General features: G+C 67.3%; 45 protein-coding genes and 1 tRNA gene. 12 read left to right on the top strand and 34 right to left on the bottom strand.

Going from position 1 to position 57,671, the window contains the following annotated elements; all coding sequences use genetic code 11:
* Positions 1–38 precede the first annotated feature (38 nt).
* Both WAS25_RS07495 and WAS25_RS07490 read right to left on the bottom strand, forming a co-directional pair.
* Complete coding sequence (locus tag WAS25_RS07495; RefSeq protein ID WP_422310897.1) at positions 39–689, bottom strand: riboflavin synthase; 651 nt, start codon at positions 687–689, stop codon at positions 39–41.
* A 19-nt stretch (positions 690–708) separates the two neighbouring features.
* Positions 709–2,310, bottom strand: coding sequence for an amino acid permease (locus tag WAS25_RS07490; RefSeq protein WP_422310896.1), 1,602 nt, complete (start codon positions 2,308–2,310; stop codon positions 709–711).
* Positions 2,311–2,369: 59 nt separating this feature from the next.
* On the opposite strand from WAS25_RS07490, the gene WAS25_RS07485 reads away from it, so the two are divergent.
* From WAS25_RS07485 to WAS25_RS07475, 3 genes are all read left to right on the top strand, one after another.
* The gene (locus WAS25_RS07485; protein WP_422310895.1) at positions 2,370–3,311 is read left to right on the top strand and encodes a DUF58 domain-containing protein; all 942 of its coding nucleotides are present in this window, start codon (positions 2,370–2,372) and stop codon (positions 3,309–3,311) included.
* Between the two features lie 19 nt (positions 3,312–3,330).
* Entirely contained in the window at positions 3,331–3,747 is a 417-nt protein-coding gene (locus WAS25_RS07480; RefSeq protein WP_422310894.1) for a cytidine deaminase, read from the top strand.
* A gap of 63 nt (positions 3,748–3,810) precedes the next feature.
* Positions 3,811–6,615 (top strand): tetratricopeptide repeat protein, encoded by a 2,805-nt coding sequence (locus WAS25_RS07475; protein WP_422310893.1) that lies wholly within the window; start codon positions 3,811–3,813, stop codon positions 6,613–6,615.
* Between the two features lie 3 nt (positions 6,616–6,618).
* Here WAS25_RS07475 and WAS25_RS07470 read toward each other — a convergent pair whose 3' ends face one another.
* From WAS25_RS07470 to def, 3 genes are all read right to left on the bottom strand, one after another.
* Positions 6,619–9,450 (bottom strand): PAS domain S-box protein, encoded by a 2,832-nt coding sequence (locus tag WAS25_RS07470; RefSeq protein WP_422310892.1) that lies wholly within the window; start codon positions 9,448–9,450, stop codon positions 6,619–6,621.
* A 119-nt stretch (positions 9,451–9,569) separates the two neighbouring features.
* Complete coding sequence (fmt, locus tag WAS25_RS07465) at positions 9,570–10,502, bottom strand: methionyl-tRNA formyltransferase (protein ID WP_422310891.1); 933 nt, start codon at positions 10,500–10,502, stop codon at positions 9,570–9,572.
* Positions 10,499–11,002, bottom strand: coding sequence for a peptide deformylase (def, locus tag WAS25_RS07460; protein ID WP_422310890.1), 504 nt, complete (start codon positions 11,000–11,002; stop codon positions 10,499–10,501). Before def ends, fmt begins: the two co-directional genes overlap by 4 nt.
* A gap of 74 nt (positions 11,003–11,076) precedes the next feature.
* On the opposite strand from def, the gene WAS25_RS07455 reads away from it, so the two are divergent.
* Positions 11,077–12,981 (top strand): peptidylprolyl isomerase, encoded by a 1,905-nt coding sequence (locus WAS25_RS07455; RefSeq protein WP_422310889.1) that lies wholly within the window; start codon positions 11,077–11,079, stop codon positions 12,979–12,981.
* Here the strand turns inward: WAS25_RS07455 and WAS25_RS07450 are convergent.
* The 3 genes from WAS25_RS07450 to WAS25_RS07440 form a co-directional block, all read right to left on the bottom strand.
* Positions 12,967–13,212: an ATP-binding cassette domain-containing protein gene (locus WAS25_RS07450; RefSeq protein ID WP_422310888.1), complete on the bottom strand. Its 246-nt coding sequence runs from the start codon at positions 13,210–13,212 to the stop codon at positions 12,967–12,969. The two genes, WAS25_RS07455 and WAS25_RS07450, sit on opposite strands and share 15 nt — an antisense overlap.
* Positions 13,213–13,280: 68 nt before the next feature.
* A complete protein-coding gene (serS, locus tag WAS25_RS07445) occupies positions 13,281–14,546 on the bottom strand; it encodes a serine--tRNA ligase (protein WP_422310887.1) in 1,266 nt (421 codons plus the stop codon).
* Between the two features lie 80 nt (positions 14,547–14,626).
* Positions 14,627–15,682 (bottom strand): asparaginase, encoded by a 1,056-nt coding sequence (locus WAS25_RS07440; RefSeq protein WP_422310886.1) that lies wholly within the window; start codon positions 15,680–15,682, stop codon positions 14,627–14,629.
* A gap of 27 nt (positions 15,683–15,709) precedes the next feature.
* Between WAS25_RS07440 and WAS25_RS07435 the strand changes: the two genes are divergently transcribed.
* Positions 15,710–16,627 (top strand): YoaK family protein, encoded by a 918-nt coding sequence (locus WAS25_RS07435; RefSeq protein ID WP_422310885.1) that lies wholly within the window; start codon positions 15,710–15,712, stop codon positions 16,625–16,627.
* Between the two features lie 6 nt (positions 16,628–16,633).
* Here the strand turns inward: WAS25_RS07435 and WAS25_RS07430 are convergent, their stop codons facing one another.
* The 4 genes from WAS25_RS07430 to WAS25_RS07415 all read right to left on the bottom strand — a co-directional run bounded on the left by WAS25_RS07430 (position 16,634) and on the right by WAS25_RS07415 (position 20,881).
* On the bottom strand, positions 16,634–17,482 hold the full coding sequence (locus WAS25_RS07430) for a MerR family transcriptional regulator (protein ID WP_422310884.1): 849 nt from the start codon (positions 17,480–17,482) through the stop codon (positions 16,634–16,636).
* A gap of 68 nt (positions 17,483–17,550) precedes the next feature.
* Positions 17,551–18,195 carry a hypothetical protein gene (locus WAS25_RS07425; RefSeq protein WP_422310883.1) on the bottom strand — a complete coding sequence of 215 codons (645 nt, stop codon included), beginning with the start codon at positions 18,193–18,195 and terminating at the stop codon, positions 17,551–17,553.
* A 54-nt stretch (positions 18,196–18,249) separates the two neighbouring features.
* The gene (locus tag WAS25_RS07420) at positions 18,250–19,503 is read right to left on the bottom strand and encodes a response regulator (protein WP_422310882.1); all 1,254 of its coding nucleotides are present in this window, start codon (positions 19,501–19,503) and stop codon (positions 18,250–18,252) included.
* Positions 19,504–19,588: 85 nt separating this feature from the next.
* Positions 19,589–20,881, bottom strand: coding sequence for a hypothetical protein (locus WAS25_RS07415; protein ID WP_422310881.1), 1,293 nt, complete (start codon positions 20,879–20,881; stop codon positions 19,589–19,591).
* A 56-nt stretch (positions 20,882–20,937) separates the two neighbouring features.
* On the opposite strand from WAS25_RS07415, the gene WAS25_RS07410 reads away from it, so the two are divergent.
* Entirely contained in the window at positions 20,938–21,462 is a 525-nt protein-coding gene (locus tag WAS25_RS07410) for a class IV adenylate cyclase (RefSeq protein WP_422310880.1), read from the top strand.
* Here WAS25_RS07410 and WAS25_RS07405 read toward each other — a convergent pair.
* Positions 21,459–22,613, bottom strand: coding sequence for a trans-sulfuration enzyme family protein (locus tag WAS25_RS07405; RefSeq protein ID WP_422310879.1), 1,155 nt, complete (start codon positions 22,611–22,613; stop codon positions 21,459–21,461). The genes WAS25_RS07410 and WAS25_RS07405 overlap by 4 nt on opposite strands.
* An 85-nt stretch (positions 22,614–22,698) precedes the next feature.
* On the opposite strand from WAS25_RS07405, the gene WAS25_RS07400 reads away from it, so the two are divergent.
* Complete coding sequence (locus tag WAS25_RS07400; protein ID WP_422310878.1) at positions 22,699–23,070, top strand: hypothetical protein; 372 nt, start codon at positions 22,699–22,701, stop codon at positions 23,068–23,070.
* On the opposite strand, the gene WAS25_RS07395 is transcribed toward WAS25_RS07400, so the two are convergent.
* The 9 genes from WAS25_RS07395 to WAS25_RS07355 form a co-directional block, all read right to left on the bottom strand.
* Positions 23,058–24,608 (bottom strand): protein kinase domain-containing protein, encoded by a 1,551-nt coding sequence (locus WAS25_RS07395; protein WP_422310877.1) that lies wholly within the window; start codon positions 24,606–24,608, stop codon positions 23,058–23,060. The genes WAS25_RS07400 and WAS25_RS07395 overlap by 13 nt on opposite strands.
* A 57-nt stretch (positions 24,609–24,665) precedes the next feature.
* The gene (locus WAS25_RS07390; protein ID WP_422310876.1) at positions 24,666–26,012 is read right to left on the bottom strand and encodes a serine/threonine protein kinase; all 1,347 of its coding nucleotides are present in this window, start codon (positions 26,010–26,012) and stop codon (positions 24,666–24,668) included.
* Positions 26,013–26,100: 88 nt separating this feature from the next.
* Positions 26,101–28,104 carry an NAD-dependent DNA ligase LigA gene (gene ligA, locus WAS25_RS07385; protein ID WP_422310875.1) on the bottom strand — a complete coding sequence of 668 codons (2,004 nt, stop codon included), beginning with the start codon at positions 28,102–28,104 and terminating at the stop codon, positions 26,101–26,103.
* A gap of 13 nt (positions 28,105–28,117) precedes the next feature.
* Positions 28,118–29,203 (bottom strand): rod shape-determining protein RodA, encoded by a 1,086-nt coding sequence (gene rodA / locus WAS25_RS07380; protein ID WP_422310874.1) that lies wholly within the window; start codon positions 29,201–29,203, stop codon positions 28,118–28,120.
* On the bottom strand, positions 29,200–31,092 hold the full coding sequence (gene mrdA / locus WAS25_RS07375; protein WP_422310873.1) for a penicillin-binding protein 2: 1,893 nt from the start codon (positions 31,090–31,092) through the stop codon (positions 29,200–29,202). Before mrdA ends, rodA begins: the two co-directional genes overlap by 4 nt.
* Positions 31,093–31,095: 3 nt before the next feature.
* Complete coding sequence (locus tag WAS25_RS07370; protein ID WP_422310872.1) at positions 31,096–31,584, bottom strand: hypothetical protein; 489 nt, start codon at positions 31,582–31,584, stop codon at positions 31,096–31,098.
* Positions 31,581–32,471: a rod shape-determining protein MreC gene (mreC, locus tag WAS25_RS07365; protein ID WP_422310871.1), complete on the bottom strand. Its 891-nt coding sequence runs from the start codon at positions 32,469–32,471 to the stop codon at positions 31,581–31,583. The genes WAS25_RS07370 and mreC overlap by 4 nt, the downstream gene beginning before the upstream one ends.
* 12 nt (positions 32,472–32,483) lie before the next feature.
* Complete coding sequence (locus WAS25_RS07360; RefSeq protein WP_422310870.1) at positions 32,484–33,527, bottom strand: rod shape-determining protein; 1,044 nt, start codon at positions 33,525–33,527, stop codon at positions 32,484–32,486.
* 243 nt (positions 33,528–33,770) lie between these two features.
* Complete coding sequence (locus WAS25_RS07355; RefSeq protein WP_422310869.1) at positions 33,771–34,064, bottom strand: glutaredoxin family protein; 294 nt, start codon at positions 34,062–34,064, stop codon at positions 33,771–33,773.
* 55 nt (positions 34,065–34,119) lie between these two features.
* Here WAS25_RS07355 and WAS25_RS07350 point away from each other — a divergent pair, with 55 nt between their 5' ends.
* On the top strand, positions 34,120–34,719 hold the full coding sequence (locus tag WAS25_RS07350; RefSeq protein ID WP_422310868.1) for a hypothetical protein: 600 nt from the start codon (positions 34,120–34,122) through the stop codon (positions 34,717–34,719).
* A 60-nt stretch (positions 34,720–34,779) separates the two neighbouring features.
* Here the strand turns inward: WAS25_RS07350 and WAS25_RS07345 are convergent, their stop codons facing one another.
* Both WAS25_RS07345 and WAS25_RS07340 read right to left on the bottom strand, forming a co-directional pair.
* Complete coding sequence (locus tag WAS25_RS07345; RefSeq protein ID WP_422310867.1) at positions 34,780–35,370, bottom strand: hypothetical protein; 591 nt, start codon at positions 35,368–35,370, stop codon at positions 34,780–34,782.
* 182 nt (positions 35,371–35,552) lie between these two features.
* Positions 35,553–35,628: transfer RNA gene (locus WAS25_RS07340), tRNA-Phe, on the bottom strand.
* A gap of 105 nt (positions 35,629–35,733) precedes the next feature.
* On the opposite strand from WAS25_RS07340, the gene WAS25_RS07335 reads away from it, so the two are divergent.
* From WAS25_RS07335 to WAS25_RS07320, 4 genes are all read left to right on the top strand, one after another.
* Complete coding sequence (locus WAS25_RS07335; RefSeq protein WP_422310866.1) at positions 35,734–36,414, top strand: hypothetical protein; 681 nt, start codon at positions 35,734–35,736, stop codon at positions 36,412–36,414.
* Positions 36,415–36,431: 17 nt separating this feature from the next.
* Complete coding sequence (locus tag WAS25_RS07330) at positions 36,432–37,736, top strand: thymidine phosphorylase (protein ID WP_422310865.1); 1,305 nt, start codon at positions 36,432–36,434, stop codon at positions 37,734–37,736.
* Positions 37,737–37,990: 254 nt separating this feature from the next.
* Positions 37,991–40,882: a TonB-dependent receptor gene (locus WAS25_RS07325; protein WP_422310864.1), complete on the top strand. Its 2,892-nt coding sequence runs from the start codon at positions 37,991–37,993 to the stop codon at positions 40,880–40,882.
* Positions 40,883–41,197: 315 nt separating this feature from the next.
* Positions 41,198–44,368 carry a TonB-dependent receptor gene (locus WAS25_RS07320; protein ID WP_422310863.1) on the top strand — a complete coding sequence of 1,057 codons (3,171 nt, stop codon included), beginning with the start codon at positions 41,198–41,200 and terminating at the stop codon, positions 44,366–44,368.
* A 63-nt stretch (positions 44,369–44,431) separates the two neighbouring features.
* Here WAS25_RS07320 and WAS25_RS07315 read toward each other — a convergent pair whose 3' ends face one another.
* From WAS25_RS07315 to WAS25_RS07270, 10 genes are all read right to left on the bottom strand, one after another.
* On the bottom strand, positions 44,432–44,989 hold the full coding sequence (locus tag WAS25_RS07315) for a cob(I)yrinic acid a,c-diamide adenosyltransferase (protein ID WP_422310862.1): 558 nt from the start codon (positions 44,987–44,989) through the stop codon (positions 44,432–44,434).
* A 25-nt stretch (positions 44,990–45,014) separates the two neighbouring features.
* Positions 45,015–45,656 (bottom strand): orotate phosphoribosyltransferase, encoded by a 642-nt coding sequence (gene pyrE / locus WAS25_RS07310; RefSeq protein ID WP_422310861.1) that lies wholly within the window; start codon positions 45,654–45,656, stop codon positions 45,015–45,017.
* Positions 45,656–46,603 carry a PLP-dependent cysteine synthase family protein gene (locus tag WAS25_RS07305; RefSeq protein ID WP_422310860.1) on the bottom strand — a complete coding sequence of 316 codons (948 nt, stop codon included), beginning with the start codon at positions 46,601–46,603 and terminating at the stop codon, positions 45,656–45,658. The genes pyrE and WAS25_RS07305 overlap by 1 nt, the downstream gene beginning before the upstream one ends.
* A 91-nt stretch (positions 46,604–46,694) precedes the next feature.
* On the bottom strand, positions 46,695–48,671 hold the full coding sequence (locus WAS25_RS07300) for a hypothetical protein (protein ID WP_422310859.1): 1,977 nt from the start codon (positions 48,669–48,671) through the stop codon (positions 46,695–46,697).
* Positions 48,672–48,866: 195 nt separating this feature from the next.
* The gene (gene leuS / locus WAS25_RS07295; RefSeq protein WP_422310858.1) at positions 48,867–51,293 is read right to left on the bottom strand and encodes a leucine--tRNA ligase; all 2,427 of its coding nucleotides are present in this window, start codon (positions 51,291–51,293) and stop codon (positions 48,867–48,869) included.
* Positions 51,294–52,128: 835 nt separating this feature from the next.
* Positions 52,129–53,082, bottom strand: a complete 954-nt coding sequence (locus tag WAS25_RS07290) for a hypothetical protein (protein ID WP_422310857.1) — start codon at positions 53,080–53,082, stop codon at positions 52,129–52,131.
* 128 nt (positions 53,083–53,210) lie between these two features.
* Positions 53,211–53,651 (bottom strand): hypothetical protein, encoded by a 441-nt coding sequence (locus tag WAS25_RS07285; protein ID WP_422310856.1) that lies wholly within the window; start codon positions 53,649–53,651, stop codon positions 53,211–53,213.
* A 71-nt stretch (positions 53,652–53,722) separates the two neighbouring features.
* On the bottom strand, positions 53,723–54,655 hold the full coding sequence (locus tag WAS25_RS07280; RefSeq protein WP_422310855.1) for a DJ-1/PfpI family protein: 933 nt from the start codon (positions 54,653–54,655) through the stop codon (positions 53,723–53,725).
* Positions 54,656–54,761: 106 nt separating this feature from the next.
* Entirely contained in the window at positions 54,762–57,167 is a 2,406-nt protein-coding gene (locus WAS25_RS07275; RefSeq protein ID WP_422310854.1) for a TonB-dependent receptor domain-containing protein, read from the bottom strand.
* Between the two features lie 153 nt (positions 57,168–57,320).
* On the bottom strand, positions 57,321–57,671 hold a 351-nt coding region (locus tag WAS25_RS07270; protein WP_422310853.1), incomplete at its 5' end, for a response regulator transcription factor.

Genomic DNA, 57,671 nt, shown 5'->3' with positions numbered 1-57,671 from the left:
CAGAGCCTGTATTCTCTGCCTGGAACTGTGTCCGCGGCTCAGCGGTTCCACCCACCCTGGGCGAAGCGGGCCAGCTTCTCGTCACTTCCCCGCATCGCCAGGGCCCTGGCCACGAAGCGACCGATGGGATCGGCTTCGAGGTTGACGGGATCGCCGGGGCGCATGCGGTTTAGGGCCGTGCCTTTCACGGTCGCGGGGATGAGGGCCACGGTGAACCAGTCGGTGCCGCAGTCCACCACGGTCAGGGAAATGCCATCCACGGCGATGGAACCCTTCGATGCGGTCATGGGTGCCAGCACTCCCGGCATGCTGAAGCGCCAGATGCCCTCATCCACGCCTCCCTGGCCCTGAGGGCGCGCCACCAGCTGACCGAGGCCGTCGATGTGCCCCGACACGAGGTGGCCATCCATGGGATCGCCCACCCGCAGGGCCGGTTCCAGGTGCAGCGTCGCGCCCAGCGCCAGGTTGCCCAGGGTGGTCTTGTCGAGGGTCTCCTCGCTGAGCTCCGCTTCCCAGCTGCGGCCATCCAAGGCCACGCTGGTGAGGCAGGCCCCGTTCACGGCGATGCTGGCGCCCACCTCGGCGCGGGCCAGCAGATCCGCGTGAGCCGTGATGCGAAGCCGCGCCCCGCCCGGGCGGGAGGAGCGGGCTTCCAGGATGCCGAGATGTCTAATCAGGCCTGTGAACATGGCGGAAGCTCCCCGTCCATCATCGCTCAGATGGACGCCCCAGGCGGCTGTGCCGGGCGCTGTAGAGGAAGTAGGCCACCAGCCCCATGGCCAGCCAGATCCAGAAGCGCTCCCAGGTGTGGCGCGGCAGGCCCAGGGCCAGCCAGAAGCAGAACAGGATGCCCAGGGGGGCGGTGAGCCAGACCGCCGGGGCCCGGAAGCGGCGTTCGGCAAGGGGGCGTTTGACCCGCAGCACGAGAATGCCCGCGCAGACGAGCATGAAGGCGAACAGGGTGCCGATGTTGGTGAGCTCGATGATCTCGTCGATGTTCATGAAGCCAGCGGGCAGTAGCACGATGACGCCCGTGAGCAGGGTGGCGTTCAGGGGGGTGCGGAAGCGGGGGCTGATCTTTCCGAACCAGGGCGGCAGCAGGCCATCGCGGCTCATCACCATGAAGATGCGGGGCTGGGCCATCTGGTAGACCAGCAGGGCGCTGCCCAGGGCCACCACGGCGCCGATGCTCACGATGGCCGAGATCTTGTTCATGCCTATGGCCGTAAAGGCATGCGCGATGGGATCGGCGACGCCGTGGTAGGCACTGTAGGGCAGGATCCCCGCCACCACGGCGCAGACGCCCACGTAGATCACCGTGCAGATCACCAGGCTGCCGAGGATGCCCCGGGGCATGTCCCGGGCCGGATCCTTGCACTCCTCGGCGGTCGTGCTCACGGCATCGAAGCCGATGAAGGCGAAGAAGATGATGGCCGCGCCGGCCTGGATGCCCCGCCAGCCGTTGGGGGAGAAGGGATGGTAGTTCTCGGGCTTCACGTAGAAGGCGCCGATAGCGATGACCACCAGCAGCAGGGCCACCTTGACCGCGACCATGATGGAGTTCGCCCGCACGCTCTCCTTCACGCCCCAGACGCACAGGGCCGTGATGGCGATGGTGATGAGCATGGCCAGGAGGTTCATGCCCAGGGGGAAGCCGCCCACCAGGGGGGCTGTCTTCAGGGCCGCCCAGTGCTGGAAGACCACCGCGCCATCGAGGGTCCCGGCATGGGCCTGGGCGAGGTAGTGCAGCTTGTCCCCCAGGCTCAGGGCCCCCTGGTGGGCCGCGGCGAAGGCCTCGGTGGGGAAGAGCATGGTCCGGGGATCCATGCTCAGCCAGCGGGGGATGTGCAGGCCCAGGCCATGGAGCAGGTTGTCCATGTAGCTACCCCAGCTGATGGCCACGGCCACGTTGGACACGGCGTATTCCAACAGCAGGTCCCACCCAATGATCCAGGCCATCAGCTCACCGAGGGTGGCGTAGGTATAAGTATAGGCGCTGCCCGAGGCCGGTATCATGCTGGCGAACTCGGCGTAGCACAGGGCCGTGAAGCCGCAGGCCAGCGCCGTCATGAGGAAGCTGATGATGAGGGCCGGTCCCGCCGCGGGCCGGGTGACGCCGAAGGTGGAGTCGAAGCCCCCGGCAAGCCCCGTGCCCAAGGCCGACAGGATGCCCGCGCCGATGATGGCCCCCACGCCCAGCAGGGCCAGGTCCCAGGCCGACAGCGTGCGCCGCAAGCCTCCGTGCTCTGGCTCTTCCGCGTTGGCGCGGATCTGCTCGATGGATTTCGTGCGGAAGAGGCGCTCGAACATGGGAACCCTGGGAGAAGCATCATGCTATCAGGCGGGTCTCCAGCGTTAGGCTGGAGGCCATGCGTCTCTGGAACGACCGCCACCTGCGCCTGTCCCTCACAGGACTCGGCCTGCAATACCTGCTGGCATTGCTGGCAGTGGGCGCCTTCTCAGTCAACACCGGCAACAACCTGCTCTACCTGGTGTTCTCCCTGATGCTAGGGCTCTTCCTGGTCTCAGGCATCCTCAGCCGACGTTCCTTGCAGGGGCTCAGCCTGACGGGTCTGGAGGAGGGCAACCTCTTCGCCCGGGTACGGGGCGGCCTCCGACTTCGCCTCCAGGATGACGGGCGGGGCCGCATCCGGGGCCTCGAGCTGCACCTAATGCTGGACGATGGCACCGTGGAGCCCGGATTTCTGGGAACCACCCGCCGGGAGCGGGAGGCCACAGTGGTGCTGCAGGCTCGGGTCACCCACCGGGGCTGGACCCGCCTCCGGACCCTCGAACTCCGGACCCGCTTCCCCTTCGGACTCCTGGAGAAGTCCCGCTTCCTCGAGCTGGAACAGCAGGTCCTGGTGCTTCCCCACCCCCGCACCCCACCCGCCCAGCCAGCCAACTGGCGGGGTGAGGGCCACCGCACCCTGGCCCAGGAGGGGACCAGCAGCCCCGAGGGGACGCGGCCCTTGCGGCCTGGGGACTCGCCGGGCCGCGTGCACTGGAAGCGGACCGCCCAGCGGAGCCAGCCGTGGGTGCGGACCTTCGAGGAGGAACGCCCCATGGGCCTCCATCTGCGGATGGACCTCACGGCCTGGGGCCCTGGGCGGCCCTTCGAGCGGGAGCTGGAGCGCCTGTCGGGGGCGGTGCTGCAGGCCCGGCTCCAGAAGCGGGAGATCAGCCTGGAGGTGCGGGGCCCCGAGGGGATCCGGGAGGTCCACGGGCACACCCCCTGCTGGCGGGCGCTGGCCCTGGCCCAGGCCGCCGGAACCGGAGAAGGCGGAACCAGCCCCGCTCCGCTAAGCTGAACCTCCGAGGAGACCCCTGGTGTTCGACGATCCGCAATCCCCGGACTGGGCCCCCCTGCTCGAGGCCGCCTGGAAGGCCCGGAGCCACGCCCACGCCCCCTATTCCCGGTTCCAGGTGGGCGCGGCCCTGCTGACCTCGGCAGGGGCTGTGTTCGGCGGCTGCAACGTGGAGAACGCCGCCTATCCCGTGTGCCTCTGTGCCGAGCGCGGCGCCCTCAGCGCGGCCGTGGCCGCAGGCCTGCAGCCCGGCGGCCTGATGGCCGCCGTGGTGGTGACCGACGTGGCCGAGCTGACGCCCCCCTGTGGGGCCTGCCGTCAGGCCCTGGTCGAGTTCGCGAACGCCCTGCCGGTGCTCCTGGCCAACCGTCACACCCGGCAGCTCCACCGACTGGAAAATCTGCTGCCCCACAGCTTTACCGGTGGACATTTTCGCTAGGCCTGTGCGGCCCCACGGGCCTAAACTTTCCGAACTCCAAGACCGGCATCCCGAGGCAGCTGAATGGCCATTGATCGCGTCAAAGTGAAGAAGGAAGCCGACAAGCTGCTGACGGCGGGCAAGGTGGAACGGGCCATCGACGAGTTCCAGAAGCTCGTGGATGACAACCCGAAGGACTACAACACCCTGAATCAGATCGGCGACCTCAGCGTGCAGATCGGCCGCGTGAAGGAAGGCGTCGAGATCCACAAGCGGCTGGGCGGCGCCTACGAGCGGGACGGCTTCCACGCCCGCGCCGCCGCCATCTTCCAGAAGGTGGTCCGGAACGCCCCCGAGGACATCGACGCGGCCCAGCGCCTGGCGGACCTCTACCGCCAGATGAACAAGACCAGCGATGCCGTGAAGGTCCACCTCCAAGTCGCCGAGCACTTCCAAAAGAAGGGCCTCATCAAGCGGGCCCTGGAGGAGTTCAACAAGGTCGTCGACCTGGACCCCAAGAACCTGAAGATGAAGGTCAAGCTGGCGGACCTCTACAACAAAGAGGGCATGAAGGAACGCGCCGCGGGCATCTACCTCGAGGTGGCCGAGTCCCTGGCCATGGAGCAGATGCACGGCGAGGCCAACCAGATCCTCGAACGCGCCAAGTCGATGATCTCCACGCCCCAGGTCTACCTGACACAGAGCCGACTGGGCGTCATCCAGGGCGACTACACCACCGCCGCCCAGCACCTGCGCGAGGGGCTCACCAACAATCCCCGCAATACGGAGCTGCTGGAGGCCCTAGCCGAGATCGAGCTGCGCAGCGGCCACCCGGACCGCGCCCTTGAGGCCCTGGCCGAAGTGGCCCAGCTGCCCGAGAAGTCCCTGCCCCTCTGCGAAAAGGCCCTTCGGAACCTGGTCAACGGGGATCGTGCGGAGGAGGGCCTGCGGCTCTTCGCCCCCATCGCCCGGGAGCTTGCCCGCCGGGGCTCCGGCGATGTCATCGGCCGCAGCCTGCGGAACGCCCTCCAGGGGAACATCGGCATCGAGGGCTGGGTCCTTCTTGCCGAGATCGCCCACCAGAGCGGCAACCGGGCCGACCAGGTGCAGGCGCTCCAGAGCGCCTACGGCATGGCCTACCAGAACAACGACCAGGCCCTCATCAGCCACCTCGCGGGGCAGTTGCAGGGCATGGGCGTGGTGCCCGGGGCCGCAGCGCCGGCACCGGCCACCTTCGCGGCGTCGGGCCTGCCTGCGGGCTTCGAGGCCAGGGCCCCCCAGGACATCACCCGCCACGGCGGCGAGACCGAGGTGGATCCGGTAAAACGCCTCCGCATTGACCAGTTCTCGCGTGAGGCCGAGGCCATGATGCGGGGCGGCAGTCCCGAGCGGGCCATCGAGACCTACAAGAAGGCCCTGGAACTGGACCCCGCCGACCTCACGATCATCGAGGCCATCGTCGCGGTGCACCGGACCACCGGACGCCTCACCCAGGTGCAGATGCAGTACGTGCAGAGCGCCCAGGCCCTGGTCCTGCTGGACCGGAAGCGGGAAGCTGCGCACCTGCTGGATCTGGCGGAGCAGCTCTTCCCGGGCTCCACCCGCATCCACCGCCGCGCCATGGGCCTGCCCGAGCCGGGCGTGCTGCCCCCTCCCGCTTCCCGCGCTCCCATCGGCTTGCCCGCTCCGCCCCCGCCCCCCTCGGCTCCGACCCAGCCCATCGCTTCGCCACCGGCGGACGACATGGACATGCTGATCGGCCTCGACCTGCCGGGCTTCGAGGTGCCGCCCCCGCGGCCGACCGCCCTCCCGGCGATCGAGCCCATCGCCCTGGGCGATGGCCTGGAGGAGAGCCTGCCGCTCCTCCCGGACCTCGACGCGCTGCCGCCGGACCCCTTCTCGCCTCCCCTCCTGCCCCCGCCGAGCCAGGAGCACCCCCCGCTTGAGTCCTCCGACCTGAGCTGGATGGACACGACCCTCACGGACTTCGCGCCAGACACCACGATCCCGGCTTCCGAGCCCACCGTTCCCCTGCCCCCCCTGTCCACGCAGAAACTGGGGCAGGAGGTCATCGACGCCCTCGCCACCCCCGTCGAGGCCGACGCGGAGCAACTGGTCACGGTGCCGGCACCTGCGCAAGAGCCGCCCCTGCCCCCGACACCAGAGCCGGCGTCCGAGGACGTGGAGAACCTCCTGGGCGACATCGACTTCCAGCTGGACTACGGCAGCCCCGAAGAAGCCAAGATCGAGATCGATGCCGCCCTCCGGCAGTTCCCGGGTCATCCCGAGTTGCAGGCCCGCCTCAGCCGTGCGGAAGCTGCCCTGCAGAAGCTGGGGCACGTCCCCAAGGCCAGCGCCCTCGACGAGAGCGACTTTGCTAACTCCTTCTTCGACCTCACGGATGTGCTGGGCACGGCCCTCATGGATACGGGCGAAGGCGAGGAGATGCACGATGCGACCCACGTCGTGGAGAAGATCCAGAGCGTGGACGAGTTGTTCAGCGCCTTCCGCGAGGGCGTGGAGAAGCAGGTCAAGGGCGACGACTACGACACCCACTACAACCTGGGCATCGCCTACAAGGAGATGATGCTCATCGACCCCGCCATCGAGGAGTTCAAGATCGCCATGGGTGACCCAGAGCGCACCCTGGAGTGCTGCTCCATGCTCAGCATCTGCGAGCAGGCCCGGGGCGACCTCGCCGCCGCCGTGGAGTGGCTGCGCCAGGGCATCCTGGCTCCCGGCTTCCCCCCCGAGGACAGCATCGGCCTGCGTTACGACCTGGCCGAGATCTACCTCCAGCAGGGCCATACGAGCATGGCAGCCGAAGAGTTCAAGGTCGTCGCCGAGATGGATCCCGACTACCGGGACGTGGCCGCGCGCCTGGCGTAGCCGCTATCCGGCCAGCACGCTCCGGAGTTTCGCCGCCAGCATCGCGATCTGGTAGGGCTTGGCCAGCATGCCGCGGGCTCCCAGCGTCATCAGCTCCTGCACTTCCTCGTTTTCCCCATAGCCGGTGCAGATGATCACGGGGACACGCGGATTGATCCTCTGCAGCTCGATGAAGGCCTCCCGCCCCCCCATCCTGGGCATCTTCAGGTCCAGCACCACAGCACAGAGGCGCTCGTGGAGCCTATCGAACACCTCCACGGCCTCCTGGCCGTCCGCCGCCGTGGCGACTTCGTAGCCCAGGGAGCCGAGGGCCGAAGCGCCCAGCTCGCGAAGCATCTGCTCATCCTCCACCAGGAGGACCAGCCCCTCCCCGAGGGAGCTTCCTGGAATGGGCGCCCGCGGAACCGGTGTCACACGGCCCACCGGCAGGAACAGGCAGAACGTACTTCCCTTGCCCTTGGCGCTGGTGACGGAGATGGCACCCCCATGGGAGCGGATGATGCCGTAGGCCGTGGACAGGCCCAGGCCCGTCCCAGACATCGCGGAGGAGTTCTTCGTCGTGAAGAAGGGCTCGAAGATCCGCTGCTGGATCTCGTGCGTCATGCCCACCCCCGTGTCGGCGACCGCCAGCTCCACGTAAGTTCCGGCAGCGACCGGCAGGCCCGGATGCGTCGCGTCGGAGACCTCCCTGACGGCGGAGGACAGGGTCAGGGTCCCGCGCTCTGGCATGGCCTCCATCGCATTGATGCAGAGGTTCACGAGCACCTGGTGGATCTGCGAGGGATCGCCATCCACCATTGGACAGGCCTCCATGCTCACCACGACCTGGAGGTCGGGGCTCATGGAAGGCCGGATCATGTCCAGGCAGTCACCGACCATGGTCTTCAGATCCAGGGGTTCCACCAGGTTCTTGCCCCGGCGGCCGAAGGCCAGGAGCTTCTGGGTCAGCTCGGCCGAGCGTGAGGCCGCCGCCAGGATGGCCCGCAGATACTTCTGGCGGATCGGATCGGGCTCACCCGCCATCAGCAGGTCTGCGTACCCCATGATCCCGCCGAGCATGTTGTTGAAGTCGTGGGCGACGCCCCCCGCCAGGCTCCCGAGGCTCTCCATCTTCTGGGTCTGCTGTTTCTCCTGCACCAGCAGCCGTGAGGTCGCCTCGGCCCGCTTGCGCTCCGTGATGTCCCGGTGGAAACAGAGGATGACGGGCCCCTTGGCCGTGGACACCAGGCTGGCGGAGACCTCAAGGGGGAAGACATGCCCGTCCTTGTGGAAGTGCTCCACTTCGATCGTCAGGGCCTCTCCGGCCAGGAGCCGCTGCATCCGGGCCTCCGACAGCTGCGCGCAGTCCGGCGTGTCCAGGTCCTTGAGGTTGATGGCATGCATCTCCTCCCGGGTATAGCCGTGCATCCTGGCCAGGGCCTCATTGACTTCGAGCAACTCGCCGGCAGGAGACAGGGTGAAGATCCCCTCGCTCGCCCGGTCAAACTGCGTCCGGTAGCGTTCTTCGCTCTCCCGGAGGGCCTCCTCAGCTTCCTTGCGTTCGGTGATGTCGTGGGCCACCCCCATGTAGCGCGGGCCGCTGGCGGTGGTCATGCAGGCCCCGTTCGCCCGGAACCAGCGCCAGGTGCCATCCGCATGGCGGACCCGGTAGGGGGGGCTCGATTCTCCCTGCCCCGAGGACAGGACGCGGGCGAGATGCTCGCCGCAGGGCTGGACGTCCTCGGGATGGACGAAGGGGGCGAAGGGCTGGCCGACGACCTCGTTCGTGGGGAAGCCGTAGTGCCGCTCCCAGGCCGGAGAGACGAAGAGGAACCGCCCCTCGGCGTCGAGGGTGAAGATGACGTCGATGGACTGCTCGATGTAAGCCCGGAACCTGGCCTCGCTCTCCCGCAGGAGCTCTTCCGCCTCCTTGCGCTCCGTGATGTCCCGGAAGACTCCGAGCACCTGTAGGGTCTCGCCATCCCGCTCGGCCCTCGGTGTGGCGGTGACCAGCAGAGTCCGGAGCACCCCGTCATCCCGCCGGATCTGAAGTTCATAGGTGCTGGAGTACCCCTGGGCCCGGAGTCGGGTTTCCTCCAGAACCTGATCCTGCTGCCCCTTCGGGAGGAATTCCAGGAGGGAGCGCCCCACCAGGCCGCCTGAAGGCACGCCAAAGATCTCCTCGGCCACCGGATTGGCCATCTGGAAGCGCTCTTCCGCATCAACCATCGAAAAGCCCTCGCCCTGGCGCTCCAGGAACTCCCGATGCATGGCCTCGGATTCGGCGAGGCGGGTTCGTTCCTGGTCGAAGCCCTTCAGGATCACCCAGAGCATCAAGGCACAGATCGGCAGGCAGATGAGGTAGCCCGCGATCAGGTCCAGGAAGCGGTCCGTGGCACCCGGGAAGGGGGTGACCAAGTGGGGCCAGGAATATTCGGCGAGAAGCAGGCCAACGATGTTCGCCATCAGCAGGCCCAGCCCCATGATGCGGGCCACCCCCCGAAAAAAGAGCACCGGAAACAAAATGGCGGTGAAGAAGTAGAGCCCGATGCTGCCCTGGGATCCCCCGTTCGGGAACCAGAGGAAGTCCAGACAGATGACGAAGGCCAGCAACATGGTTTTGGAGCAGTAGTGCCCCCGCTTCGCCGCCCAGGCGATGCCCAGAGACAGGAGCCCGAACACGACGATCCCCCGGTTCACCCAGGGACTCAGGCCCTGGTAGCTGTTCACCGGGAGCACGATGAGGAGCGAGACCGTCGCCCCCAGCATGGAGAGCCACTGGAAGAACTGCCGCTCCAGGGGCAGGGAAGCATCCGGGACCACCCAGTCCTTCCAGGCTGACCAACGGCCCCGCACCAACAACCTCCCCGGCCTCCCCGGTTGGGGGAATCTGAATTCACAATCGCTCGAATGATCCGAATCGACTATATAGGATTCTTCGGCAATCCAATTGGGTTGCTAAAGTGACCTCGATCTCAGGTTTCCGCAGACCCGAGCATCCGGCTGCCACTGGAGCCCCAGGGTTGCAGCGCCTGCAGGGCAGGCTGGACGGGCTTGCCGGGCCGCTGGAGCAGGGTGAGCTCCAGGGCACCATCTGTGGTGATGAGCCAGGCGCCCTCCTTGCCCCAGAGCAGCTGCCCGGGATCGCGGTAGCAGGTGCGCAGGGTCCCCACGCCGCAGACCTTGAGGGCCTGGCCCTCCAGCTGCAGCTCGGAGCCGGGCCAGGGCCACAGGGCCCGCACCTGGCGATGAAGGTCCGCCGCGGGCCGCCGCCAGTCCAGGCGGCCCATCTCCTTCCGGAGCTTCGGGGCGTAGGTGGCGAGGGTGTGGTCCTGCGCCACCGGGGCGACACCGCCACCCAGCAGCAGGGGCAGCTGGTCCATGAGCAGCTCGGCCGCATCGACCGCAAGGACCGCCAACAGGGATTCAGCCGTGTCCTCGTGGCCAATGTCCCGATGGGATTGGGCCAACACCGGGCCTTCATCGAGTCCCGGCGTGAGCTGCATGAGGCTCACGCCGGTGTCCTCGTCCCCGGCCAGCAGGGCCTGGTTCACCGGGGCGGCCCCCCGCCACCGGGGCAGCAGCGAGAAATGGAGGTTCCAGACCCCGCCGGGGCAGGAATCCAGCATCCACCCAGGCAGGAGATGGCCATAGGCGACCACCACGGCCAGGTCGATCCTGAGGCTTCCCCACAGCTCCCGGATCTCGGGGGCCTTCCAGCTCAGGGGCTGGTGGACGGTCAGCCCGAGTTCCTGGGCGGCCACCTTCACCGGTGGGGCCTCCACATGGCGCCCACGGCCCGAGGGCCGGTCCGGATTGCAGAAGACCGCCACGATCCCCTCCTCGGCCAGCGCCCGCAGCGCCGGGACGGCCGCGCGGGGGGTGCCCAGGAAGGCGATCCGGGTCATCCCCGGGCCTGCTTCTGGTACTTCTTCTGGAGGAACTGCCGCTTCACGGGGCCGAAGTACTCCACGAACAGCCGACCGCGGAGGTGGTCGATCTCGTGGCAGAAGGCCCGGGCCATCAGATCCTCACCGGTCAGCTCGTGCCAGCTGCCGTCCTTGGCCCGGTTGCGGATCGTCACCTTCTGGGGGCGTTCCAGCACCTCGCGGATACCCGGGATGGACAGGCAGCCCTCGGGTCCCACCTGGGAACCCTCCTCCTGCGTGATCTCGGGGTTGATGAGGACGAGCTGCTGGGCCGGGTCCTCGCCACAGGAGCAGTCGATCACGGCCAGGTTGATGTTCCGGCCGATCTGGGGCGCCGCCAGGCCCACCCCCTCTTCGTCGAGGGCGGTCTCGAACATGTCCGCCACGAGCTGCTCCAGCTCCGGGGTCCAGGTCCCCACATCCTCGCTGTTCTTCTTGAGGCGGGGATCCCCCCAGGTCAACACGGGCAAAACGGCCATTCAACCTCTCCAGCATTCCAGTGTAATCGATGGCCGTTCCCTTGTTAATCTGGGGGGTCCGTCTGGAGCCACGCATGCTTCGTTCCTTCCGCTCTGTCTTCAAATCCAACCGCACGCCCATGGCCGCGGTCATGATCGTCGTCCTCCTGGGGCTGGTCGCCTACCTGGCGCCCACAGGGGGGGCGGTCTCGGCGGATACGGTGGTGGCACGCGTCTATGGCCACGAAGTGCTCATGCGCGAGCTGGCCGAGCACATGCAGGAGCTCTACCAGCGCTACGGCAAGCAGGCCAGCCCCGAGGCCCTCAAGCCCTTCGTCCAGTCCCAGGCCCTGCGGGACCTGATGAACCAGAAGCTCATGGAGGAGCTGGCTGAGCGGCACCACGTGGTGGTGACCGATGAAGAAGTCGGCGCGCGCCTCCGGGCCTTTCTCCGCCAGTACCCGATGCTGCTCGACACCAAGGGCGGCCTGAAGTCCACGGCCGAGCTGAAGCAGATCTTCCAGGAGACCGGGTTCAACCCCGCCATGCAGGAGCGGGCCATCCGCTCGGAGCTGTTGCGCACCAAGCTGGTCCAGCAGTCGGCCCTCCAGGTGCCCGTGGACGAGGCCTGGATCGCCCAGGAACACCGCCTGCGCAACGAAAAGGTCGCCTTCCAGCAGGTGGTCCTGCCCGTGGATGCCAGCACTGTGGCCGATCCCGGCGACGCCACCTTGGATGCCTTCTACAAGGCCGGGGGCGAGCGCTTCCTCCAGCCGCCCCGCCGCGTGATCCAGTTCGTGGCCGTGGACCGAGCGGCCCTGGGCAAGGACATCGAACCCGACGAGGCCTCCCTGAAAGCCGCCTTCGAGGCCCGCAAGGGGGACACCACCGAGTTCAAGGCCCGCCACATCCTGTTCAAGGCCGAGGGCGACACTCAGATGCAGGAGGCCACCACCAAGGCCCAGCTGCTCCGGCAGCGCCTCGTCAAGGGCCTGGACTTCGCGAAGACGGCCGAGGAGCAGAGTGAAGATCCCAGCGCCAAGGGCAATGGTGGCGACCTGGGCTGGTTCACCGCCTCCAAGATGGTCAAGCCGTTCTCCGAGGCCGCCGCGGCCCTGAAGCCCGGCGAGATCAGCCAGCCCGTGCGCACCCAGTTCGGCATCCACCTCATCAAGCTGGAGGGGCGCCGTGAGAAGAAGTTCGAGGACCTGAAGGCCCAGCTCACGCGGGAGATCTCCGACAGTCGTTTCAACTCCCGCGCCCAGGAGCGCCTAGAGCAGATTCGCAAGCGGGCCAACGGGGGCGACCTTGCCGCCGCCGCCAAGAGCCTGGGCAGCCCCGCCCAGCTCAGCCAGCCCTTCGGCAATGAGCCTTCCGCCCAAGTCGAGGGCCTGCCCGAGCTGTCACAGTTCGCCGCCGAGGCCTTCCGCATGAAGGTGGGCGATGTGTCGAAGCCCATGGCCTTCCCGACCCGCCACCTGCTTTTCCGGGTCCAGGAGGAGCTGCCCGAGGCCGTGCCCCCCTTCAAGGAAGTCCGGGCCAAGGTCCTGGCGGCCTTCCGCCTCGAGGAAGCCCGCAAGCAGGCGGTGGCCAAGGCCCAGCAGGCCCTCAAGGCCGGCGGCCTCCAGGCCGTGGGTCCCGTCACCGAACAGGCGGCCGCCCCCCTCAGTGGTGTTCGCGACTTCGTCACCCATCCCGGCATCCGCAAGGCCCTCCTGGAGACTGCCATCGGCCAGACCACTCCCGTGCTCTGGACCCAGGACGGCAAGCTCTGGGTGGCCCGCATCAGCTCCCGCGAGCCCGCCCCGGCTCTCACCTTCGAGACCCGCCGCAGCCTCATCCAGGATGTGCAGACCACCGAAGCCCAGAAGCTGCTATCCGCGGAACTGCAATCCCTGGATCAGCAGGGTCGCCTGCGGCCGGGCTTCAGCAGCCTGTGGGGCCACTTCGGCGGCATCTACATCAATACCAGCGCCGCCCAGATCTCAACGGAGGAGTAGGCACCTCGGCGTGGCCTCCAGAAGCTCCCGCAGGTGGGGTTCGAGCGGGTCTGAAAACAGGTTTGCCGCGGACCCCTGGCACAGGGTCTGCCCGTCGTGCAACAGGAGCAGTTGATCGCAGAGAACCTGCACCGAGGGCAACTCATGGCTCGCCAGGAGCAGGGTGGTTTTTCCCGAACCGCTCGTACCGAGGACGCCCCAGGCTTCCCCCGGAGCGATGGTGAATGACACGTCCTTCAGCGCCCAGCTTCCCTCACGGCGAAGGCCCAGGCCTTCTGCGCAAAGAAGTGGCGCTGCCGTCAGCGGATCACCTCGGCGCCCATGAAGGGCCGCAGGACTTCAGGCACCACGATGCTGCCGTCGGGCTGCTGGCAGTTCTCGAGGATGGCCACCCAGGTGCGGCCCACAGCCAGGCCGCTGCCGTTCAGGGTGTGGGCGAAGGCGGGCTTGCCCTCCCTGCCCTTGGCGCGGATGTTGGCGCGCCGCGCCTGGAAGTCGCCGAACCAGCTACAGGAGCTGATCTCACGGTAGGTGTTCTGCGAGGGCAGCCACACCTCCAGGTCGTAGGTCTTCTGGCTGCTGAAGCCCATGTCACCGGTGCAGAGCAGCACCCGGCGGTAGGGCAGCCCGAGGGCCTCGAGGATGGCTTCCGCGTCCGCGGTGAGCCTCTCGAGTTCGGCTTCCGCCTGGTCCGCGGCCGCGAAGGTGACCAGCTCCACCTTGTGGAACTGGTGCTGGCGGATGATGCCCTTGGTGTCCCTGCCGTAGCTGCCGGCCTCGCTGCGGAAGCAAGGCGTGAAGGCGCAGTGGCGCAGGGGCAGCGAATCCGCACTCAGGATCTCGTCGCGGTAGAGGTTGGTGACGGGCACTTCCGCCGTGGGAATGAGGTACAGCGAGCTCTCGCCGTGGGGCGTCTTGAAGAGGTCCTGCTCGAACTTGGGCAGCTGGCCCGTGCCGTACATGCTCTCGGCGTTCACGAGGTAGGGGGGGATGACCTCCAGGTAGCCCGCGGCTGTCTGCCGGTCCAGCATGAAGGCAATGAGGGCCCGCTCCAGCTTGGCCCCCTGCCCCTTCAGCACGGAGAAGCGCGCGCCGCTGATCTTGGCCGCCCGGTCCAGGTCCAGGATGCCGAGGGTCGTGCCCAGCTCCACGTGATCCTTGGGCGCCCCGATGCTGGGAACCTGGCCCCAGCGCTTGATCTCGACATTGGCATGCTCGTCGCGGCCATTGGGCACGCTGGCATGGGGCGGGTTGGGGATGCCAGCCAGGAAGTCCTTGAAGGCCGCCTCGATCTCGCGCTCGGCGGCTTCCAGTTCCTTGAGCTTGTCCCCGACCTCGCGCTGCTGGGCGATGAGGTGGTCCGCGTTCTCCTTGACCCGCTTGAGACGCCCCACTTCCTCGCTGACGCGGTTGCGCTCGGCTTTCAGGGCCTCCGCCTCCTGCAGCACGGAGCGGCGGCGCTGGTCCAGTTCCTGATACCGGGCCCGGTCCAGGGTGTAGCCGCGTTCCGACAGGCGGGCCGCCACGGCGTCAAGATCGTTGCGGAGGAGATTGGCGTCGAGCATCTGTGGTTCCCGGAAACCTTCATTCTAGCTGGCTCCAGTCGCGCCACAGCCGCGATTGGACTTGGCCTTCGACCGGAAGATCAAGCCTGCGGCCAGGCTCCTTCAGGCGTGGGCTCTCCGGCCCAGGCCACGCCGAACGCCTCTCGCACTTCCGCGATGCCGCCGCCCGCACCCAGGATCAGGCCCAGCTTGGCCAGGGCGGCCCAGCGGGTGTGCAGGCCGCCGGAGACGGCACCGAAGCCCTCGATCTTCCGCCCAAGTTCATAGGCGGAGAGATCAATGCCGCCGTAAGGGCACTGGGAGGTCACCACCACGGGCAGCTGGCGTTGTCGGCAGTCCTCCAGGAAGGCCTGCAGGTCGGGGCGGTCCATGGGCAAGTTGCCGGCGCCGAAGGCCTGGATGAGGACGGCTTTCGCCCCGGCGGGTACAGGAAACCAGGCCATGCCCGGATGGGGCGTGACGGTGCGGACAGTGAGGTCCAGCTCGGCGCCCAGCCCTGCGGGCACCTGCCGGGGGAACTGGCCCGCCTCGGGGTGGAGGCGGATCTCGGCACCGATCTCGGCCAGGGGTGGCAGGTTGGGACTCTGGAAGGCCTCGAACTGGCTCACGCTCAGCTTGTCAGCGGCCACGCCCCGGAGCCAGTGGGTCCCGAAGCAGATGCCCACCTCGGGGATGGCGCGACAGGCCAGGTCCACGGCATTGACCAGGTTGCTGCGGGCATCACTGCGCACGAAGGCCAGGGGCCGCTGGCTGCCGGTAAGTACCACGGGCTTGCCGAGATCCGCCAGGAGAAAGCCCAGCACGGAGGCGGTGAAGGCCATGGTGTCGGTGCCGTGGATGATGACGAAGCCATCGAACTCGGCCGCGGCCGTCCGCACCCGTCGGCCCAGGGCCAGGATGTTCGCCGGCTCCATGCAGGCCGAGTCCTGGTTGAAGGGCACCTCCACCGACAGCTCCGCCAGCTGCCCCAGCTCCGGCACCTGCTCCAGCAGGTGGTCCAGGAACTTCCCGGGCGCCAGCGAGGCAGGTTCCCCGCTGGGGGCCATGCCGAGGGTGCCGCCGGTGTGGAGGAGGAGGATCTTGGGCATGGGATGAGTGTACAGGCTGGAGGCCGGAGGCAGGAGGCGGGAGGCCACGTCCCGACCAAGTAGACTGAAGCATCGATGCGCCGCATCCCTCGAACCATCCAGCTGATCGTGGCCCGCTACCTGCGGCGGCTGCTCAGGAACCGTCTGGATGGCCAGCAGCTCCAGGCGGCCGTGGAATCCGCCCTGGCCACGCTGCCCATCCAGGAGAAGCTGCTGGTGCGCGAGGGGGCGCTGCGTTCGGAGACCCTCAACCGCCAGCTGGCCTGGGCCATGGCCTTCGTGGCCGGCGCAGTGAATGCCGGCGGCTTCCTGGCGGTCAGCCACTACACCTCCCACATGACCGGTGTCGTGTCCTCCATGGCCGACGAGCTGGCCGCGGGGGACCTCACCACGGCCCTGGCTGCCCTGGCCATGATGCTGAGCTTCCTCGGCGGCGCCTTCGTGTGCACCACCCTCATCAGCTTCGGCCAGCGCCACCGCATGCGCAGCCGCTACGCGCTCACCCTCGCGCTCGAGGCGGTGCTGATGCTCATCTTCGGGTTCATGGGGAACCGGCTGCAGCAGGAGATCCAGTTCACGCTGCCCATGACCGTCATGCTGCTCTGCTTCATCATGGGCCTGCACAACGCGGTGACGTCCATCATCTCGGGTGCTGCGGTGCGCACCACGCACCTGACGGGCACCGTGACGGACATCGGCATCGAGCTGAGCCGGCTGAGTTACGTCAACATCCACAACCGCCACGGCCGTGAGCGCATCGTCGCCAACCGCCAGAAGCTTACCCTGCTGCTCCTGATCCTGGCGTCCTTCCTCGGCGGAGGCGTGGTGGGAGCCCTGGGCTTCCGCCACATCGGCTTCAAGGTGACGGTGCCGCTGGCGGGGTTCTTGTGCTTCCTGGCCGCCAGGCCGCTGCTCCTGGAGCTGCGCCTCCTGCTCCACCGCCTACGGAAACAGTGGGCCCCAACGGGTCAGGACACGCAGCAGGGCGGCTGAGGCCGATCAGAACACATCCAGCCCGCTCATCCTTTCCACACCATCGATCTTTCGGGTCCGGACGGCTCCCTGGCCGCCGATGAGGAGCCGGCAGCCGGCGGGTAGCCGGTCCTTCAGGTCCAGGAGAAGGCGCCGGGTCGTCTCCCCCGAGGACTGGATGGACAGGCTCACGGCCACGGTCTCCACCCTCAACGCACGGGCCGCCTGGGCGATGCTCGCCACCGGCAGGTCCACCCCCAGCAGCTCGGTCCGGACCCCCAGGGAGGCGTAGGCCAGGGCCGCCATGAGCAGTCCCAGCCGATGCCGTTCGCCCGGCAGGGTGCTCAGCAGCACGGACCCCTTGCCGGTCACGGGCCGGCAGTCCAGGCGAAGCTGCCTCAGCAGGTCCTCCAGCACCTCGGTGACCAGATGCTCGTGGTGGATGTCGATGGCCCCTTCCGCCCAGGCCATGCCCACCCGGTCCAGCAGGGGCGCCACCACCTGTTGGAGGAAGGGTTTCCAGCCCATCAGCTCGATCGACTCCCGGAGGAGGCCACGCATCCTGTCGGTGTCCATCGCCGTGACCGCTTCGAAGAGGCACTCGACACGGGGATTGTCCTTGGGGATCAGGAGCCGCTTCAGGGCCGCCTCCCCGGTCCTGGCCATCTGCGAGGGACGATGGCCCTGGGCAACAGCCTCGGCCATGAGCCGCAGGTGATGCAGGTCCTCCGGGCGATAGCGCCGGTGGCCCGAGGGCAGCCGGACCGGCACGGGAAAGCCGTACCTGCGTTCCCAGACCCGCACCACGTCCGCCGAGAGCCCGGTCTCGGAACAGATATCCCCTATGCTCAACAGCTCAGGCTCGACCTTGGTCATGAGTCCCCCGCCCCAAGGGAACATGATAGTCCGTCTCAACCGGTTGTCCAGGTTTATACTGAGACAATTTAGACGGCCACCACGGTGGCCTTCACCTCGTCAAAGCCCTGATCGCTGGTGCAACTCACGACCACGGCACACTGGCCCGGCTGGCTCGGGGGCAGCTGAACCTCGCCCGTGAACAGGCCGTCGGCGCCCGTCCGCCCCGAGAGCAGACCTGTGGCCTTCTTGAGGCTGGACACGAGCTTCACCGCGACCTCGGCGCCGGCGACCGGGCTCTGGCTCTGGCAGAGCCTCGCCAGCACCTGCACCCTGAAAAGGTTTCCGAAGGCCGGCTTCAGGGGCTGGTTCAGCACGAGCTCCAGGGTGTCCACATCGCCTTCCTGCTGGAGGAACTCCAGGATGGCCTGGTCCAGGGGACGGTCGTTGAAGGCCTGCTGTTCCAGCAGGTCCGGGGGCGTCAGGTCGTACTTCCCGTTCTTGATGTCCCGGATCACCGCCCGATGCTGCTCATCCATACGGCTCTGGATCACCGACTCGGTGATCGGCGGGGCAGCGATGAGGTCCTCGTAGGAGGAGCGGTAGCTGTCCAGGATCTCGCCCCCCACGTAGATGAGGGTCTCGATCTTGGGGTTCGACAGCCCCTTGTCTTCCGTCTGCACATGGAAGACCCGGTTCCCGTGGCGCACATCCGTGTTGTAGCCGGTGATCATGAGGGGAACCTGGAGGACATCCTGGGAGGCAGAGGGGGCACGCGCTTCATGCGCCTATTGTTGCAATCTTCCCGCCAGATCCGGCATGACTTCCCAGGCGATCTCCCGTAGGACCTGGTCACCCATGCGGGCCACCACGGCCTTGACCAGGGCGTCCACCAGCACCGGGTCGGCTAGGAGGGCCTGCACCAGGGCCTGTGCCTGCTGGGAGGAGACGGCCGTTGCAGTCGCTGGGGGAACCTGCCCGGGAACGGCAGCGACCTGACCACCTGCGGCAGGCACCTCTGCCTCGACGGGCAGCACCGGGCCAAGATCTGGGATCACCAGCGCAGACTCCGGGACTTCGGGAGCCTGGGATTCCTGGTCCACCGGACCCGCTGCCAAGACAGGGCTGACCTCGCCGATCAGGGAGGCCGCATCCGGAAGGCCGGCGAAGGCGTCGTCCGGCTCCACCACGTCCACCGTGGGCTCGGGCTCAGGTTCCGGGAGCGCCAGCTGGAAATCAGCGGGAAGGGTCTCCAGTTCCTCGAGGCCGGAGAGGGTGACCAGCGCATCATCGTCATCTGCGAGCGCGCCTTCAGGATCGAAAACCGGGATGGCCGATTCGGACCGGGCCTCGTGGGCCGGAATCCGCTCAGGCGGAGCCTCGTCGGTCAGGTCCTGGAGGCTGTCAAGGTCCAGTTCCTCCAGATCCAGCTGGACATCCGGCAGGACGGTCATGGGCAGGACCGGCTCGGGTTCATCCGGCCAGAGGTCTTCGGCGGTCAGTACGAGCAGGTCGTCTTCGGGCTCGGGCGCAGGCAGGGCCGGCACATCGAGGTCGCTGGGAGGCTCCACCGGCTCCGGGCGCAGTTCGGGGAGGGCCTCCTCGGCCCGCCTCACCAGATCCCGGGCCGGCGTCGCCGGCACGGTGCTGAAGGGCGAGGGGCTCACCGAGACCGGTGTCGCCAGGAGGGCCTTCACCCGGTCGCCCAGTTCCCGCAGCTCGATGGGCTTCTTCAGGAATCCCTGAATGGGTGCCTTCGCCAGCTTGGCGGGATCCACGGGATCCAGTACGCCAGCCATCAGGGCGATGGGCATGCCCGCCGTGGCTTCCATGGCGCGTAGGCGCGTCAGCAGTGTCCAGCCGTCCATGCCGGGCATGGCAGTGTCCACCAGTGCCACATCGAAGCGCTCGCCCCGCTCCAAGCGGTCCAGGGCCTCTGCGGCGGAGTCCACGCAGATGAGCTCCACGTCCGTGGGAGCCAGGAGGGATTCGGCAATCCGGTGAATGCTGGGATTGTCGTCCACGAGGAGGAGACGCGGCATCGGAAACCTCGGGAAGCCGGGAGGAAGAGAGAGTGGCTGGGCACAACGCTACCAGAAATGTGCACTTCGATAGCAATGGTTCGCTTCAGCGCAGCAGCTTCCTGAGGATCCGGACCCGCTCGACCTCCACGAGGCGGATCATCAGGACCCTGTCGCCCACCCAGATCCAGGCCATGCCGAAGGGCTCCCGCAGCGCGATCTCCGGACCCCTCGGCAGCCAGCCCTTCACCGAGGCCCTGAGCCCCATTGCCGAGCGCCATTCGGCCCGGTAGGACTCGAACAGGGCCTGCCGCTGGCGCTCGGGCGGCAGGGCGCTCTCGTTCCAGCGCTGGTCCCACGCGTCGAAGGCGCCGTTCTCGCGCCAGGCCCAGGCCGCATCCCAGGCCGGCCAGGGCAGCGCATCCGAAGCCACCTCGGCCCAGTCGGCCTTGGCCAGAGAACTGCGCTTGCGGACCATCCCCTCGCCCGGAAGGGGCTCCACCAGGGCCATGCGCAAGGGCGGGTGGGCGTTCAGCACGCCAGGGCCCACAGCCAGCCGGCGCCAGCGCATCCCCTCCAGCCCCCAGAGCGTCCAGCCCTGCGCGCCGCCATGCCAGAGGCGATCTCCGCGGGGCATCCACACGCGGTCTCCCGCGCGCCAGGGGATCTCCACCCGCAGGCCCGGGAGGTCCTGGCCATCCTCGGATAGGGCCTGAATCTTGGTGGCAATGCCCTTCGGTGCCGAGGGCAGGTCCGGCTCATCCCAGGGCGCGAGGGTCGCCTCTCCAGGGTCCCCGTCCAGAGGGAGTGCGCTGAGCAGCAGCTTCGGCTCAGCTGGCTCGAAGAGACCGACGAGCACGGCTTTGCCATCCCAGCTGAACCGGCTCCAGGGGCCGGACTGCGCCGACCACAGCACGCGGCCCTCCGGCACTTCCAGCAGGCGGGTCTCGAAGCGGGCAGGGCCCATCTGCAGCGTGATCAGGAGGCGGTTGCCCTTGGCCGGATCCAACCGGGCCGAGCAGAGTGGGGCATCGAAGCGGTAGTGCCGCCACTCCAGCCCCCGCCACAGCACCACCTCGCTACGGCCCCCCGGGCCGTTCAGCGCGAGCCCCTGGTCCGCCAGGTAGGGGGAGGCCGGCTCCCAGGGCGTGCCGAAGCCACCCTCGAAGGGCCAGGCATCGGGCTGGTCCGGATCCTGCGCGCCCTGGAAGCGCGGCGCCCAGCCATCGATCAGACGGTACTCCGACTGGGTTTCATAGCCCCCCAGGTTCATGATCGCCGGCGCCTCCGCGGCCGCGACCCCCCCGGCGCTGACCGGACGCGGCGCCTGCACCACCGCGAAGAGCAGCAGCATGGCGGCGATGAAGAGGCTGGCGATGATGTACCGTTGGGGGATCACAAGGTTTCCGGTGCCTTTGCACCATCATGCCCCACCCGACGGGAGGCCGGTCCCAGATGAAGCACAAATCCGCCCTCGAGACCGAGCTGAAACTGCGCATCCCGGCCACGGGTCCCTACCGGTCCCTGCTGGAGGCCCTGGGCTTTCACGAAGTCCATCCGGCCCAGTCCGAGGTCAGCGTGCTCTGGGACCGGGACGACCAACTGCGGGCGACGGGCTCCGCCCTGCGCACGCGGTCCTACGCGGGCCAGTCACGGCTCACCTGGAAGGGGGCGAAGATTCCCGACGCGCTGCTGAAGATCAGGCCCGAGCAGGAGAGCGGCATCGAGAACCCTGAGGCCCTGGAAGCCATCCTCCGTGCCCTCGGATTCCAGCCCGTCATGGGCATGGAGAAGCTGCGCGCCGTGTGGGAGCGGACGGAGCTGGAGGCCTGTCTCGATGAGACGCCGTTCGGCTGCTACCTGGAGCTGGAGGGGGAGCCCCAGGCCATCCGCGTCGCCATGGAGGGCCTGGGCCTCGCCCCTGACCGCGCCGAGACGCGTAGCTATCCCGAGCTATACCAAGCGCACGGGCTGGGCTAGACCTTCAGCACCCGATCCAGATCGTCGATCAGGTCGCGGACGTCCTCCACACCCACGCTCAGGCGCAGCAGGTTGTCGTTGATGCCGAGGCGCTGGCGATCGGCCTCGGGCACGCTGCCGTGGGTCATGCTGGCGGGGTGGCAGACGAGGCTCTCCACGCCACCCAGGCTCTCCGCCAGCGCGAAGACCTTGAACGAGGACGCCATGCGGCGCGTGCGCTCCGCGTCGCCAGTGTCGAAGCTGACGATGCCGGAGAAGCCCTTCATCTGCTGCTTGGCCAGGGCGTGCTGAGGATGGGACTCCAGGCCGGGGTAATAGACGGCCTTCAGGTCCTTGCGCCCCTCCAGCCAGCGGGCGATGGTGAGCGCGCTGGCGTTGTGGCGCTCCATGCGCAGGTGCAGGGTCTTGGTGCCCCGCAGTATGAGCCAGGATTCCATGGGCGAGAGGATGCCGCCGGCAGCCTTCTGGTGGAAGCGCAGGCCCTCGGCGATGTCCTCGCGGTTGGTGATGGCGATGCCGCCGATGGAGTCACTGTGGCCATTGAGGTACTTCGTCGTGGAGTGGAAGACCAGGTCGGCGCCCAGCTCCAGGGGCCGCTGGTTGTAGGGCGTGGCGAAGGTGTTGTCCACGGCCAGCACCGCCTGACAGCCCATGACCGTCATCACCTGGCGCACACCGGGAATGTCCGTGAGGCCCAGCATGGGGTTGGTGGGCGTCTCCAGCATCACCAGCTTGGTGTTGGGCCGCAGAGAGGCCTTGAAGGCCGCCAAGTCGCCGGTGTCCACCTGCGTGTAGGTGAGGCCGAAGCGGGTCATCACCTTGTCCAGCAGCCGGAAGGTGCCGCCGTACACGTTGTCGCCCAGCACCACGTGGTCGCCGCTGGAGAGCTGCTCGAAGATGGCCTGCACCGCAGCCATGCCCGAGCCGAAGGCCATGCCGTGGGCGCCACCCTCGAGGGCCGCCAGGTTGGCCTCCACGGCGTCCCGGGTGGGGTTGCGAACTCGGGCGTAGTCGAAGCCTTTGTTGATGCCCAGCCCCTCCTGGATGTAGGTGCTGGTGAAGTACACGGGCGTCATGATGGCCCCGTTGGTGGGGTCCGGCGCCTGGCCGGCGTGGATGCAGAGCGTGTCGAAGCGGCCTTTGTGGTCCATGGCGCTATCCTTCCGTGATCGTCCAGTGTGATGGGGTGGGGCCATGAGGAAAAGGATTGCCTCTGTTTGGGTCCTGACGGCGCTCGTGGCTTGCCGATCCGACAACCCCGAGGCCCAGGTGCGGAAGGCCTTCGAGGCCTGCCGCGCGGCCGTGGAAGCCGGGGACGCCGCTGCAGCCACGGCGGTCCTCGACCCTGCGTTTCGCGGCCCTGAGGGCATGGACCGCGCCACCGCCCGGCTCTTCCTCATGGGCACCTTCCGGCGGGAGAAGGTCGGCGTGACCGTGGTCCGCAACGAGGTGGCCGTGCAGGGGAACGAGGCCATCCAGGACGTGGACCTGATCCTCAGCGGCCGCAGCGGCGGCCTGCTGCCCCAGGACGCCTCGCACCGCGGCTTCCGCCTGACCTGGCGGAAGGTCGAAGGGGCTTGGCTGTTGCGGGAGGTTCAGTCCCTCTGAACCCGCCTCGGCCAAGCCCCGGGCCCGGTCCGCATCGTGCCCAGCGGCATCTCGGCCGCCAGGGACTCCCGCACCTCCTGCGGCAGTCGCCGCTCCCGCCGCTCCTCCCGGAGCATGGCCTGGAAGGAGGAGAAGGCCAGCAGCTGGATCGGCTTCACGCCCTGCGCCTTGCCGGCGGCCAGGACGCCTGGCATCTCCTGGTAGCGGCCCAGACCATAGAGCGCCACGTTCTTGAGGGCGTAGGCCCGGGGATTCGTGGGCTGGTCCCGGAGCACCCGGTCGCACTGGGCGAGACTGCCCTGGGGCTGATCCACCATGCCCTTGGCCGCTTCATTTAGCAGGTCGGCCGCCTCCTGCTCCGACAGGCGCGCCGGGGCTTTCGGCGCTGGACCGGGCCGAGGGACTTCCTTCGGCACCGATCGCAGGTCGGCTGGGGGCCCGGGCTTGAGGGCCGATTTCGGGTCTGCTTTCGCAACCGCTTCGACCACGGGCCCGGGGGCGGCGGGCTCGATCCTGGGCGGCGCCGGCAGGGTGATGAGCCGCGAAGCCTTCGGCTGGTTCAGCCAGGCCCAGGCCCCGGCCCCTCCGGCCAGGAGGGTGGTGGCAATGGCGATCCAGGGCCACGGATTGTGGGGCTTCCGCCCGGTGGTGGCCACGACAGGGGGTGTCGCAGCCCTGGGCAGGGCCCGGGTGGGTTGAGTGCCGGGCAGGCCCGCCCAGGCGGGATCCATCGCCTCGCGCAGGGTGCGGGCCATGGCCTCCGCCGTCTGGAAGCGCTGGGCCGGATCCTTCGCCAGGGCCTTGGCCAGCAGCTGCCCCACCTGGGGGCTGAGGCCGCGCAGGTCCGAGGCTGTGAGGGGCGGCGGCTCCTCGTTCACCAGGCGGTAGAGGATGGTCGCGGTGGTATCCCCTTCGAAGGGGCGGCGCCCCGCCAGGGCCTCGTAGAGCATCACCCCCACGGCGAAGAGGTCGCTGCGCGGGTCCGGCGTGCCCGTTTTGATGTACTCCGGCGCCATGTAGCCGAAGGTACCGAGCAGGGTGCCCGTTCCGGTCATGTCAGAGCCCGCCACCCGGGCGATGCCGAAGTCCATCACCTTGGCGTGCAGACGGTCACCTTCGCGGCGCACGCGGATGTTGCTGGGCTTGATGTCGCGGTGCAGCACACCCTTCTGGTGGGCGTAGCCCAGGCCGTCACAGACCTGGGCCAGCACCTCCAGGGCCTCCACCGGAGCCAGCACGCGATCCCGCAGCATGGCCTCCAGGTCTACGCCGGGCACGAACTCCATGGCCAGATACAACACACCCTGGTCCTCGCCGAACTCATGGATGGTCACCAGGTTCGGGTGGTTCAGCGTCCCGGCCGCCCGGGCCTCGCGGGCGAAGCGCTCCCGCGCCTCGGCACCCTGGGCCGCTTCGCGGTGGATGGTCTTGAGGGCCACCTCGCGGCCGATCGCGGGGTCAAGCCCCAGGTAGACCTCCCCCATCGCGCCCTGTCCCAGACGCTTCAGGATCTCGAACCGGCCCAGCTTCTGGAGCATGTCTTCACCTAACCATGGGACCCAAGCCCTCCTTCTCGGTTGAGTCACGGGGAAGCTTCAGAGTCCGAGATACTCCATGAACTCGCCGTGCAGGTCCAGGGGCAGCCGGCACGTCTGCAGCTCCTCCATCACCACCTGGTTGCAGCGGGGGAGGGCCCGGAGTTCCGCCGAGGGGATGCCGCGATCCCGGGCCTGGCGCAGGGTCTGCATCACGGCATCCAGGCGGCCCAGGCGGTAGTGGGTGACCAGCAGCATGGCGTGGGCCTTGGCATTCCTCGGATCGATCTCCAGGGCCTGGAGGAGCTGGTGCTTGGTGGTCTCCAGCACGTCCTGGCGGACCTCCGCCCGGCCATAGGGGCCGGTGCCGGAAGGAGCCTGGGCTTCGCGCACGGTGCTGCGGGGCGCCGTCACCGGGCGGATGATGGAACCCGAGCCGGTGGTGCCGGCCGGCCTGGCCGGGCCTGACTGAGGGGCGGACCGCACCACGGACATGCCCCGGGGCGGTGTGGGCGGCGTGGGCCCGCGACCGGACACGAGGCCCTTGATCTTGAGGGCGACCGTGGGGCGCTCCTGCTCCCAGCGCCAGGACGTGTCCTTGGCTGCGCGCAGGACGGAGGCCAGGTCCTCCGCGGTCTGGAAGCGGTTGGCCGGGTCCTTAGCCAGGGCGTGGTGGAGGATGCCCTGCACATCGCGGCTGATGCCCTGGAAGGCCGTGGGCGGCAGCGGCGTGGGGTTTTCGTGAAGGAGGCGGTAGATCACCGAGCCGGGGCTGGGGCCATCGAAGGGCGGGATGCCCGCCAGGGACTCGTAGAGGATCACGCCCACGGCAAAGAGGTCGCTGCGGGAATCGGGCCGGCCGCTCTGCAGGTACTCCGGCGCCATGTAGTTCACGGTGCCGAAGACCGTGCCCTCGTCCGTGGTGTCCGTGTTGATGATCTTGGCCACGCCGAAGTCCAGCACCTTGGCCTGGAGGCTCTTGCCATCCCACACCACCCTGATGTTCGAGGGCTTGATATCCCGGTGCAGGATCTGGTGGCGGTGGGCCATGGCCAGGCCATCACAGACCTGGGCGAGTACCTCGAGGGTGTCCTTGGGGGAGAGCGTCCCGGCCCGGATCAGCGTGCCCAGGTCCTCGCCCTTCACCAGCTCCATGGCCAGATAGAGGACGCCCTGCTCTTCGCCCAGCTCATGGACGGTCACGATGTTCGGGTGGTTCAGCACGCCGGCGGCGCGGGCCTCCGTGGCGAAGCGCTCCCGGGCCTGGGGGCCCATGCCGGCCGCCGTATGGATGACCTTGATGGCCACCTCCCGGCCAATGATCGGATCCCGGCCCACATAAACCTCGCCCATGCTTCCCTGGGCCAGCAGCCGTACGATTTCGAACTTGCCAAGGCGCGTCAGCACGGAGGTTTCCGGACGATGGTTTCCCGATCATCGGACGGGGCAGACCCCCCGTCCAGGGCTTTTTCCCCGGTCCAGATTCCGCAGATCCTCAAGACTCCAGGGTCCGCAACCAGGCCTCGTCCCGCACGGGAATGCCTAGCGCCTCAGCCTTGGCCAGCTTGGAACCGGCCTTCTCTCCAGCCAGCAACAGCGTGGTCTTCGGCGACACGCTGCCCGTGACCTTGGCGCCCAGCCGCTTCAGCCAGACTTCGGCATCCTCCCGGGACAGGCTGGGCAGCGTGCCCGTGACCACCGCGACTTCGCCGGACAGCGGCAGCCCCGACAGGTCCCGAAGTGCGGGTGGCGCAGGCTGCACACCCAGGTCCGCGAGGCGCGCGGGCAGCTCCGGGTGCAGCGCCACGAAGGCGCGCAGGGCGGCCGCCACTTTGGGTCCCACCTCCTCCACGGCCTGCAGGCGCAGGTCGTCCGCTGTCCACAGGGCCTCCAGGGACGGGTAGGCCTCGGCCAGCAGCTCGGCGGTGCGCGCTCCCACCATGGGAATGCCCAGGGCATGGATCCACCGGTCCAGGGGCTTCATCCGGGCTTCGTCCAGGCCCTGCAGCAGGTTCTGGGCTGACTTCTCGGCCATGCGGTCCAAGCCAGAGAGGTAGGCCAGCCCAAGCAGGGGCTCCTGCAGCAGGCTGAACAGTTCCCAAGGCTGCTCGAATCGCCTCGACGCCACCACCTGCTCCACCAGGGCCTCACCCAGGCCCTCGATGTCCAGGGCGGAGCGGCCGCCGAAATGCAGCAGGCGCGCCGCCAGCTTGGCGGGGCACTCGGGATTGAGGCAGCGGATGGCCACTTCCGCGTCATCCGTCTTGCCGACCTCGCCAGCGCACTCGGGGCATGCGGTGGGGATCACCGCCGCCGGCAGGTCGCGGGCCTCCTCTCCCGGCACCAGGGCCACCACCTTGGGGATCACCTCCCCGCCCTTCTCGATGAAGACGCGGTGACCGACCTTCAGACCCAGGCGTGCCAGCTCGTCGGCGTTGTGCAGGGTAGCCCGGCGCACGGTGGAGCCGGCCACCTCGACGGCCTCCAGTTCCGCCACCGGCGTGAGCTTGCCGCTGCGTCCCACCTGCCAGGTGATGCCCAGCACCGTGGTGGTCACCTGGGTGGCGGGGAACTTGAAGGCGGTGGCCCAGCGTGGCACGCGGTCCGTGGCGCCGAGTCGCTGCTGCAGCACGGGATCGAGCACCTTCAGTACCACGCCATCCGTGTCGAAGGGCAGCCGGAGCCGGGCCTCGGCCTGCTCCGCGATGAACGCCAGCACGCCCATCAGGTCGCCCTCGGCATGAGCGGGCATCACGCCGAATCCCCAGGCGCCGAGCAGGGCCATGGACTGGGCATGGTCCGCACCCGCGCCCTCGGACCAGAGGGCCTGCCAGGGGAGGAAGGACAGGCCGCGCGCGGCGACTTCGCGGCTGTCCAGCAGCTTCATGGTGCCGCTGGCGGCGTTGCGGGGATTGGCGAAGCGCGCCTCGCCGCGGGCGTCCCGCTGGCGGTTCAGCTCCTCCCAGCGCTTGCGGGACAGGAAGACCTCGCCCCGCACCTCCAGCCGTTCCGGTGCCGCCGGGGGGAGCCGGAGCGGAATGTCCGCGATGGTCCGTGCGTTCTCGGTGACCTGCTCGCCGGTCTCGCCGTCACCCCGGGTGAGGGCCTCCACCAGTTCGCGTCCTTCGTAGCGCAGCGAGAGGGAGAGCCCGTCCACCTTGAGCTCTGCCGCGTAGCGCGGACTGGCCTCCGGCGCGAGCTTGCACCACTTCGCTTCCCATTCGCGCAGCTCGGCCTCTGAGTAGGCGTTGTCGAGGCTGAGCATGGGTGTGGCGTGGCGCCGCTTCTCAAAGGCATCCACCGGCGGCGCGCCCACCCTCCGGGTTGGACTGTTCGCGTCGGCAAGGTCGGGATGTTCCGTCTCCAGGCCGCGCAGCTCCCGTTCCAGTGCATCGTACTCGGCGTCGGACACCGTGGGCTGGTCCAGCACGTAGTAGCGCTGTCGGTGCATGCGCACCTGGTCCGCCAGGTCCTTCATCCGCTGCCGCAGGTCGGTCATGCCACCCTCGCCCTCATTTCACCCTGGCCCGGTGGAGCACGCCCATGATGAGGCCCAGGGCCAGGAAGAAGCTCAGGGTACTGCTGCCGCCCGCGCTGAAGAAGGGCAGCACCATGCCCTTGTTGGGCAGGGCCCCCGCCACCATGCCCACGTTCACCAGCAGGTGCAGGGAGAAGATGCCGGCGGCCCCGGCGCAGAAGTAGGCCTCGGCGTAGGTGTGGGCCTCACGGGCCGCGTCCAGGATGCGGCTCAGCAGCAGGCCGAACAGACCGAGGGCCAGCAGTACGCCCACGAAGCCCCGCTCCTCCGCCCACACGCTGAAGGCGAAGTCCGTGGTCTTCACGGGGAGGAAGTTCAGCTGGGTCTGGGAGCCGCTGGTGAAACCCTTGCCGATGAGCCCGCCGGAGCCGATGGCGATGCGGCTTTGGTTCACCTGGTAGCCCTTCCCCTGCAGATCGGCCGAAGGATCCAGGAAGATCAGGACCCTCTGCTTCTGGTAGGGCTTCAGCACGACCTTCCAGGCGCCGAAGCCACCGAGGCCCGCCAGGAGCATGAGCGCCACCACCCAGCGGGCGCGCAGCCCCTTCATCAGGGGGATGAGCAACAGGATCGGCAGGAAACTGAGGGCCATGCCGAGGTCGGGCTGGCGCTGGATGAGCAGCATGGGAAACACCACCAGCCCCACGGCCCCGAGGAGCTCGAGCCGGCCGACGCTGTCGGCGCTCTTGGAGCCCAGGCGGTGGGAGACATAGAGCAGGGTCACCCACTTCATCAGTTCCGAAGGCTGGAAGGTCTGCCCGGCAATCACGAACCAGCGGGTGGCCCCACCGATCTTCTTGCCAATCACCAGCACCGCGGCTAGGGCCACGAGACCCAACAGGTACGAGGGGAAGCTGTAGCGGAAGAGGCGCCGGGGATCCACCGTGGCCAGCAGCAGCATCAGGGACAGGCCGATCAGGTTCCAGAGGCTCTGCTTGAGCCAGATGGACGCCGCGGGCGTGTTGCGGCCGGCCGAATAGAGCGTCAGGGTGCCCAGCGCGATGAGGGCCAGAATCACCCACAGCAGGCGCGAGTCCAGGGCGCGGAACCGTTCCCTCATTCCGCGACCTCCGGCCCCTGGGGGGCGAAGGGATCCACCATCCGGCCCCGGGGCGGGGGCAGGGGATTGGCGAGCCGGTCCAGGCACCAGTACTTCACCAGCTTGGCCGCGATGGGTGCGGCGGCGGTGGAGCCGAACCCCGCGTTCTCCACCACCACGGCGAAGGCGATCTGGGGATGCTCGCGGGGCGCGTAGCCCGCGAAGAGGGCGTGGTCCTTGAGCTTCTTGGCCTGGCGAGCGTAGTGGGCCTTGTCCACGAAGGTGGCCACCTGCGCGGTGCCGGTCTTGCCCGAGAAGGGGACGAGGCTGGCGATCTCGCGGATGAAGGGATTGGCTCCCGCCGTGCCGCTCCGCACCACTTCGGCGAGGCCTTCGTCCAGAGTCGCCCAGTGCTTCGGATCGAGCGGCGTGTCTTTAAAGGCAGGGGTCGGTGCGAGTTGCAGCTCGTTGCTCTGGTCATCCCGGAAGCCGTAGAAGAGGTGGGGCGTGATCAGCTTTCCCTTGGTGGCCAGCAGGGCGTAGAAGCGGGCGAGGCCCAGGGGCGTCACGCCCACTGCGCCCTGGCCGATGCCCACGCTGATGGTCTCGCCGGCGTACCACTTGGGATCCTTCGGCGCGGCCTTTCGCTTCCAGGCCCGGCTGGGAATGCGGGTGCGCTTCTCCTGGGGCAGGTCGATGCCGGTGCGCTCGGTGAGGCCGTACTTCTCCGCCGTGGCGTGGATGTCGTCCACGTCCATGCGCGAAGCCAGGTCGTAGAAGTACACGTCGCAGCTCTGGGCGATGGCCTGCACCATGGCGAGGGTGCCGTGGCCCGTGGGCTTGTCGCAGCGGAAGTCCCGGCCGTAGTAGTTCTTCTTGCCCGCGCAGTAGATGGCCGTCTGGGGCGTGGCGATACCCTTCTCCAGGGCCGCGAGGGCCACCAGCAGCTTGAAGGTGGAGCCCGGCGCGTAGATGCCCTGGATGGGCCGGTTCACCATAGGCCGGGTGAGGTCATTGGCCAGGTAGCGGTCCACCATGTCCTGGCTGAGCCGGTTCAGGAACAGGTTCGGGTCGTACGAGGGGCTGGAATACATCGCCAGCACGCCGCCATCCCGAAGGTCCAGCACCACCACGGCCCCGGACTCCTCGCCCATGGCGTCCTGGGCGATCTTCTGCATGCCCGCGTCGAGGGTCAGGAAGAGGCTGCGGCCGGCCGTGGCGTCCTCCTGCCCGAAGTTGGCAACCTCTGTGCCCAGCTGGTCCACCAGGATGCGCTTCTGGCCGTCCAGGCCCTTCAACTTGTCGTTGCCGCTGGCCTCGAAGCCCTCCTTGCCGATGGTCTCGCCGAGCCGGTAGAGGTCGGGCTTGGCCTTCATCAGCGGCTCGTCCACCTCCCCTACGTAGCCGAGCACATGGCCCGCCAGCTCATCCCCGAGGTAGACCCGCCGGGGCGCCACCTCCACGCCCAGGAAGGGGAAGCGGGCGCGGATGCGCTCGGCGATGGCGATGCCCGCTTCGTCGAGGTTCTCCTTGAGCACCAGGGGCCGTCCCTTGCCCGCCAGGCGGTAGCTCTGGATCTTCCGGGTCAGGGCGGCCGGGTCCACCTGCAGCGCCGCAGCGAGCGAAGCCACCACCTCGGGCCGTGTGGGCAGGTCCTCCCGCTGGATGACCAGGTGCAGGGCCCGTCGGTTGTCCACCAGGCGGTGCCCGTTGCGATCCAGCACCAGGCCCCGCGGCGCAGGAATGGGGCGGATCTTCACCGCCTGCTGCAGGGCCAGCTGCTTGAACTCCCAGTAGCGGACCAACTGCAGCCACGCGTAGATGAGGACCAGGAAGGCCACCAGGCCCCAGGTCATCACCTTGAAGGCCCCGAGCCTTCGGCGCAGAAGGGGGCGTTGCCGGGGATCCATGGCTCAGCGCCGCCCGGACCCTGCGCCCGCATGGAGCAGGCGCCAGGCCAGCCAGCCCCAGAGCGGCACGGTCAGGAGGGCCCAGAACCAGCCCCAGCCCCACGGATGCGCGGTGGTGGCGAGGCGCACAGCCCCATGCACCAGGAGGGCGTGGAGCAGGCTCAGCGCGGCGAGGCGAGCCAGCCAGCCCTTCAGGCCTTCCAGCGGCCAGCGTCCGGCCATCCAGCCGGCCACCAGGGCCAGCGTCAGGTCCGCCCAGGCCGTCCCCCCGAAGTGGGGGTAGAGGCGCAGTGAGCCCTCCAGGATCCAGCCCGCCGCCAGGGCCCACAGGGCGCCGAACAGTGGGGCTCCGGCCCGCGGGGCCAGCGCCAGCACCAGGGCGACATGAAAGACGGACTGGAGGCCCGGGAACGGTGCGCTGAGCGCCATGAGGCCCAATGCGGCGGCACAGAGCAGGTTCTGGCGTGTGAGGGTGGGCGGGGCGAGCCTCATGGTGCCCCCCGCTTCCGCGGCTGGGGTTTCGTCTCCGGCGCCACGAAGGGCGGCTGCACCTCCAGGGGCGGCTGGGGAGGCAGCACCAGGACCGCATTCACCCGGTCGAGGGGCGCCGAGAGGTTGACGATCAGCCGCAACTCAAGATCGCCCTTGGCCACCTCGGCCACGTAGCCCACGAGCAGGCCCCGGGGGAAGACCCGGTCCAGACCGCTGGTTAGGACCGCCTCGCCCGGCTGCACGACCTCCTGGTTGCTCACGTAGCGGATCAGCGCACGCCCTGAGCCCAGGCCCTGGAGCACGCCCGTGGCCCGGCTGCGCATGAGCATGACGGCCACCGAGGCGTTGGGGGCGTCCGCGGGCAGCACCTTCGACTGGGTGGCGCCGACGGACCAGAGCCGGCCCACGATGCCCTCCGGCACCAGGACGCCCTGGTCCGGCTCCAGTCCCAGGTCCTGCCCCCGGTCCAGGATCAGGCCGCCGAAGGTGGCCGGGCGCGTCGCGAAGAGCACCCGGGCCGACTTCAGCGCCAGGGGGATCTGCTGTTTCAGGCCGAGCATTCGCACGGCTTCATCCGCTTCGGCCAGGCGCGGGGCCTGCTGGGCCTGCTGGGTGTGGAGCTGGGCCAGTTCGGCCCCCAGCCGCGCGTTCTCGGCGCGGAGCTCGGCCAGGCTGCGGCCGGAATCCCGGCGGGCAGCCCGCCAGCCCTCCCACCGGGCGGCGATGGCCTGGGTAGGACGCGAGAGCACATCCAGAACGGCGGTCCAGTGGCGGGCGGGATCCGGTCCCAGCAGCACCCAGGTGCCATGGCCCAGCCAGAGGAGGACCAGAGCCAGGCGCTGCAACCCCGCGCGGCTCCAACTCCACTTGGCTGCGCGGACGACCATGCGTCCTCCCGGCTAGTCGAGGATCTGGATGCGGCGCAGGAGCGGGATGTTCTCCAGCAGCAAGGCGGTGCCCCGCACCACGGCGGTCTGGGGATCCTCCGCCCGGAAGACCGGTAGGTGGGTCTCCTTGCGCAGGCGCTCGTCCAGGCCCTGGATGAGCGAGCCGCCGCCCGTCAGGCAGATGCCCCGGTCGATGAGGTCCGCCGCCAGCTGGGGCGGGGTCTCGTTGAGGGCCTTGCGCACCAGGTCGATGATGGCGCCGATGGGCTCGGTCAGGGCCTCGCGGATCTCGGCGTCGTTAAGGGTGAGGGTCTTGGGCAGGCCCTCGAACTGGTCCCGGCCGCTCACTTCCATGGTGCGGGTCAGCTCGGAGGGGAAGGCCGATCCCAGCGTCCACTTCACCTCCTCGGCGGAGGCCTCGGAGATGAGCACATTGTACTTCTCGCGGATGTACTTGACCACCGCCTCGTCCATCTCGTCGCCGGCGATCAGGATGGAGTCGGAGAACACCTTGCCGTTGTAGCTGATGACGGCCACGTCCGTGGTGCCGCCGCCGATGTCCACGATCATGCAGCCGCGCTTCTCGTTGATGGCGAGGCCCGCGCCGATGGCGGCCACCATGGTCTGGTCCACCAGGAACACCTCGCCGGCCTTGGCGTCGTAGCAGACCTGCTTTACGGCGCGGCGGGCCACCTGGTGGGCCCGGGGCGGCACGCTCACCACGATGCGGGTGCGGGCGATGCCGCGGTTGGGGCGGGCCTTCAGAATGAACGCGGCCAGCATCTTCTCGGCGGCATCCACCTCGAAGATCATGCCGTCCTTCATGGGCCGGATGGTGCGCACGCCCTGGGGGGCGCGCCCCAGCAGCTGCTTGGCCTCGTCGCCCACCGCCTCCACCTCGTGGGTGAGCGTGTTCACCGCCACGATGGAGGGTTCGTAGATGACGATGCGCCCGGCCTGCTTGGTGTGGATCAGGGTCGAGGCCGTGCCGAGATCGATGGCCAGGTCGGAATTGAACAAATTGGACCAGAACTGGCTGGAGAAAATGCTGGCCACAGAGGACTCCCGGAGAACCTCCTAGTGTGCCACGCGCAGACCAGACCGACCACCTCCCGACCAAGTGGGTCGCGGAACAGAGCCCGGGGGGCTCTGTGAAGCGGGGCCCCACTGGGAGGGAATCACCACCAAGTGGGTCGCGGAACAGACCGCGGGGCACCCTGTGGAGCGGGGCCTCACAAGGAGGGAATCACGCCGGGCGGGACAGAACGTTTCCTGCATCAGGCGCGTGTCCGGGGCGGGTTACTTCCCCGCCGCCAGCAGCTCCTCCACCAGCAGGTCCCCATCCAGCCTCTGTGGCAGCTCCTTGTGGTAGCCCCGGACCCAGCGCCCCCCGTTCACTAGCACGAAGGGGATGGCCCGCTTCCCGGTCTCCGCCTCGAGCTTCTCGGCGGCCCCGGGCACGGTCTCGATGTCCACCTTGGTGTGGACCACGCGGTGCTCGGCCAGCCAGGCCTCCAGGCGGCGGCAGTCCGGGCACCAGGTGGCGCTGTAGACGGCCAATTCCAGGCCTTCAAGGTCGCTAATTCGGCTCATGGAACCCTCCCGGACCTGTCATTCTGGATCCTTTGATGCCTTCCCCGGAGCTTTCATGTTCAAGACGCCCTTTCGCACCGTCCTGATCGCAGGTTCGGCCCTGGTCCTGTCCCTGGCCTGCAAGCCCGGCAAGCCCGACACGAGCCGCGTCATCGCGAATGTCGGCGGCGAGAAGATTACCGAGGCCGAGTTCCAGGATGTGGTGAAGACCCTCTCCCCGGATCCCAAGGAGGCCCAGGCCTTCCTTACCGATCCGGCCGCCCGGGACGAACGGGCCAACCTCGCCAGCCGCCTCGCCATGTCCCGGGCCATCACCGCCTATGCGAAGCAGACGGGACTGGACCAGGATCAAAGCGTCAAACGGCAGCTCGAGCAGCAGCAGGCCAACGTGTTCTTCCAGGCGCTGGCGAAGCGGCGCTCGACCACCGCCGAGCCCACGGACGAGCAGCTGCGCGCTTTCTACAATGAACAGGTCGAGCGAATGAAGGCCGCCGGCCAGGCCCAGGGGATCCCCGCCTTCGAGGTGGTCAAGGCCCAGGTGGCCCAGGGCTACAAGCAGAAGCGCATGGCCGACATCAGCGCGGAGATCCAGAAGGAGATCAAGGCCAAGGTCCCCGTCACCCTGGCCGACGACTACCGGCCTGCGGGCGAGTAGATTCCCTCAGGGACGCAAACGGCCCCCGCGAGGGGGCCGTTTCATGTCAACCCAGGCGGGTCAGGGCTTCTCGAGCACGTCTACAAGCTTCAGGAGGTCCTTGAGGGCCTTCTTCGCCCCGCCTGGCTGCTGCTTCTGCTGGCTCTCCTGGAGCCGCTTCAGGGATTCCTGGACCGACATGACCGCCAGCGTGTGGCTCCCCTTGTCCCCGTCGATGACAGGCTGGAAGGCTCCGGCCACGCCAGGTAGGGGATTGAGCTGGCCTGAATCCACGAGGCACCAGGCCAGCATAGCCGTCCGGTGCGCGTGCCGCAGCTCCTGCTGGCGGGACTTGCCCTGGAGCCGACTCAGAGCCTTGGAGACCCCCAGGGCGCCCACCGCTTGCTCCCTGGGGGTCATCTTGGCCATGGCCTTGACCTGCCGGTCGATGGCGACGGCCTCGGCCTCCCCAAGGGCCTTAAGCAGATCTGGCCGCGCCTGCTCCCAGCCCGCCTTGCCCGTGGCCACCAGGCCGGCCATCGCGCCACGCTTCCCCTCGATGAAGGCCTCCGTGATGGCCTCGAACAGGCCCTGGACCCGGTCCACAGGCTTGACGGTCGGCGCGGGGGCCTGGACCACCAGGGCAGGCAGGGCGAGCAAGAGCAGGGGCATGGGAACTCCATCGCAACGAAGCACCAGCTTAAACCAGCCTCGAGGGCGGCCGCCGAAGCCCACGGCAGGGTGTGACCTTGATCCCGTCGGCCTGGAGTCGGAATCTTCGGCTCCAGGCAGCGGAGCCTCGACTCCGATCCCGTCTCACCATGTTTAAGGCCCCCAACCGGGGGCCTTAAACATGGTGCCTGGAGACGGAATCGAACCGCCGACACATGGATTTTCAATCCATTGCTCTACCAACTGAGCTACCCAGGCACGAACGAACATCCTAGCAGGCGGGGGCGCATTTTCAAGTGCCGGAAAGGCGGGGATTGGTGCATCCTCAAGGGTCCGAGTGATGGTTCATCGAAGAGGTTCGTCATGGCCCGCCCCAGCAACAGCCGAGAGATCCAGGTCCAGAAGCCCGCGCAGAGCCTGGCCCATTTCCAGACCAAGGTCGCCCAGGGGCAGGAAGAGGACGGGGGACTGCTGAAGCCCATCCTCATCGGCGTGGTTTCACTGGTGGCCCTGGGTGTCCTCTACGGGGGCTGGAACGCCTGGCGCAGCTCGGCCGCCGAGAAGCATGAAGCTGCCCTCTCCGCCCTCCAGATGGAAGTGGAAGGCGATGGCCTGGTGCCCCTGCCCGCTCCCGAAGTGGAAAAGCGGATGCGGGAGCGCCTGGGCCGCCTCGAGGCCCTGGTGAACAGCGCCCCCTCCTCCCGGAAGGCCGCCACGGCGGGCCTTCTGGGCACCTGGCGCCTAGCCCTCGACGGCAAGGGCCAGCCCTCCGTGAAGCCCGCGGACGCCTGGGGCCAGCTCCGCCTCGCCCAGCGCGCCATCGCCCTGGGCAAGCTCCAGGAGGCCCGCACCCAGCTGGATCCCCTGCGCGCCCAGGCCACTCCGGGTGAACCTTGGGCCGAGGCGTTCTGGGCCGCCCAGCTCGATGCCGACCGCCTCGCCGGGGACCGCGCGCAGGCGCTGAAGGATCTGGCCGACTACAAGGCCCGCTTCAAGGGCCGGGGCGATGCCTCTGCCCTGGAGAACCTGGTCCAGAGCATCTGAGTCCGAGGAGTCATCCCATGCGGATGTACGACCTGATCTACACCAAGAAGCTGGGCGGGGCCCTATCGGCCGAGCAGATCGCCTTCTGGGTGGCGGGCGCCGCCGACGGCAGCATCCCCGACGAACAGAGCGCCTCGCTGCTCATGGCCATCTGCTGGCGCGGCATGGACACCGCCGAGACCCTGGCCCTCACCCTGGCCATGCGGGACTCCGGCAAGCGCCTCGACCTGTCCTCGGTGCCCGGCCTCAAGGTCGACAAACACAGCACGGGCGGCGTGGGCGACAAGACCACCCTGATCCTTGGCCCCATCGTGGCCGCCTGCGGCGTGCCCTGCCCCATGTTCAGCGGCCGGGGCCTGGGCCATACCGGCGGCACCGTGGACAAGTTCGCCGCCATCCCCGGCCTGAAGGTCGAGCTCAGCGAGGCCGAGTTCCTGCGGAGTCTGGCCGAGACGGGGTTCGCGAACTCTGCCCAGACCGCCGACATCGCCCCAGCGGACAAGAAGCTCTACGCCCTGCGGGACATCACGGCCACCGTGGAGAGCATCCCCCTCATCACCGCCAGCATCATGTCCAAGAAGCTGGCCGGCGGCGCCGATGCCCTGGTGCTGGATGTGAAGTGCGGACCCACGGCCTTCATGAAGACCTTGGAGGACGCCACCACCCTGGCCCAGAGCATGGTCAACGTGGGCACCGCCCACGGCATGCAGATCCGGGCCCTGATCACCCGCATGGACGCCCCCCTGGGCTGGGCCATCGGCAATGCCCTCGAGGTCATGGAATCCGTCGAGATCCTCCGCGGCGAGCACGGCGACTCCGAGCTGGCCCAGATGAGCTTCCGCCTCGCCGCCGAGATGCTGATCATGGGCGGCGCCGCGAACACCCTGCCCGAGGCCCAGACCAAGGTCCAGACCGTCATCCGGGATGGCTCCGCCCTGGCGACCCTCCGGCGCTTCGTGGCCCTCAACGGCGGCGACGCCGGGGCCCTCGACGACTTCAGCCGGCTGCCCCAGCCGGGTCAGGTGGTGGAGGTGCGGGCGGCACAGGATGGTTACATCACCGCCATTGACGGTCGCGCCCTGGGCATCCTGGCCATGGACCTCGGGGCAGGCCGCCGGGACCGGATGGACATCCTGGACCTGGGCGTGGGCATCCGGGTCCTCGCCCGGATGGGTCAGAAGGTGGGCAAGGGTGACCTGTTGTTCCAGGTGCTGGCCAAGGCCAACCACAAGGTGGTGCCGGATTTATACTTGGCAACCATGGATATTGAAGCAACCCAACCGCATACAAAGCCCTGGCTGCTGGCCTCGATTGGTTGCTGAGGGGACGGGGCCGGAGGGGACCGGTGCCGTCTCCGGTCACATGGTTCCCATAATTCTTCTGGTCTGACCAGATTCCCTTGTGGGATCTGGTAAAGTTACTCTCCTGTCTCCTAGATCTTTTTCACCGTCTTCAATCCTGTCATCAGCAGCCACACCCTTTCACGGCGGTGGTCCTGTGCCACCCCCGGATTGAGGATCTGTTTTTTTCCCTCGGGACCCCCCCAACCACAAGTCCCGACTTTCTGGAGGATGCTATGCATCTCTTGAACAACCGCCTGGGCCGCATCACGGCCCTCATCGCCCTGGGCGGGGCAGCTCTGTATTCGCAGGGCACGCAGACCGCGAACATCACCGGCAACGTCGTGGACGCCGCTGGCGCCCCCTTGGCCGGCGTGGTCGTCCGCCTCACCTCGCCCTCCCTGCAGGGCGTGCGCACCTACACCACGGATGCCACGGGCAAGTTCGTCGCCCGCCTGCTGCCTCCCGGCTTCTACACCATCCAGTACACCAAGGATGGCCTCGAGACCCGCAAGGTGACCGAGCAACTCGGCATCGACCAGACCTTCAGCCCCCGCGTCACCCTCACCAAGCTGGGTGCGGCCGTGGTTGAAGTCGTCGCCTCCGCCCCCGCCGTGGACAAGACCGACGTCAAGACCGCCACCAACTACCGCAATGACACCGTCGACCTGCTGCCCAACGCCCGCACGATGGAAGGCGTCGCCCTCCTCACCCCCGGCGTCACCGCCGGCGTGGGCGGTCGCGTGCAGATCCGCGGCGCCATGACCTCCGGCAACCTCTACCTGCTGGACGGCCAGAACATCGCCGACAACGCCTACAACAACCGTGGCGTCCGCACGATCGATGAGGCGATTGAAGAGACCCAGGTTGTCACCGGCGCCATGTCCGCTGAATACGGCGATGTGGAAGGCGGCGTCATCAACTCCATCACCCGCTCCGGCAGCAACGAGTTCGGTGGTTCCCTGCGCTGGGAACTCTCGGATCCCGCCTGGAACGCCACCCAGCCCTACCAGAGCCGGACCGCCATCAACAACGTGATGAACGAGGAGAAGACCCTCTTCCTCAGCGGCCCCATCATCAAGGACAAGCTCTGGTTCACGGCCTCCTACTGGAAGACCGACCGTTCAACCAATCAGGTCATCGGCGCCAACATCACGGACGCATTTGGCGTCGGTGGCGTTGCCAACGGCCCTGAAGGTCTCGGCGCCGGCTACGTCGCCCGCACCAAGGAAATCCGCCGTCAGGCCAAGCTGACCTGGGCTGTCAACCAGGACCACACGGTCATCGCCTCCTTCCTGAACGCCCGCATCGATGACACCAACCGGAACTACTCCGCTGGTGAACTCCTCTCCCTGGTGCCGCAGATCAGCACCTCCGAGTTCGCGAACATCTCCTGGCGCGCCGCCTGGGGCAGCAACTTCACCACCGATACCCGCATCGGGCGCAAGAAGCAGAACCTCTCCGCCGGCGGCGCTGCCAACGGCCAGAGCCCCTTCTACCTGGTGGATAACGGCTTCTTCTACAACAACGGCATCTTCAACAACACCGATGGCGGCGACCAGCGCGACAACCGGACGCTGAACTTCAAGGCCAGCCTCTTCTGGAATGGCGCTGGCAGCCACCAGACCGACTTCGGCTTCGATTACTACGAGGGCACCCGTCAGGCCAAGAATGAGCAGACCCCCACGGGCTACATCATCGAGGTCATCGGCATGAATCTGCCGAACCGCACCGCCTACGGTTCCGCCATCTGGATCTACCAGAGCGGCACCGGTTCCGCCACCAACCGCTCGTATGGCCTCTATGCCAACGACAAGTGGACCGTCGACCAGCACTGGAACTTCCAGTTCGGCGTGCGCTTCGACAAGTACGAGGCTCAGAATGAGGGCGGCACCAAGACCGCCGGCGCCAACGGCATTTCTCCCCGCATCGGCACCAAGTACGACCTGTTCGGCGACAGCAAGCACATCTTCGGTGCCAGCTTCGCCCGCTACAACGCCAAGGTGCTCGAGGGCATCACGAACTCCGTGACCAGCCAGGGCAACCCCACCGAGATCGACTACCTCTACAACGGCGCCGTTGATGGTTTCGGCCGGGTGACCTTCGCCCAGTTGCAGAACCTTGCGAACTATGACATCAGCCCTGCGGGCATCGTCTACTACAACGATCCTAAGCTGAACGTCGTTCTCTCCGACAAGCTGAAGGCCCCCACCGTCGACGAGATCCAGGTGAACTACGCCTATAGCTTTAACTGGGCTGGCATCGGCGATGGCTTTGTCAAGGTCACTGCGGTCTCCAAGAAGTGGAAGAACCTCATCGACTACAGCGTCGGCAACAACGGCACGGTCCCCGATCCCACTGGAACTCCGATTTACCTCAATGTCTGGGACAACAACCCCGAAGCCAAGCGCGAATACAAGGGCCTGGAACTCGAGGGCGTGTTCAACCGCAACCAGTGGAACTTCGGCGGCAATGTCGCCTGGAGCAGCCTGAAGGGCAACTACGAGGGTGAGGGCACCAGCAGCCCCGCTCGCGGCGAAGGCATCCACCGCTTCGACGTACAGGACGGCGTGACCCTCTACAACAACCAGGACACGGCCCCCTACGGCTACCTGGTCGGTCACCAGCCCATCCGCATCCGCCTGACCGGCAACCGCACCAGCAACAACGCGTTCGGCAAGACCTCAATGGGTCTCGTCTACCGCTTCGATTCCGGCGCCCACTACAGCAACGCCCGTAGCATCAGCCGCGCTCGCCTGGGCGGTCCCACCATTTCTGGGCAGTTCGGCACCACGGGCACGCAGTACCTGGATCAGACTCGCGGCGCTGGCGTGTTTAACGCCGGTGCCTACCTCGATCTGGCCGTCACCCACGACTTCCCGCTCTTCAAGGTGGCGGCCAAGGATGTGACTGCGTTCGCCAAGGTCGTCATCGGCAACGTCTTCAACCACCAGCAGCAGATCACCTTCGGAACCGCCTACGCCGCTGCCACTGGCACCTACGGCACCCCCACCGGTGGTGTGAATTCCCCCTGGGTTCGTTCCAGCAGTTTCGGCACGAACCTCAATTCCAACTCCACCTTTGGTGCTGCCCGCACCATCGCTGTCTCCACCGGCTTCCGCTTCTAAGCGACCCCGGTACCACCCGAAACGAGGCCCGCGAGGGCCTCGTTTTTTTATGTCTGGCCAGAACATAGGCCAGTGCAAAACGATGCGACGGTCATCTTATTGCCTCATGTAGTGAGGTTATCTCCTGGCACTTGGCGAAAAAATTTGTGTAACCCGGGGAACCTGCCCTATGCTTTCGACACTCCCCCTGATCTTTGGTCGTCCTCGTGACTTTTCCCCGGGCATTGATGCTCCGGGGCATGGTGCGTTTGGATTGATCAAACTTCATCACGCCTTTTTCGCGGCCCCCCCGCCGCTCACTCCAAAGGAGTCCCTATGAATCGAATCTTCACGCGGCTCGGCTTTACGGCCGCAGCCCTCGTCGCCGGGAGCGGCATCGTCGCTCACGCGCAGACGGCCACCAGTGGCGCCGTGTCGGGCACCGTGTCCGACAAGAACGGCGCGCCCCTGGCGGGTGCCACGGTGCGGCTGAGCTCCGCTCAGACCTCGCGCACCTTCCTCACGGGCTCGGACGGCTCCTTCCGCCTCGGCCTGCTGAACCCGGGCGCCTGGACCGTGGAAGTCACCAAGGCCGGCTTCCAGAAGATCACCCAGACCCTCAGTGTGCTGGTGAACCAGACCCAGCCCGTGACCTTCAAGATGGCCTCCGAGGCCGCCACGGTCGTCGAAGTGCTGGGCACCACCACCACGGTGGACACCACCACCACCCAGACCGGCCTCACCACCACCATGGACAACCTCTCCGCGATCCCCAAGGGCCGCGACATGAGCTCCGTGGCCTTCCTGGCCCCTGGCGTCGTGGCCTCTGGCTTCGGTAACGATCCCTCCATCGGCGGCGGCTCCGGCGCTGAGAACTCCTACATCGTGGACGGCCTGTCCACCACCAACACCAGCCGCGGCTTCCAGGGCACCCAGCTCGTCACGGAATTCATCGACCAGGTTGAAGTACAGACGGGCGGCTTCAAGCCCGAGTTCAGCGCCCTGGGCGGCGTGTTCAACGCCGTCACCAAGTCCGGCTCCAACGAGCTGAAAGGCTCCACCTGGCTCACCTGGGACGCCGTCGGCATCCAGGCCGTGCCCAAGAAGACCCTCTACGCCAAGCAGGGCAACCCCAGCAGCCGCTATGACATCGGCGCCGAGCTCGGCGGCCCCATCATCAAGGACAAGCTGTTCTTCTTCGTGGGTGTGGACTCCAGCCTCACCGAGTCGCCTTCCGCCCTGCCCAACAACACCGGGAACGTGGACGGCAACCGCAAGCTCAACGCCCTACAGGCCCTGACCAAGATCAACTGGATGATCACCCAGGACCACCAGCTGACCTTCTCGGCCAACCTCAACACCACCAAGGACGACTTCCCGTCCCGCTACCCCACCACGGGCAACGGCAACATCGGCTACAACGACAAGTACACCAATACGAACTTCGGCCTGAACTACGACTGGACCATCAGCCCCAGCCTGTTCCTCAGCGCCAAGCTGGGCCGCGCCGAGTTCAAGGACGAGTTCAGCCCCTCGGACCCCAACAACATCGCGGTGACGGACAACGTCTTCTATACGGTTGGCCCCGGCTCCAACCCGTCCGACCCCCGCTACAACCCTGATCTCGCGGGCTTCGCCTACCGCTCCGGCGGCGCTGGCTACTACGCCGGCCTGGACAAGGTCACCACCACCCAGGCCCGGGCCGACCTCAGCTGGTTCCTCGGCGACCACAACATGAAGTTCGGCGTCAGCCAGACCACCTCGGACTATCTCGAAAAGGCCGCCACCTCCGGCGGTGAGCGCATCACCATCCGCAGCGCAGTCGTCGTCGATCCAATTACGGGATTGGAGCAGACCGTATTCAACGGCATCGACCAGCAGTTCCTGAGCACCAACGCAACCGTGCAGGCCGTCTTCCAGGCCTTCTACGCCCAGGACACCTGGGACATCGGCAAGGGCGTCAAGCTCATGTTCGGCTTTCGGTACGAGGTGCAGGACCAGAAGGACCTGAACGGCAAGTCCTTCCTGAAGTTCAGCAACTTCAAGGACTACGTCCAGCCCCGCCTGGGCTTCACCTGGGACGTGAACCAGGATGGCAAGACCAAGGTCTCCGGCAGCTACGCCAAGTACTTCGAGCAGATCCCCCAGCGCATGGCCATCCGCGTCTACGCGAACGAGATCTACCTCCGCAAGCGTTACAGTTCCGCCCGGTCCACCTACAACCCAGCCACCGGCGCCTATGCCATCACCAACCCCACACCCAGCAGCATCACAGACTTCGCCACGCCCTTCAGCTTCGATCCCGTGGCCGAAGGCACCAAGCTGCCCGAGCGCAACGAGTACACCCTGGGCATCGACCACACCTTCGCCAGCGGCTGGACCGCGGGCGTCCACGCCAAGTACCGCGTGCTGAAGAACCCCATGGAAGACATGGTCTTCACCGATGGCTACGGCAACCCCTATGATGAAGGCCCGGCCATCGCCTTCACGGGCGCAGGCGTTCCCCAGTACGGGGCCGGCGCTGCCGTCATCGGCAACCCCGGCGCCTTCCAGCAGTGGCGTCCGAACCCCAAGAGCATGACCCTGCTCCTGCTCGGCGCGGGCCCGAGCGGTATCAGCTACTTTGGTTTCCCCTACCCCTACAACAACTGGGGCCTGAACATGCTGGATACCTACAATCCGGCCACGGGCCTCTTCACGGTCCACAACTCTGGCTATGAGCAGGCCGGCAACAAGTTCTCCAGCGTGGACTTCACTCTGGACAAGAAGACCGACCGTCAGGTCTTCAGCTTCAGCTACACCTGGAGCCGCCTCGAAGGCAACTACGAGGGCATCGTCTCCAGCTCCAATGGCCAGGCCGACGGCAACATCACCGCCAGCTTCGACTACAACACCTATGTGGGCTATGGCCTGCTACCCCTGGACCGCACCCATGTGGTCAAGCTCTTCGCCAGCCACCGCTTCGACTTCTTCGGCGGCGACCTGAGCTTGGGCTTGGCCTACACCTACCAGAGCGGCACCCCCAAGAGCCTCTTCGACGACGGCTCCACCAGCAACGGCCATGCCCCCGGGTATGACACCTCCAACCTCTACTACACCAACCCCGACAACCTCAGCGGCGATCCCGTGGTCATGAACGATCCTAACAACCCGGCCAACTGGACCGGCAGCGGCGTGGGCTCGGGCAGCTACATCGGACCCACCAGCCCCTACCGCGATGTGGGCGGCTACGGCAACGCCACCCCCGCCAACGGGCAGATGGGCCAGTACGGTCGCCACGCGGCCAACAGCAACGTCGACCTGCACCTCGACTGGGCCTACAAGCTCGGCAAGAAGTTCAAGCTGATCCCCAGCGTCGACATCTTCAACCTGTTCAACACTCGCTACGAGACGGGCAGCTTCCAGCAGGCCACCGACCAGAGCGCCAATCCCTCCGCGCTCTTCGGTCAGTCCAACGGCTGGCAGGTCGGCCGTCGCTACCGGTTCGGCGTGAAGTTCCAGTTCTGATCGAAACCCACGACCGCCAGACAAACGGGCCCCTCGGGGCCCGTTTTCATGTCAGGAAACCACTCAGCCCTTCGGCACCCACTGGATGTCGGCCACGCCCGCCACGGCGTTCTCGGCCCGGGCCAGGGCGAAGAGCCAGTCGCTGAGGCGGTTCAGGTAGGTCTGCACCACGGGGTTCATGGGCTCCTCGTGGGTAAGGGCCACCACCTCGCGCTCGGCCCGGCGGCAGACGGTGCGGGCCAGGTGGGTGTGGGCCGAGGCCGCCGTGCCCCCGGGCAGCACGAAGGCTGTCATGGGCGGCGCCAGGGCCGTGAGGCGGTCGATGTCCGCCTCCATGTCGGCCAGCTCCCAGGTGGGGCGGCTCATGCGGGCGCCCAGCAGCTCCTGGCGGGCCGCCGGCGTGGCCAGGATGGCCCCCAGCACGAACAGGTCGTGCTGGACCCGAAGTAGGGTGGCCTCGTCCGCGCAGGCGGGCGTGGCGTGCAGGCGCACCAGACCCATGATGGCGTTCAACTCGTCGAGGGTGCCGTAGGCCACCAGGCGCAGGTGGGACTTGCTCACCCGGTCCCCCCCGAAGAGCCCAGAGGAGCCGTCGTCACCGGTGCGCGTGTAGAGCTTCATGGTCGGACCTCATTCTTCTCGGCGCCTAGGCCCCGCCATGGGCGCGGCTCCAGGCCACGGTATCGGAGCGCCAGGCCTTCAGCGCGGCGGATCCGGCGATGTCGAGGATTCCCCTGACCTCCGCCTCGGCGGAGAGCACCTCGAAGGAGCTGAGCTCCTCGTGGGCGATCCCCGCGGCCTGGAAGGCTTGGAGGGCCTGAGGCAGGCCATAGCTGAATAGCGCCAGCACCGCGGGCACCTCGGCACCCTCGGCCCGGAGCGCGTCAGCGCACTTGAGGCTGGACATGCCCGTGGAGATCAGATCCTCGATGAGCACCACCCGGTGGCCCTTGGCCAGGGGCCCCTCCACCTGGCGGCCCATGCCATGGTTCTTGGGCGTCGGCCGCACATAGGCCAGGGGCAGGCGCAGGCGGTCCGCCACCATGGCGGACCAGGGCACCCCCGCCGTGGCCGCCCCGGCGATGAGCGTGGGGTTCAGCGCCTTGGAGGCCACTACCAGCGAGGCCACGATCTGGTCGCGGACCTCCGGGTAGCCCATCAGCTGCCGGTTGTCGCAGTAGATCGGCGACTTCAGCCCGCTGGCCCAGGTGAAGGGCTCCAGGGGCTGCAACCGCACCGCCCCCACCTCCAGGAGACAGCCGGCGAAATCACGGGGGGAGAGGCTCATCACAACTCCAGGTCGGCCACGGGCTGCTTGGACATGTAGCGCTCGGCGCCATCGGGGAAGATGGTAACCACGCGGGCGCCAGCAGGAAGGGACTTCGCCAGCTCCCGCGCCGCCCAGGCATTGGCGCCGCTGGAGGCGCCCACCAGGCAGCCCTCGGTGGCGATTAGCTCCCGGGCGGTGGCGATGCTGTCAGCATCGGCCACATCCACGATCTGGTCCGCGAGGGAAAGGTCCAGGCTGTCGGGAATGAAGCTGTTGCCCATTCCCTCCACCACCCACTCCTTCAGGGGCGCGCCGCAGTAGATCGAGCCCACGGGCTGCACCACCACGGCCTGGATGGCCGGGTTCTTCTCCTTCAGGTAGCGGGCGATGCCCGTGAAGGTGCCGCCACTGCCGGCGCCCAGCACCACCGCGTCCACGCGGCCTTCCATCTGCTCCCAGATCTCCGGGCCGGTGGTGGCGTAGTGGCTGTCGGGGTTGCTGGGGTTGGCGAACTGCTGGGGCACGAAGGCGTGGGGGATGCTGGCGGCCAGTTCGGCGCACCTCTCGATGGCGCCCTTCATGCCCAATTCCTTGGGGATGAGTACCAGCTCGGCCCCCAGGGCCTTCATGAGCATCATCTTTTCGCGGCTGTACTTCGTGGGCACGCAGAGGATGCAGCGATAGCCCAGGGCCTTTGCGGCGATGGCCAGGCCCACGCCCGTGTTGCCGGCCGTGGGCTCGATGATGGTGCTGACGCCTGGCTGGATCTGACCCAGGGCCTCGGCGGCCCGGATCATGCCCACCCCGATGCGGTCCTTCACGCTGCCTCCGGGGTTCAGGTACTCGAGCTTCGAGAAGATCTGGAAGTCCGGCGCGAAGCGCGTGAGGCGCAGCAGGGGCGTGTGGCCCACCAGATCCAGGACGGAGTCGACGACGGGAGGCAGCGATTTGAAGGCGACAGGCATGGGATCTCCGAACCCATGATTCTACTGCCTCCGCTCACTCTCTCCCACCCTGGGCCTGTCCACCACAACGACCCGGCCTTTCTGGCGACACTTACTCTCCAAATGGCGCGGTCCAGCGTAGGACTGCGAATCCATCGGTAATGACCAGGTCTCCCTCGGGTGTGATCACCATGTCGGTGGGGTTAGTGAAGCTGACCTGTGAAACCCCCAACCGCACCCCCGTACGATCCGGAGCACCCCCCAGGGTTGACAACGTACCGTCAGCGGCCAGGGTCCGGATGGCCCTGTTGCCGAGGTCGCAGATCAGGATGCGACCCGAGGGATGCATGGCGACCGTCCGAGGATCCCGCAATCTGCCAAGCCCGTAAGCTCCATCCGTGAACCCCGGAGATTGGTCCACACCGGCCAGCCGGGTGGAGCTCCCTGTCTGGGAAAGGCTCCAGACGGCATGGGAGGAGGGATCAGCAGCCAGAAGCCTGCCCGCAGGATCCACACTGAGTCCTGCGATGGACCGGAGGCCCGCGGACGCATCCGCCACAATGGACAGTTGACCGGTGGAGGAGAGCTTGCGCACCCGGGCCTGGGCATACATGCCAGTTCCCTCGCCGAAGAAGATGGTTCCCCCGGCATCCTTGCAGAGGCCCGTGATCCCCCCAGTGGTGGTACCCGTTAGGAAGGTCGAGAGCTCCGCAGTCTGAGTCACGGCGCTGATCGAGTTGCCGTTGGAAAAGAGCACACGGCCATCGCTAAGAGGCAGCAGATGCGTTTCGTCACCAGGGCCAGTGAAGTAACCCCAGCCAGCCTGCTTGCGGATGGTTGAAACGATTCCACCCGGCATCACCTTTCGGATCACGCCGGCAAATGCGCCACTGACACCCTGGTCCGCGACGTAGATCTCTCCTGAACTTCCCAGGGCAACACTCCTTGGATAGGCGAATCGGGCGTCAGCACCCACCCCATCTTCCATAAACACCCCACCCGCAGACCAGCCAGCGAGGGAAGTCGGTGTGCCTCCTGGAGCAAGCGTTGCCAACTCACCTCCATAATTCCAGAGGCCCAGGACGAGCCGGTCTCCCATCCAGGCGATGCTTTCTGGGAACGCGCCGCCCAGGAAATGGCCCTGATTCCAGGCGGTCACCGTGTGGACCAGACCGGCGGCATCCCGGTACAGGAGCCCCAGCCGTGCAGTGGACAGGTAGATCCCCCCACTGGGATCCACCGCCAGCGAGCGGATGTCCGAGATGTATCCACTCTGTGCGTCCGTCGGATCGAAGGCCAGGCTGATGGCGGTCCTGGTTCCAGTGGCATCCACGGACCACAGGGTTCCCCCAAAGGTTTCGAGCACCAGCAGGTTACCGTCTGGCAGGGTGACCAGATCCCCGGGATAGATGAAGCCGGTCGCAAACTGCGTCACCAGGCCGGCGGGGGAGATGCGGAAGATCTTCCCGTTGAAATACCCGGACACGTAGAGATTCCCGGAAGCATCCAGGGCGGGGTTGTATTGGAATGAGCCGTATCCGGGACTACTAAAAGCTGCAACCGTGCTGACCGTGCCCTCAGGGGTGACCTTCCGGATTTTCTCATTCCCGATATCCACCACGAAGATGCTTCCGTCAGGCGCCACGGTCAGACCGGCGATCTGGCCGAACCGCGCGGAGGCGCCGGGACCATCCACATACCCGGCCTCGATGACATTGCCCGCAATCGTGGCCACCACTCCGGCAGGCGTCACCCGGCGAAGGCTGTAATACATGGAATCCGCGACCACCACGCTGCCAGTTGGTTCGAACGCCAAGAAACTGGGGTGACCGAATCGGGCCTCTCGACCGGTTCCATCTATGCACCCAGATCCACCCAGATCCCCGGCGATCAGATCAAGCCCCTGGGCGGCGACCATGACGATTTTCGTTTCGGAACGCTTGCCGTCTGTGGCCACCAAGGTGTAGGACTGGCGGAATTTCGGAGTGACCGTCGTGCGCCCCGAACTCCCAGACAGGGTCTGGCCATCCAGGGTCGCGGAGGTGACGGTGGCATCCAGAGCCCAGGAGAGGGTGGTGGACGAACCCATGGGCACCACGGCCTGGGCAGCGGTGAAGGACGAGATCAAGGGCGGTGTGGGGGGCGGAGGCGGAGGCGTCGGAGTACCTCCGCCTCCTCCACCGCAGGCAACCAAGAGAACCAAGGCACACAGCGCCATCGGGAGGCCGCGGCGGCGCAGAATGGAGGTGAAACTCATTGATGACCTCAAGGCAGAATAAAGATTCTACCCTTTCACCACGATACTCACCAGCTTGCCGCCAGGGGGCAGAACGACCTTCACGATCTCCTTGTCCGCGAGGTGGGACTGCGCCTCGGGGCAAGCCAGGGCGGCGGCACGGCGCTGGTCCTCGGTGGCCGAGGCGGGCACGGTGATGCGGCCGCGCACCTTGCCGTTCACCTGCACCACCACGAGCACTTCGTCCGCCTCCAGATACTGGGGGTCCGCTTCGGGCCAGGTGGCCTGCATGCAGAGGCCGGGCTTGCCGAGCTGGCTCCAGAGCTGCTCGGCCAGGTGGGGCGCCACAGGCGACATCAGGCGCACAAAGGCATCCAGGGCATGCTGCAGGACGGCGCCACGGTGGGGCGCATCGGCAGGCAGGTCGGAGAGGGCGTTGGACAGCTCCATGAGCCCCGAGACCACGGTGTTGAACTGATAGCGCCGCTCCAGGTCGTCCGTGAGGCGGGCGAGGGTCTGGTTGAGCTTGATGAGGAGGGCCTTCTCCTCGGCGCTGAGCTGGTCCTTGGCGGGCAGCAGTAGCGAGGTCACCTGATGGTCCTCCACCATGCGGGTGATGCGTTTCAGGAAGCGGCTGGCGCCTTCGATGCCCTCGAAGCCGGTCCAGTCGATCTCCTTCTCGATGGGCGCCGCGAAGATCATGAAGAGGCGCAGCGCATCGGCGCCATACCGCGAGATGACCTCGTCGGGATCCACGATGTTGCCCTTGGACTTGCTCATCTTCGAGCCGTCCTTCAGCACCATGCCCTGGCAGATGAGCTTCTGGAACGGCTCGGGCCCGCTGGCCAGGCCCAGGTCGCGTAGCACCTTGTAGAAGAAGCGGGCGTAGATGAGGTGCATGGTGGCGTGCTCGATGCCGCCCACATACAGATCCACCGGCATCCAGGCGTCGCTCTCGGCCTTGGCGAAGGGCAGCTCCGTGTTCTTGGGATCCAGGTAGCGCAGCCAGTACCAGCTGCTGTCCACGAAGGTGTCCATGGTGTCCGTCTCGCGCCGCGCGGGCTTGCCGCAGCTCGGACACGCACAGTCGAGGAAGGAGCGGGACGTGAGGAGGGGCGAGGGGCCGACCCCCGTGAAGGCCACATCCTCCGGCAAGCGCACGGGCAAGTTCTCGGCCTTTTCGGGGACGACACCGCACGAATCGCAGTGAACGGTCGGGATCGGCGTGCCCCAGTAGCGCTGGCGGCTGAGGCCCCAGTCCTTGAGCTTGTAAGTGGTGGTCTTGGCAGCGCGGTCACCGAGCTTGGCCACCATGGCGGTGACGGCATCCTCGCTCTTCAGGCCCGTGAACTCGCCACTGTTGACGAGGGTGCCGAGGTCCCACTCGCTCTCAGAAGCGATCACCTGCGGGATGGGCAGCCCGTATTTCTTCGCGAATTCGTTGTCCCGCTCATCGTGGGCGGGCACGCCCATGACGGCGCCGGTGCCGTAGTCCATGAGCACGTAGTTGGCGGCGAACAGCGGCACCGGCTCGCCGGTGAAGGGGTGGATCACAGAGAGGGCCGTGCGGTGGCCCAGCTTCTCGTCGCTGGTGAGGCGCTCCTCGCGGCTCAGGGACGCCACCTGATCACAGAAGGCCTTGAGCGCCTGATCGGATGCTGCGGCCTGCTCGATGACCGGATGCTCTGTGCTGAGGGCCATGAAGGTCACGCCAAAGAGCGTGTCGAGGCGCGTGGTGAAGACCTCCACCTGGCCGCCGATCTCGAGGTCGAATTCCAGGCGCGCGCCTTCGGACCTGCCGATCCAGTGGCGCTGCATGGTCTTCACGTTCTCGGGCCAGTCCAGGCCGTCGAGGCAGTCCAGCAGCTCATCGGCATACTTGGTGGTCTTGAAGAAATACTGCTCCAGGGGCTTCTGCGTCACGGGGTGGCCGGTGCGCTCGTCCTTGCCGTCCACCACCTGCTCGTTGGCCAGCACGGTGCCAAGGGCCTCGCACCAGTTGACGGTACGCATGGCGCGGAAGACGTCGCCCGCCTCCCACATCTTGAGGAAGAGCCACTGGTTCCAGCGGTAGTAGTCGTCCTGGAAGCTGGCGATCTCGCGGTCCCAGTCGTAGCTGATGCCCATCTTCTGGATCTGCCCCTTCATCTCCTCGATGTTGGCGCGGGTCCAGATGGCGGGATGGATGCCGTGCTTGATGGCGGCGTTTTCCGCGGGCAGACCGAAGCTGTCCCAGCCCAGGGGGTGCATGACTTCGTAGCCCCGCATGCGCCGGAACCGGGCCGTGACATCGCCCAGGGTGTAGTTGCGCACATGGCCCATGTGGATGCGGCCCGAGGGATAGGGCAGCATCACGAGCATGTAGAAGGCCTTGGAGCCGGGCAGCAGCTCATTGGCCCGCTTGGCGCGGAAGGCGCCGGACTCGAGCCAGCGGCGCTGGATCTCGGGTTCCTGGGTCAGGGGCTGGAAGGGCATGGGCGAACTCCATCGGAACCCTTGATTCTACAAGGAAATCCCGATGGCCTGAACCCTGGAGGGCCACAGATAGGGCAATTTGGGCACCAAGCCTGGAACCACCGATGAACACTGGATGGGCGGGGATCAAGGTCATCGCATGGCTCAAGAACACCCCGATCGCTTTCATGTCTTTATCGGTGTTCATCGGTGTTCATCGGTGGTTCAAACAGCTTTTCAGCCCTTGATTTCAGTGGCTCTGACACTGGAACCATGGGGTCTGGCAGCCTTCGACCGTTTCAGGACTGCAGCCATGCCTCGGCAGAGGAACACACCGGAGGCTTCCAGAGCAAAAGGACTTGGAACCACCGATGAACACCGATGAACACCGATGAAAAGCTGATCAAGAAGGGCGTTCAGGAAGAAGCCATCCGTTCGTTGTAAACCATGGGGCTCAGTGGCTTCGCAAGCTCAGAAGGTCCAGGGCATTTCAGCCGCAAGCCCTGGAACCGCAGTTTGACATCGCTTCACGGGTGACCGGCAAATCGTCCGAACCAAGACATCCTTTTCTTTCTCATGTCTTTATCGGTGTTCATCGGTGTTCATCGGTGGTTAAAAGCTATTCAGCCTCTGACTTCAGTGGTTTCAACACTGAAACAACGGAAGACAGGCTGCCGATGCAGTTTCAGGAAAACAGCCAAAAACCGACGGAGTACCAGACTGGGGCTTTCAAGCGCAAAAGCCTTGGAACCACCGATGAACACCGATGAACACCGATGAAAAGCTGATCAAGAAGGGCACTCGTTATGGAACTGGCCGTTCCTTGTGACCCCGTGTGCTCGGTGGCTGTTCGAAGTCAGAAGGTCCAGTGCATTCCGAGAGAGGCACTCCACCTGGGTTCGATCTGCAGGCCGGTCACCCGTTGGGCCACGGGCAGCTGGGCGAAGGCGTAGACCTGGAACCGGGGGCTGAGGTTGAAGGTCACGCCGGGGCTCAGGTAGACCAGTGTGGCGCCGCTGTTGTCCACGTCGGCATTGATGCCAGATTCCCGGCCCTCGGCCCGCAGGTTCAGCTGCAGGTGCGGCGTGAAGCCCGCATGGCCCGTGTAGCGGATGCCCACGTTGGCGTTCACGCCATCGCCGGGCTTGAAGCCGTCCTTCTCCGCCAGGGGCTTCTGGACCAGCACCTGCCCGAAGACACCCCACTCCGGCGCGAGCTCGCCGAAGCCGTAGACCCCCAGCAGCAGGTCGGTCGTGCCCGAACCCAGCTGCAGCCCGCGGTCCAACGCTTCGCCTGACTGCGCCCCGGCGTTGAAGGTCTGCTTCGTGTCGCCCGTGGGGAGCTTCACGCCAAACTGCACGCCGAAGGCGTGGCTGTCCGAGAAACCCTGGTAGCGGCCCAGCAGGCGCACATCGCCCAGCCCGTTCCCCTGGGAGAACGTGGGATCCGTGTCCCCCTCGGCGATGGTCGAGTGGTAGCGGTTGAACACCGGGATCTGCAGGGACACGCCCCAGGCCGCGTTGGGGCTGTAGTCCAGGGTGGCCGTGAGGTTGCGATTGAGGGTCTTCTCCTGGATCTCCATCTCGTTGGGGAGCTCGAAGCTGTTCCGGTCCACGGACTTCGTGCCCGCCCGCAGCTGATCCTGGTTGAAGTAGTCGTAGCGCAGGTCGAAGCGCCAACCCGGCTTGGCCCCGAGGCCCTGGATGGCCCAGTCCGAGTGCAGCGTGCAGCCGCAGGCTCCGCAGGCTCGGGCGGAGGGGCCCGCGACGAGGAGGAGGGCCGCGGCGGTGAGGATCTTCCATTGATTCATGACGATGCTCCTAATGACGGATTTATCCCATCATGCAGGCATCTGAATCTTTCACCATGCGACAAATTGACGCATGCAGTCGGGGGAGGTGCGAGGCAGTTCCGGGACAGCCGCTCCGATTCCCGGTGCTACTCCGCCTTGTGCAGGGCCATGCCACAGCCGCACTTGCCGGGCTTGGTGGCCACGGTGTTGCAGGTGCAGTTGCCGCCGCAGTTACAGAAGTAGAGGCCGGTGCCCTTGAGCTTCACGCGCTTCACGGCCTTCCCGCAGGAGCACTTGGTCGCATCCTTGACGTCCAGCTTGCAGGTGCAGTCCATGCCACAGACGCAGACCAGGGCCTCATCCTTCTCGACCTTGACCACATGGCCGCCCTGCAGGTCCTTCCCGCAGCCGCACTTGCCGGCCTTGAGTGCGACGGTGGTACAGGCACAGGCGTCGCCACAGGTGCAGACGTAGATGACGTCCTTGCGGGCACCCTTGCCGGGGGTCTTGGCCCCCTGGGCCAGGCCTGCCGGCACCGCGAGGGCGAGCAGGAAGAGAATCAGACGGAGGAAGGCGGAGCGTCGCATGGGGCCTCCTGGGGGCAGCTCCAGCCCAGGCTAGCAGAACGGCAAGCAGCAGGTGGTTCCGCGGCGCTGGCTCACTGGTCCACGAAGCGCTGCGGTGTGGCATCGAAACGCTTCTTGCACCCCGCTGAGCAGAAGTAGTAGGTTCGACCCCGGTACACCTCGTGGAGCGCCTCCTTTTTGTCGACCTCCATCTCGCACAACGGGCAGATGGGATGCTCCTCGGTGGACACGGCCTTGGTCGCGAAGGCGACATTCGAGTCCGGGTCCTTCCAGCCGAGCCCCTGGTATTCGAGGGAGGTGGCCGTCTGCTCCGCCACCTCCCGCCCGTAGTAGCGCTCCACCACGTGCAGGGCCAGGTCGATGCCCGAGGTCAGTCCGCCCGAGGTCGAAACGTTCCCGGCGTCGACGAAGCGCGCGCCACGCTTCACCTTGACGTCTGGGAAATCCGCGGCGAACAGCGCATAGGCCCCGTGGTGCGCGGTGGCCTCCTTCCCGGCGAGCAGGCCCGCCTTGGCCAGCACGAAGGACCCGTTGCACACCGACATGGTGAGGTCCGCCTTCCGTGCAGCCTTCCGAAGCCAGGCCAGCACCGCCGGGCTGGGCTTCCGCCCCTGGGCCGGGACGACGATGACCTTCGGCTGGGGCGCCTTGGCCAACGTGTAGTTCGGAACGATGGTCATGCCGCCGGAGACCTTGAGTGGGGCGGCGGATTCGGCCACCGTGTAGAGCTGGAACGGCGCACTCTCCGCCTCCGGCGGGAACACATACTCGAACACGCCCCAGGGCCCGGCGAAGTCCACCACCTCGGCGCCGGGGGCAAGCAGGAAGGCCACGGGAATGCGGCCCTTGCCGGGGGCGGGGAGCGGGGTCACTGCGGGCCGTTCCCGCCTGCCATGAGCCTGGGCGCCGCTCACTTCCGCGGCGGCCTGGGCCACACCCTGCGCGTGGGCGGCGGGTTCGGTGACCGCCAGGCAGATGACGAGGAGAGGCTTGAGTGGCAGCACGGGGTCTCCTTCGGTGGGGTGAACGTCGGCTGCTGCCTCAGGTGGTCGCGAGCACAGGCAGCCAGGCCAGCACCTCCCGTGAGGGAAGTGCTGGGGTTCTGGTGGCTCAGAAGCTCAGGGTCAGGCCGACATTTACGGAGCGCCCCATGCCGCGCACCACGGCGAGGTGGCCGTTGGTGGCGGGCGAGAGGTAGTTGTAGACGTAGAAATCCATGCCCCCCAGGGGCAGGCCGTACTGCTTGTTGAGCAGGTTGTCGATGCCCACGTCCAGCCGCGCGTGGCTCCAGGTGTAGCGGGCGCGCAGGTTCAGGAGGGAATAGGCTGGCGTCGTGAACTCCTGGCGCACGTTGTCCACCCGGTCTTTGGCAGCCACGGACTGCCATTCGAGGCTGCTGGACCAGCCGCCCAGGCTGTGGTCCAGGACCAGCCTGCCGGTGAGCGGCATGATGTTGTACAGGTTGTGGCCACCCCCGGAATCCTCGCCGCGGACCTGGCTCCCGACCAGGCGAAGGGCCCACTCCCCGCCGGCCTGTCCCAGGCGCTTGCGGGCGGTCAGGTCCACGCCATAGAGCTTCGCATCGCGGTTCACGAAGCGCAGGGCGACCCGCCCCGGAGGCGCCGGGAAGGTGGTGGCCAGGTTCGGCTCGACGTTGATGAAGTCGCGAACCCGGGTGTAGAACGGGGCCACGCGAACCTGCCAGTCCTGACGCGCGGTGTCGTGCCAGTCGGCGGAGGCCCGAACGGTGTGGGCGACCTCCGGCTTGAGGTCGAGGTTGCCCACGTAGGCATTGAGGTCACCGAACCAGGAGATCATGGCGCCGGCCATGCCGGCCTCGTTGGACCAGGCATAGCGCTCGTAGAGGTTGGGCGAGCGGGTCTTCTGGGCCGCGCCGAATTCGTAGGCGCTGGTGGCGTCCGGCTCGTAGCGGGCCACCGCCGTGAGATCCAGGTTGGTGTCGGTGCGCTTGTGGTCCCGGGCATTGAAGGCGTCCGCATCCACCTGGTAGATGGAGCCGTCCGGCGCCATGCCCATCATGTCCATGGTGCTGTAGTAGCCCTGCACAGGGCCAGTGTCCATGGCCACGCGTTCGACCCGGGCGCCCAGCTGGGTGCTCCAGGCCCCGGACCGAGCCTCCCACTCGCCGAAGAAGGCCAGCCGCTCCCGCTTCCCGCCGTTGATGTTCCAGAACGTGTTCGGGCCCATCATCCCATCCATGCCCGCCACGGGCGGCCACCAGTCATCCAGCGTGTAGCGGTGGAACTCGTGGCCGATGCGGAAGACATCCCGCGCAGAGAGCTTAATGTTCGCCTGCACGGAGTAGCCGATGTCGACGCCTTCCGTATCCATGGGCATGACGTAGGGCATGCCGTAGGTCAGGACACCGAGGTTGGCCTTGTCCTCGAGCATGTCCATCTTGTGGCGCACCCGGTGGCGGAACGCGCTGGCCTCGAACTGACCCCACTCGAAGTCGCCCCGATACCGCCCGTTCAGCGTCAGGCTCTTGTTGCTGGTCATGTCCATGTACTGGTTCGGATAGCCCTGGTAGGGGATGTCCTGAGCGCCCACCTCCAGGCTCAGCAGGTGCTGGCCGAACCGCGTGCCCAGGGTCAGCTGGTGGTTCACGGCCTTATATTCGGTGGACCGCACCACCTTGCCATCGCCATCCTTGTAGTCGGCAGATTTCACCGCCGAACCCGCGTAGGCAACGCTCAAGCTGTCGCTGGCGAAACCCGCCCGGGCGTTGGCTCCAGAGACGTTGCCATTGCTGCGGAAGAAGGCGGAGAGGCTGCCGCTGGCCTTCCCGGCGGCACCCGGCTCGGCGAAGGCCGGGTCGGCGGAGCGGAGGACGATGGTGCCGCCGATGCTGTCGCCCCCCACGCTCACCGGCGTGATGCCGGCGAACACGTTGACGCTGGCCACGGCGCCCGGGTCGATGTAGGACAGGGCGGGGTTCATGTGGTTGGGGCAGGAGGAGGTGATGCTGACGCCGTTGACCAGGAGCCGCAACCGGTCATCAGCCAGGCCATCGATCACGGGCAGGCTGGACACCCCGCCCCCCGAGTAGAAGCTGAGGCCGGGGAGGCCATCCAGCAGGCGGGCACTGTCACTGGTCAGCAGGCGCTGGGCCGCCAGGTGCTCGCCCGCGAGCGTCGTGCCATCCAGGAGGGAGGCGGTCTCGGACCGGCCCGTCACCACCACCGTGGCGCCCGCCGGGGCTTGCACCCGGACGGCCCGGTCCCCGGTGAACTCATGGGACAGACCCGTGCCCTTCAGGGCGCTGGCCAGGGCCTCCTTGAGCGTATAACGACCCTGCACGCCGGGGCTCTGGAGCCCCCGGACCGCCTCCCGCGCGTAGACCACCTGCAGGCCCGTCTGCTTGGCCAGGGCGGCCAGGATCTGCCCCACCGGCTGCGGCGGCAGGCTGAAGTCGTAGGTTGGTTCCTGGGCCTGGGCTGCCCCGGCCGCAAGGGCCAAAGCCAGGACAGAACAGTGGATTGGGCGACGGAACATGCTGCCTCCAGTGGGATGAGGTTGGATGGGCGAGGGCTTCTAGAGCCCGCCACCCATTGAATGCTGATTGGGAACCTTTGCCTGTCTTTCCCCACAGCATGCGGCTCCAGGGCTAGCGCGTCCCTGCGTCAAGATGTCGCAGGGGCCCTGCGGCTACTTGCCGGGGCGCCGTCGGAAGGCACGGCGCTGGAGGGTGCGCCGGGACATCCCCAGGCGGCGGGCGGCCTCGGAGAGGTTTCCACCGCTGTCCTCCATGACGCGATGGATCTGCTCCCAGGCCACCTTCGCCAGGGAGCTCGCACCGGCGGGCGTCCCTTTCCGTGTGGCCTCCCCGCCGGGCTGGAGGGCCGCCAGGATGTCATCCACGTCGGCGGGCTTGGTGAGGAAATTCACCGCGCCCAGATGCACCGCCTCCAGCACCGTGGCAATACTGCCGTGGCCCGTGAGCATGACCGCCCGGAGGTCGGGGGCGAGTTCCCGCAGCCGGCGCAGCACCACCAGGCC

Origin of the sequence: Geothrix sp., assembly GCF_049292215.1 — a bacterium.
In the GTDB taxonomy this organism is placed as follows: Bacteria; Acidobacteriota; Holophagae; order Holophagales; family Holophagaceae; genus Geothrix.
This window is presented reverse-complemented; position numbering and strand designations above follow the sequence as displayed.

Excerpts from the sequence above, each read along its gene's own strand:
- WAS25_RS07495 (WP_422310897.1), bottom strand. The coding sequence starts at position 689 with ATGTTCACAGGCCTGATTAGACATCTCGGCATCCTGGAAGCCCGCTCC.
- WAS25_RS07490 (WP_422310896.1), bottom strand. The coding sequence starts at position 2,310 with ATGTTCGAGCGCCTCTTCCGCACGAAATCCATCGAGCAGATCCGCGCC.
- WAS25_RS07485 (WP_422310895.1), top strand. The coding sequence starts at position 2,370 with ATGCGTCTCTGGAACGACCGCCACCTGCGCCTGTCCCTCACAGGACTC.
- WAS25_RS07475 (WP_422310893.1), top strand. The coding sequence starts at position 3,811 with ATGGCCATTGATCGCGTCAAAGTGAAGAAGGAAGCCGACAAGCTGCTG.
- fmt (WP_422310891.1), bottom strand. The coding sequence starts at position 10,502 with ATGACCCGGATCGCCTTCCTGGGCACCCCCCGCGCGGCCGTCCCGGCG.
- def (WP_422310890.1), bottom strand. The coding sequence starts at position 11,002 with ATGGCCGTTTTGCCCGTGTTGACCTGGGGGGATCCCCGCCTCAAGAAG.
- WAS25_RS07455 (WP_422310889.1), top strand. The coding sequence starts at position 11,077 with ATGCTTCGTTCCTTCCGCTCTGTCTTCAAATCCAACCGCACGCCCATG.
- serS (WP_422310887.1), bottom strand. The coding sequence starts at position 14,546 with ATGCTCGACGCCAATCTCCTCCGCAACGATCTTGACGCCGTGGCGGCC.
- WAS25_RS07435 (WP_422310885.1), top strand. The coding sequence starts at position 15,710 with ATGCGCCGCATCCCTCGAACCATCCAGCTGATCGTGGCCCGCTACCTG.
- WAS25_RS07430 (WP_422310884.1), bottom strand. The coding sequence starts at position 17,482 with ATGACCAAGGTCGAGCCTGAGCTGTTGAGCATAGGGGATATCTGTTCC.
- WAS25_RS07425 (WP_422310883.1), bottom strand. The coding sequence starts at position 18,195 with ATGATCACCGGCTACAACACGGATGTGCGCCACGGGAACCGGGTCTTC.
- WAS25_RS07420 (WP_422310882.1), bottom strand. The coding sequence starts at position 19,503 with ATGCCGCGTCTCCTCCTCGTGGACGACAATCCCAGCATTCACCGGATT.
- WAS25_RS07410 (WP_422310880.1), top strand. The coding sequence starts at position 20,938 with ATGAAGCACAAATCCGCCCTCGAGACCGAGCTGAAACTGCGCATCCCG.
- WAS25_RS07405 (WP_422310879.1), bottom strand. The coding sequence starts at position 22,613 with ATGGACCACAAAGGCCGCTTCGACACGCTCTGCATCCACGCCGGCCAG.
- WAS25_RS07395 (WP_422310877.1), bottom strand. The coding sequence starts at position 24,608 with ATGCTCCAGAAGCTGGGCCGGTTCGAGATCCTGAAGCGTCTGGGACAG.
- ligA (WP_422310875.1), bottom strand. The coding sequence starts at position 28,104 with ATGACCGACCTGCGGCAGCGGATGAAGGACCTGGCGGACCAGGTGCGC.
- rodA (WP_422310874.1), bottom strand. The coding sequence starts at position 29,203 with ATGAGGGAACGGTTCCGCGCCCTGGACTCGCGCCTGCTGTGGGTGATT.
- mrdA (WP_422310873.1), bottom strand. The coding sequence starts at position 31,092 with ATGGATCCCCGGCAACGCCCCCTTCTGCGCCGAAGGCTCGGGGCCTTC.
- WAS25_RS07370 (WP_422310872.1), bottom strand. The coding sequence starts at position 31,584 with ATGAGGCTCGCCCCGCCCACCCTCACACGCCAGAACCTGCTCTGTGCC.
- mreC (WP_422310871.1), bottom strand. The coding sequence starts at position 32,471 with ATGGTCGTCCGCGCAGCCAAGTGGAGTTGGAGCCGCGCGGGGTTGCAG.
- WAS25_RS07355 (WP_422310869.1), bottom strand. The coding sequence starts at position 34,064 with ATGAGCCGAATTAGCGACCTTGAAGGCCTGGAATTGGCCGTCTACAGC.
- WAS25_RS07350 (WP_422310868.1), top strand. The coding sequence starts at position 34,120 with ATGTTCAAGACGCCCTTTCGCACCGTCCTGATCGCAGGTTCGGCCCTG.
- WAS25_RS07345 (WP_422310867.1), bottom strand. The coding sequence starts at position 35,370 with ATGCCCCTGCTCTTGCTCGCCCTGCCTGCCCTGGTGGTCCAGGCCCCC.
- WAS25_RS07335 (WP_422310866.1), top strand. The coding sequence starts at position 35,734 with ATGGCCCGCCCCAGCAACAGCCGAGAGATCCAGGTCCAGAAGCCCGCG.
- WAS25_RS07330 (WP_422310865.1), top strand. The coding sequence starts at position 36,432 with ATGCGGATGTACGACCTGATCTACACCAAGAAGCTGGGCGGGGCCCTA.
- WAS25_RS07325 (WP_422310864.1), top strand. The coding sequence starts at position 37,991 with ATGCATCTCTTGAACAACCGCCTGGGCCGCATCACGGCCCTCATCGCC.
- WAS25_RS07320 (WP_422310863.1), top strand. The coding sequence starts at position 41,198 with ATGAATCGAATCTTCACGCGGCTCGGCTTTACGGCCGCAGCCCTCGTC.
- WAS25_RS07315 (WP_422310862.1), bottom strand. The coding sequence starts at position 44,989 with ATGAAGCTCTACACGCGCACCGGTGACGACGGCTCCTCTGGGCTCTTC.
- pyrE (WP_422310861.1), bottom strand. The coding sequence starts at position 45,656 with ATGAGCCTCTCCCCCCGTGATTTCGCCGGCTGTCTCCTGGAGGTGGGG.
- WAS25_RS07305 (WP_422310860.1), bottom strand. The coding sequence starts at position 46,603 with ATGCCTGTCGCCTTCAAATCGCTGCCTCCCGTCGTCGACTCCGTCCTG.
- WAS25_RS07300 (WP_422310859.1), bottom strand. The coding sequence starts at position 48,671 with ATGGGTTCGTCCACCACCCTCTCCTGGGCTCTGGATGCCACCGTCACC.
- leuS (WP_422310858.1), bottom strand. The coding sequence starts at position 51,293 with ATGCCCTTCCAGCCCCTGACCCAGGAACCCGAGATCCAGCGCCGCTGG.
- WAS25_RS07290 (WP_422310857.1), bottom strand. The coding sequence starts at position 53,082 with ATGAATCAATGGAAGATCCTCACCGCCGCGGCCCTCCTCCTCGTCGCG.
- WAS25_RS07285 (WP_422310856.1), bottom strand. The coding sequence starts at position 53,651 with ATGCGACGCTCCGCCTTCCTCCGTCTGATTCTCTTCCTGCTCGCCCTC.
- WAS25_RS07275 (WP_422310854.1), bottom strand. The coding sequence starts at position 57,167 with ATGTTCCGTCGCCCAATCCACTGTTCTGTCCTGGCTTTGGCCCTTGCG.